Annotated in this window: 55 protein-coding genes, 2 pseudogenes and 1 riboswitch; of the genes and pseudogenes, 20 read left to right on the top strand and 37 right to left on the bottom strand. The window is 72.7% G+C overall.

Annotated features, from left to right (window positions below; genetic code table 11):
- Positions 1–189: 189 nt before the first annotated feature.
- The 5 genes from CRM73_RS03315 to CRM73_RS03295 form a co-directional block, all read right to left on the bottom strand.
- The gene (locus CRM73_RS03315) at positions 190–522 is read right to left on the bottom strand and encodes a protealysin inhibitor emfourin (protein WP_126346755.1); all 333 of its coding nucleotides are present in this window, start codon (positions 520–522) and stop codon (positions 190–192) included.
- Positions 523–598: 76 nt separating this feature from the next.
- Positions 599–1,969, bottom strand: coding sequence for a M4 family metallopeptidase (locus tag CRM73_RS03310; RefSeq protein ID WP_017831763.1), 1,371 nt, complete (start codon positions 1,967–1,969; stop codon positions 599–601).
- A gap of 20 nt (positions 1,970–1,989) precedes the next feature.
- Complete coding sequence (locus tag CRM73_RS03305; protein WP_017831762.1) at positions 1,990–2,409, bottom strand: hypothetical protein; 420 nt, start codon at positions 2,407–2,409, stop codon at positions 1,990–1,992.
- Between the two features lie 129 nt (positions 2,410–2,538).
- A complete protein-coding gene (locus tag CRM73_RS03300) occupies positions 2,539–3,363 on the bottom strand; it encodes a PKD domain-containing protein (protein ID WP_229586840.1) in 825 nt (274 codons plus the stop codon).
- A 271-nt stretch (positions 3,364–3,634) separates the two neighbouring features.
- A complete protein-coding gene (locus CRM73_RS03295; RefSeq protein ID WP_229586839.1) occupies positions 3,635–4,111 on the bottom strand; it encodes a DUF6318 family protein in 477 nt (158 codons plus the stop codon).
- Positions 4,112–4,509: 398 nt separating this feature from the next.
- On the opposite strand from CRM73_RS03295, the gene CRM73_RS03290 reads away from it, so the two are divergent.
- The 5 genes from CRM73_RS03290 to CRM73_RS03270 are packed head-to-tail and all read left to right on the top strand — an operon-like array spanning position 4,510 to position 10,373.
- A complete protein-coding gene (locus tag CRM73_RS03290; RefSeq protein WP_109221608.1) occupies positions 4,510–5,214 on the top strand; it encodes an NUDIX domain-containing protein in 705 nt (234 codons plus the stop codon).
- The gene (gene nadA, locus CRM73_RS03285; RefSeq protein ID WP_229586838.1) at positions 5,211–6,506 is read left to right on the top strand and encodes a quinolinate synthase NadA; all 1,296 of its coding nucleotides are present in this window, start codon (positions 5,211–5,213) and stop codon (positions 6,504–6,506) included. Before CRM73_RS03290 ends, nadA begins: the two co-directional genes overlap by 4 nt.
- Positions 6,503–8,284: an L-aspartate oxidase gene (gene nadB / locus CRM73_RS03280; RefSeq protein ID WP_229586837.1), complete on the top strand. Its 1,782-nt coding sequence runs from the start codon at positions 6,503–6,505 to the stop codon at positions 8,282–8,284. The genes nadA and nadB overlap by 4 nt, the downstream gene beginning before the upstream one ends.
- Positions 8,278–9,201 (top strand): carboxylating nicotinate-nucleotide diphosphorylase, encoded by a 924-nt coding sequence (gene nadC / locus CRM73_RS03275; RefSeq protein WP_229586836.1) that lies wholly within the window; start codon positions 8,278–8,280, stop codon positions 9,199–9,201. The genes nadB and nadC overlap by 7 nt, the downstream gene beginning before the upstream one ends.
- A gap of 2 nt (positions 9,202–9,203) precedes the next feature.
- Complete coding sequence (locus CRM73_RS03270) at positions 9,204–10,373, top strand: cysteine desulfurase family protein (RefSeq protein WP_229586853.1); 1,170 nt, start codon at positions 9,204–9,206, stop codon at positions 10,371–10,373.
- Between the two features lie 6 nt (positions 10,374–10,379).
- Here CRM73_RS03270 and CRM73_RS03265 read toward each other — a convergent pair whose 3' ends face one another.
- From CRM73_RS03265 to CRM73_RS03255, 3 genes are all read right to left on the bottom strand, one after another.
- On the bottom strand, positions 10,380–10,925 hold the full coding sequence (locus CRM73_RS03265; RefSeq protein WP_229586835.1) for a hypothetical protein: 546 nt from the start codon (positions 10,923–10,925) through the stop codon (positions 10,380–10,382).
- A gap of 159 nt (positions 10,926–11,084) precedes the next feature.
- Entirely contained in the window at positions 11,085–11,651 is a 567-nt protein-coding gene (locus tag CRM73_RS03260) for a hypothetical protein (RefSeq protein WP_126346754.1), read from the bottom strand.
- A 120-nt stretch (positions 11,652–11,771) separates the two neighbouring features.
- A complete protein-coding gene (locus CRM73_RS03255; protein WP_229586833.1) occupies positions 11,772–13,319 on the bottom strand; it encodes a long-chain fatty acid--CoA ligase in 1,548 nt (515 codons plus the stop codon).
- A 307-nt stretch (positions 13,320–13,626) separates the two neighbouring features.
- Between CRM73_RS03255 and CRM73_RS03250 the strand changes: the two genes are divergently transcribed.
- The gene (locus tag CRM73_RS03250; protein WP_229586831.1) at positions 13,627–14,964 is read left to right on the top strand and encodes an MFS transporter; all 1,338 of its coding nucleotides are present in this window, start codon (positions 13,627–13,629) and stop codon (positions 14,962–14,964) included.
- A gap of 122 nt (positions 14,965–15,086) precedes the next feature.
- Here CRM73_RS03250 and CRM73_RS03245 read toward each other — a convergent pair whose 3' ends face one another.
- On the bottom strand, positions 15,087–15,545 hold the full coding sequence (locus tag CRM73_RS03245; RefSeq protein ID WP_017831751.1) for a MarR family winged helix-turn-helix transcriptional regulator: 459 nt from the start codon (positions 15,543–15,545) through the stop codon (positions 15,087–15,089).
- 197 nt (positions 15,546–15,742) lie between these two features.
- Between CRM73_RS03245 and CRM73_RS03240 the strand changes: the two genes are divergently transcribed.
- Genes CRM73_RS03240 through CRM73_RS03225 form a run of 4 tightly spaced genes read left to right on the top strand, consistent with a single transcriptional unit; the run spans position 15,743 to position 19,338 of the window.
- Positions 15,743–16,714: an SDR family oxidoreductase gene (locus CRM73_RS03240; protein WP_229586829.1), complete on the top strand. Its 972-nt coding sequence runs from the start codon at positions 15,743–15,745 to the stop codon at positions 16,712–16,714.
- 10 nt (positions 16,715–16,724) lie between these two features.
- Complete coding sequence (locus CRM73_RS03235) at positions 16,725–17,618, top strand: amidohydrolase family protein (RefSeq protein WP_229586827.1); 894 nt, start codon at positions 16,725–16,727, stop codon at positions 17,616–17,618.
- Positions 17,615–18,805, top strand: coding sequence for an acyl-CoA dehydrogenase family protein (locus CRM73_RS03230; protein WP_229586826.1), 1,191 nt, complete (start codon positions 17,615–17,617; stop codon positions 18,803–18,805). The genes CRM73_RS03235 and CRM73_RS03230 overlap by 4 nt, the downstream gene beginning before the upstream one ends.
- Positions 18,806–18,861: 56 nt before the next feature.
- On the top strand, positions 18,862–19,338 hold the full coding sequence (locus tag CRM73_RS03225; protein ID WP_229586825.1) for a MaoC family dehydratase: 477 nt from the start codon (positions 18,862–18,864) through the stop codon (positions 19,336–19,338).
- Between the two features lie 89 nt (positions 19,339–19,427).
- Here CRM73_RS03225 and CRM73_RS03220 read toward each other — a convergent pair whose 3' ends face one another.
- The 11 genes from CRM73_RS03220 to CRM73_RS03170 form a co-directional block, all read right to left on the bottom strand.
- A complete protein-coding gene (locus CRM73_RS03220) occupies positions 19,428–20,609 on the bottom strand; it encodes a malic enzyme-like NAD(P)-binding protein (RefSeq protein WP_229586824.1) in 1,182 nt (393 codons plus the stop codon).
- A gap of 206 nt (positions 20,610–20,815) precedes the next feature.
- Positions 20,816–21,436 carry a superoxide dismutase gene (locus CRM73_RS03215; protein ID WP_017831745.1) on the bottom strand — a complete coding sequence of 207 codons (621 nt, stop codon included), beginning with the start codon at positions 21,434–21,436 and terminating at the stop codon, positions 20,816–20,818.
- A gap of 117 nt (positions 21,437–21,553) precedes the next feature.
- Positions 21,554–22,084, bottom strand: a complete 531-nt coding sequence (locus CRM73_RS03210) for an SRPBCC family protein (protein ID WP_017831744.1) — start codon at positions 22,082–22,084, stop codon at positions 21,554–21,556.
- Positions 22,085–22,539: 455 nt separating this feature from the next.
- Positions 22,540–23,781, bottom strand: a complete 1,242-nt coding sequence (locus CRM73_RS03205) for an MFS transporter (protein ID WP_229586823.1) — start codon at positions 23,779–23,781, stop codon at positions 22,540–22,542.
- Positions 23,778–24,164, bottom strand: a complete 387-nt coding sequence (locus CRM73_RS03200; protein WP_229586822.1) for a multidrug efflux SMR transporter — start codon at positions 24,162–24,164, stop codon at positions 23,778–23,780. Before CRM73_RS03200 ends, CRM73_RS03205 begins: the two co-directional genes overlap by 4 nt.
- A complete protein-coding gene (locus CRM73_RS03195) occupies positions 24,154–24,471 on the bottom strand; it encodes a multidrug efflux SMR transporter (protein ID WP_017831741.1) in 318 nt (105 codons plus the stop codon). Before CRM73_RS03195 ends, CRM73_RS03200 begins: the two co-directional genes overlap by 11 nt.
- A gap of 3 nt (positions 24,472–24,474) precedes the next feature.
- The gene (locus tag CRM73_RS03190) at positions 24,475–26,430 is read right to left on the bottom strand and encodes an amylosucrase (protein ID WP_031282128.1); all 1,956 of its coding nucleotides are present in this window, start codon (positions 26,428–26,430) and stop codon (positions 24,475–24,477) included.
- Between the two features lie 386 nt (positions 26,431–26,816).
- Positions 26,817–27,752 (bottom strand): ABC transporter substrate-binding protein, encoded by a 936-nt coding sequence (locus tag CRM73_RS03185; protein WP_035924285.1) that lies wholly within the window; start codon positions 27,750–27,752, stop codon positions 26,817–26,819.
- Positions 27,753–27,826: 74 nt separating this feature from the next.
- On the bottom strand, positions 27,827–28,498 hold the full coding sequence (locus CRM73_RS03180; protein WP_109243546.1) for an ABC transporter permease: 672 nt from the start codon (positions 28,496–28,498) through the stop codon (positions 27,827–27,829).
- Complete coding sequence (locus CRM73_RS03175) at positions 28,495–29,169, bottom strand: ABC transporter permease (RefSeq protein WP_017831737.1); 675 nt, start codon at positions 29,167–29,169, stop codon at positions 28,495–28,497. The genes CRM73_RS03180 and CRM73_RS03175 overlap by 4 nt, the downstream gene beginning before the upstream one ends.
- Positions 29,166–30,275: an ABC transporter ATP-binding protein gene (locus CRM73_RS03170; RefSeq protein ID WP_109221598.1), complete on the bottom strand. Its 1,110-nt coding sequence runs from the start codon at positions 30,273–30,275 to the stop codon at positions 29,166–29,168. Before CRM73_RS03170 ends, CRM73_RS03175 begins: the two co-directional genes overlap by 4 nt.
- A gap of 119 nt (positions 30,276–30,394) precedes the next feature.
- On the opposite strand from CRM73_RS03170, the gene CRM73_RS03165 reads away from it, so the two are divergent.
- The 7 genes from CRM73_RS03165 to CRM73_RS03135 all read left to right on the top strand — a co-directional run bounded on the left by CRM73_RS03165 (position 30,395) and on the right by CRM73_RS03135 (position 38,829).
- A complete protein-coding gene (locus CRM73_RS03165; protein WP_017831735.1) occupies positions 30,395–30,922 on the top strand; it encodes a 2'-5' RNA ligase family protein in 528 nt (175 codons plus the stop codon).
- 49 nt (positions 30,923–30,971) lie between these two features.
- The gene (locus CRM73_RS03160) at positions 30,972–31,208 is read left to right on the top strand and encodes a hypothetical protein (RefSeq protein ID WP_017831734.1); all 237 of its coding nucleotides are present in this window, start codon (positions 30,972–30,974) and stop codon (positions 31,206–31,208) included.
- A 108-nt stretch (positions 31,209–31,316) separates the two neighbouring features.
- Positions 31,317–31,419: riboswitch (glycine riboswitch) on the top strand.
- Between the two features lie 151 nt (positions 31,420–31,570).
- Positions 31,571–34,441, top strand: coding sequence for an aminomethyl-transferring glycine dehydrogenase (gcvP, locus tag CRM73_RS03155; protein ID WP_229586821.1), 2,871 nt, complete (start codon positions 31,571–31,573; stop codon positions 34,439–34,441).
- 31 nt (positions 34,442–34,472) lie between these two features.
- Positions 34,473–35,594, top strand: coding sequence for a glycine cleavage system aminomethyltransferase GcvT (gene gcvT / locus CRM73_RS03150; RefSeq protein ID WP_229586820.1), 1,122 nt, complete (start codon positions 34,473–34,475; stop codon positions 35,592–35,594).
- A gap of 67 nt (positions 35,595–35,661) precedes the next feature.
- On the top strand, positions 35,662–36,039 hold the full coding sequence (gcvH, locus tag CRM73_RS03145; RefSeq protein WP_035924297.1) for a glycine cleavage system protein GcvH: 378 nt from the start codon (positions 35,662–35,664) through the stop codon (positions 36,037–36,039).
- 173 nt (positions 36,040–36,212) lie between these two features.
- Positions 36,213–37,643, top strand: coding sequence for an L-serine ammonia-lyase (locus CRM73_RS03140; protein WP_229586819.1), 1,431 nt, complete (start codon positions 36,213–36,215; stop codon positions 37,641–37,643).
- A gap of 91 nt (positions 37,644–37,734) precedes the next feature.
- The gene (locus CRM73_RS03135; protein WP_229586818.1) at positions 37,735–38,829 is read left to right on the top strand and encodes an SDR family oxidoreductase; all 1,095 of its coding nucleotides are present in this window, start codon (positions 37,735–37,737) and stop codon (positions 38,827–38,829) included.
- A 25-nt stretch (positions 38,830–38,854) separates the two neighbouring features.
- On the opposite strand, the gene CRM73_RS03130 is transcribed toward CRM73_RS03135, so the two are convergent.
- The 3 genes from CRM73_RS03130 to CRM73_RS03120 are packed head-to-tail and all read right to left on the bottom strand — an operon-like array spanning position 38,855 to position 41,664.
- Positions 38,855–40,081, bottom strand: coding sequence for an amidohydrolase (locus CRM73_RS03130; protein ID WP_229586817.1), 1,227 nt, complete (start codon positions 40,079–40,081; stop codon positions 38,855–38,857).
- 28 nt (positions 40,082–40,109) lie between these two features.
- The gene (locus CRM73_RS03125; protein ID WP_017831727.1) at positions 40,110–40,862 is read right to left on the bottom strand and encodes a hypothetical protein; all 753 of its coding nucleotides are present in this window, start codon (positions 40,860–40,862) and stop codon (positions 40,110–40,112) included.
- 46 nt (positions 40,863–40,908) lie between these two features.
- On the bottom strand, positions 40,909–41,664 hold the full coding sequence (locus CRM73_RS03120) for a DUF5058 family protein (RefSeq protein ID WP_229586816.1): 756 nt from the start codon (positions 41,662–41,664) through the stop codon (positions 40,909–40,911).
- A 162-nt stretch (positions 41,665–41,826) separates the two neighbouring features.
- Between CRM73_RS03120 and CRM73_RS03115 the strand changes: the two genes are divergently transcribed.
- Positions 41,827–42,834: an AsnC family protein gene (locus CRM73_RS03115; RefSeq protein WP_229586815.1), complete on the top strand. Its 1,008-nt coding sequence runs from the start codon at positions 41,827–41,829 to the stop codon at positions 42,832–42,834.
- A 15-nt stretch (positions 42,835–42,849) separates the two neighbouring features.
- Here CRM73_RS03115 and CRM73_RS03110 read toward each other — a convergent pair whose 3' ends face one another.
- The 4 genes from CRM73_RS03110 to CRM73_RS03095 all read right to left on the bottom strand — a co-directional run bounded on the left by CRM73_RS03110 (position 42,850) and on the right by CRM73_RS03095 (position 46,561).
- Positions 42,850–43,419: a DUF421 domain-containing protein gene (locus CRM73_RS03110; RefSeq protein WP_017831724.1), complete on the bottom strand. Its 570-nt coding sequence runs from the start codon at positions 43,417–43,419 to the stop codon at positions 42,850–42,852.
- A gap of 3 nt (positions 43,420–43,422) precedes the next feature.
- Positions 43,423–45,270 carry an ABC transporter ATP-binding protein gene (locus CRM73_RS03105; protein WP_229586851.1) on the bottom strand — a complete coding sequence of 616 codons (1,848 nt, stop codon included), beginning with the start codon at positions 45,268–45,270 and terminating at the stop codon, positions 43,423–43,425.
- Positions 45,271–45,519: 249 nt separating this feature from the next.
- Positions 45,520–46,011: a DoxX family protein gene (locus CRM73_RS03100; RefSeq protein WP_229586814.1), complete on the bottom strand. Its 492-nt coding sequence runs from the start codon at positions 46,009–46,011 to the stop codon at positions 45,520–45,522.
- A gap of 61 nt (positions 46,012–46,072) precedes the next feature.
- Positions 46,073–46,561 carry a MarR family winged helix-turn-helix transcriptional regulator gene (locus CRM73_RS03095; protein ID WP_017831721.1) on the bottom strand — a complete coding sequence of 163 codons (489 nt, stop codon included), beginning with the start codon at positions 46,559–46,561 and terminating at the stop codon, positions 46,073–46,075.
- Positions 46,562–46,634: 73 nt separating this feature from the next.
- On the opposite strand from CRM73_RS03095, the gene CRM73_RS03090 reads away from it, so the two are divergent.
- Positions 46,635–47,315 (top strand): hypothetical protein, encoded by a 681-nt coding sequence (locus CRM73_RS03090; protein ID WP_229586813.1) that lies wholly within the window; start codon positions 46,635–46,637, stop codon positions 47,313–47,315.
- On the opposite strand, the gene CRM73_RS03085 is transcribed toward CRM73_RS03090, so the two are convergent.
- From CRM73_RS03085 to CRM73_RS03045, 9 genes are all read right to left on the bottom strand, one after another.
- On the bottom strand, positions 47,308–48,006 hold the full coding sequence (locus tag CRM73_RS03085) for an MOSC domain-containing protein (RefSeq protein WP_229586812.1): 699 nt from the start codon (positions 48,004–48,006) through the stop codon (positions 47,308–47,310). The two genes, CRM73_RS03090 and CRM73_RS03085, sit on opposite strands and share 8 nt — an antisense overlap.
- Positions 48,003–48,404, bottom strand: coding sequence for a monovalent cation/H(+) antiporter subunit G (locus tag CRM73_RS03080; protein WP_095650022.1), 402 nt, complete (start codon positions 48,402–48,404; stop codon positions 48,003–48,005). Before CRM73_RS03080 ends, CRM73_RS03085 begins: the two co-directional genes overlap by 4 nt.
- Positions 48,401–48,658: a monovalent cation/H+ antiporter complex subunit F gene (locus tag CRM73_RS03075; RefSeq protein ID WP_095650023.1), complete on the bottom strand. Its 258-nt coding sequence runs from the start codon at positions 48,656–48,658 to the stop codon at positions 48,401–48,403. Before CRM73_RS03075 ends, CRM73_RS03080 begins: the two co-directional genes overlap by 4 nt.
- Complete coding sequence (locus tag CRM73_RS03070; RefSeq protein WP_109268883.1) at positions 48,655–49,074, bottom strand: Na+/H+ antiporter subunit E; 420 nt, start codon at positions 49,072–49,074, stop codon at positions 48,655–48,657. Before CRM73_RS03070 ends, CRM73_RS03075 begins: the two co-directional genes overlap by 4 nt.
- Entirely contained in the window at positions 49,071–50,576 is a 1,506-nt protein-coding gene (locus tag CRM73_RS03065; RefSeq protein WP_035924319.1) for a monovalent cation/H+ antiporter subunit D family protein, read from the bottom strand. Before CRM73_RS03065 ends, CRM73_RS03070 begins: the two co-directional genes overlap by 4 nt.
- Positions 50,573–51,019, bottom strand: a complete 447-nt coding sequence (locus CRM73_RS03060; RefSeq protein WP_126349593.1) for a sodium:proton antiporter — start codon at positions 51,017–51,019, stop codon at positions 50,573–50,575. The genes CRM73_RS03065 and CRM73_RS03060 overlap by 4 nt, the downstream gene beginning before the upstream one ends.
- Positions 51,019–53,946 (bottom strand): DUF4040 family protein, encoded by a 2,928-nt coding sequence (locus CRM73_RS03055; protein ID WP_095650025.1) that lies wholly within the window; start codon positions 53,944–53,946, stop codon positions 51,019–51,021. Before CRM73_RS03055 ends, CRM73_RS03060 begins: the two co-directional genes overlap by 1 nt.
- A gap of 91 nt (positions 53,947–54,037) precedes the next feature.
- Positions 54,038–54,190, bottom strand: a complete 153-nt coding sequence (locus CRM73_RS03050; protein ID WP_154676753.1) for a hypothetical protein — start codon at positions 54,188–54,190, stop codon at positions 54,038–54,040.
- Positions 54,191–54,294: 104 nt separating this feature from the next.
- Positions 54,295–54,672 carry a hypothetical protein gene (locus CRM73_RS03045; protein ID WP_095650026.1) on the bottom strand — a complete coding sequence of 126 codons (378 nt, stop codon included), beginning with the start codon at positions 54,670–54,672 and terminating at the stop codon, positions 54,295–54,297.
- A gap of 111 nt (positions 54,673–54,783) precedes the next feature.
- Between CRM73_RS03045 and CRM73_RS03040 the strand changes: the two are divergent.
- Positions 54,784–55,416, top strand: a pseudogene (locus CRM73_RS03040) (NAD-dependent deacetylase); the annotation flags it as partial.
- Between the two features lie 42 nt (positions 55,417–55,458).
- Here CRM73_RS03040 and CRM73_RS19880 read toward each other — a convergent pair.
- Positions 55,459–55,565 (bottom strand): annotated as a pseudogene (locus CRM73_RS19880) (sugar phosphate isomerase/epimerase); the annotation flags it as partial.

Below are 55,565 nucleotides of genomic sequence, written 5' to 3'. Positions count from 1 at the left end.
GCGGTGGGCGCGGCGGTGAAGTCCGGCCGATTGTAGCCACGCAAGACCCCTCTGATAAGGGGCGATGTCTTTGCGGGGGCTAACGCCGCACCCCAGGCGCATGTCGGCGACGGGAATGTCCCCGGATGACCTCCGGGCGGTCCGGCGATCCGTGCCGTGCCGTCCTGCGGGTGCCGCTCCGGGTCCGCCTCACTGACCCCCGCCCGGCTCGCACCGGTCGGCGCAGTCGCGCAGCCGCGCCACGAGCTCCTGCGCCGCCGGGTCCTGGTCGAACTCGCTCACCACGAGGCGCCGGACGCCGGAGCTCTCCTGGACCTCGATCACGTAGGACTGCTGGTCGGCCGCTCCCTGACGGGTCGTCGGGGCGGTCGATCCCAGCCGGTGCGCCAGGACGGTCTCGAAGAGGTCGAGGAGCGCGTCCTGCTGCGCCCGGGGCAGGGACTCGGTCTCGAAGCTCCGCTCCACGGCCAGGCCGGGGAAGTACGCGAGGCCTCCCTCGAGGCGGTAGCTGACTCTCGCCATGGACGGCACCGTCCCTCCGTCGGACGCGGATGGCCAAGACCGGGCCCGCGCGGGGACCGGCGGGGCCGGTGAGGAATCAGTTCCCGACTATACCCGCGGCGCCCTTCCGGGTCAGGCGCCAGCACCCGTCCGCTCCGTCGAACGTGGTCATGGCGCCCGTGGCGACGTCGCCCACCAGGGTGCCGGCGTACCGGGCCGCACCGGCGTCGAAGGACAGGAGCAGGGTGCCGTCCTGCTGGTGCCACTGGCCGGACAGCTCTCCGGTGAACGAGCCGTTGTCGTGGAAGGTCAGATGCACCCGCGCGGAGGAGTCCGTGCAGCCCCAGCTGTACTGGAGCACCCACTCGTCCGCGAGGGCGCCCACGGACCGGGTCGCCTCGGGCGCAACCCCCACCTGCTGCCAGGCGTCCGCCACCACGGCCTGCTCCGCGGGTCCGAACAGGGCGGCGGCGTGCTCGATCGTGAGGCCCGCGAAGTCCTTGAACTGCGCGACCCACCGCAGGCGCCGCAGCTCGGGATCACGCATCGCGGCGTACCAGATCCGGCCGGCCCTGTCCCAGCTGTGGCCGCCCAGTCCGGTCGCCGCGAGGCAGAACGCCCGGTTCGGGATGCCGGAGTTGATGTGCACCCCGCCGTTGTCGTCCAGGGTGTGCACGAAGCGGGACATGTGGTCCGGCTGCGGGTCCTTGCCGAGCACGTCGTCGTCGAACGCGGTGCCGGGTGCCTTCATCGAGCGGAGGCCCACCCCGTTGACGGCGCTCGTGAACAGGCCTGCACCGATGATCCAGTCGGCGTCCGCCGCCGTCTGGCGGGGAACGGCCACGTACTGCTTGACCATGGCCCCGATGACGTCGGAGAAGTGCTCGTTGAGCGCCCCGGACTGGTACATGTACAGCAGGTCTGACTCGTGCGTGGTGATGCCGTGCGCGAGCTCGTGCCCGATGACGTCCACGGCGGCGGTGAAGCGGTTGAAGTACTGGCCGTCGCCGTCCCCGAAGATCATCTGCCGGCCGTCCCACGCCGCGTTGTTGTACTTCTCCTGGTAGTGCACCGTGCCGAGCAGGGGCATGCCGGCGTCGTCGAGGGAGTTGCGCCCGAAGACCTCCTGCAGGAGGTCGAACGTGGAGCCCAGCCCGTCGTACGCCTCGTCCACGGCGGGGTCCCCGCTGGCGGGGGCTCCCTCCGAGCGCACGAGCGTCCCCGGGAGCTCCGCGGTGTTGCCGGCCGAGTGGATCTTCCGCTCCCTGTGGGCGGTCGCCTGCGCCGCGACGGACCGCGCAGTGAGGTCCGCGATCAGCCGTTCCGCCCGGACCGTGGTGTCCACGGCCAGTGCGGCCAGGGCGTTCCTGCGGGTCTGCTCGTCCCCGTGCACCGCCATCTGCTCGTGCACGTACGGCGGGATCACCCCGCAGAACGTTCCGTGCCGGTGTCCGTGGTCCGTGGTCATCGCTTCCCCACCCCTCCGCATCAGATCCGGTTGCCCGCGGCGTCCAGCTCACCGGGCGCCGTCCCCGGGCCGTCCGGCGCACCGGGCGCCGTCCCCGCGGAGTCCAGCCTCCGCCCGGCGACGTCCGCCGGCTGCCCGGCGCTGCTGTCCGCGGATCCCGGCCCGCCGGCGGATCCCTGCCTGGCCAGGTACCAGCAGCCGCCCGGCGAGCCGTCGAAGGAGGACATCGCTCCTGCTCCCGCGGTGCCGGTGACCGTGCCGCCGTACTGCGCGGGACCGTCGGCGAAGCGGAGCAGCAGGGTGCCGTCCTGCTGCCGCCAGGCGCCGGAGAACCCCCCGCCCGAGAAGGTGCCGTCCGGGTCGAACACGAGGCCCACCCTGCCGTAGTCGTCGGTGCAGCCCCAGCTGAAGTGGAGCACCCACGGACCGGAGATCGTCACTGTTCCGCCCCTTTCCTCGCCCGGCGCACGAGCACCGGCGGGACCGCTGACCGGGTGCTCCGGGAGCCGGAGAACCATGTGCAGCGATCATCCCACCAGGATCCGACGGCGTACCGGCCGGCGCGGAAATCAGCAGCCGGTGCCCTGCGGGTTCTCGAGGCAGTCGTCCGCGTAGTTGCGCACCGTGGAGCGCCAGACGCTGATCGGCACGGGCGCGCTCGCGACGTCGTTGAGCCCCGCCACGGGCAGCCATGGTCCACCCGCCACGGAGTACTCGCCGGAGAACCAGGTGGTGAGCGAGACGGCGTAGTCACCCGTCTCCGTGTAGACGTGACTGGTGTCGGTCTCCACGTCCCACGCCCCCTCCGCGAGCGGGGCGCCGCTGAGCTCGGTCGGCCCGAGCGCGGTCCCGTCGCCGTAGTCCCATGCGTACTGGACCGGCACGGCGCGCACCTCGACCGGGAAGCCACCCAGCTCGGTGCTGAACTGCTGGGGCCGGGCCTCCGCCCAGACGTTGGTGTGCATGCCCCGCAGCGTGTCGGGCGCGGGCTGGACAGCACTGGCCGCGGGCGCGACGGCGAGCGTCCTGAAGTCCTGCAGGGTGAAGGTCGGCAGCTCCACGACCTCCTCGCCGCCCTCCGCCTCGGCGACCGCCACGCACATCGGCTCGCCCCACGGCGTGCTGGGCCCCTCCCCCTGCCGGACGACGACGTTCATGTAGACGCCCTCCCCACCGTCGGCAGTGGTGCAGTCCCGCTCCGCCAGGCAGTCCTCGAGGATGTCACCCGTCCGGTTGGTGCACGGGTTCTGCAGGCCGAACGTCTGCTGCTTCGACTGCGCGATGGTGTCCGGGTTGAACGGCCGGTCGACGCCCTGGTCGCTCAGGTACTGGCGGAGCGCCTTCTGGAAAGCGGGGTCCTCGTCCGGGTCGTAGTCGACCGGTTGCGCACCCACGGCAACTGAACCTTGTTGGTGGTCATTGCCGACCACAATCGGCGGCCTCTCATCGAGCCGGACCTCCAGTTTCATCTTGTCCCCGTCTGCCACAGCAGTCGTCGACTTCGAGATATCGGCATTGCGCTGACCATGCATGGAATACCCACTCTTGAGCCGAGTTGCCTTATCCGCCCAACCATCTTCTTCACCGAGGGCTCCGACAGTTGCCGATTGAAAAAAGAGGAGAACTAGAACAAAGATTCCGAGGATCTTGTTTTTGTCCATTGAATTATCCTGTGCCCGGCATGTTTGCAGCGGTTATATATATCCATAGCCCCTGCGAATAATCCAAGTAAACAGGGAATGGGTCTCCTCGACCAGTGCGCGGGAAGGCTTCGTATGTGACTTCTCCGCCCTCAACCAGCTTCAGCCCCTCGGCGCTGGTTAGTACAATCGGCTTATAGATCCCGTCGGAGGAACGTTCAATATTTGCATCCTGTATTAGAGGGGTCTCTCGACCACCAATGAACCAAGCGCCATCGGCGTACACATCTTCCACAAATTTTAATTGCTCCATGCACACATCGCAGGCGTCGCTGACAACTTCGCGTGCGTATTTTGCCTCACCGGTTTGATGGGCGTACCACATGGCGTCGGACCAGTAGTCGAGGAAGGCCTGCGCCCCGTCCCGGGACTCCTCCTTCGCCAGGTCCGGCATGACGGGCTTCGGCACGTTCTGCGCGGGCCCGTCGAGCGAGGCCGGCACGTAGTCGGCGGGAGTGGCGTCCGGACCAGGCTCCGATGAGCTCGCCGCAGCCGATGAGGCAGTGCTGGAAGGGGACGCCGCGGCGCCGTCGTCGTCGGGACCGCATCCCGTGAGGAGCAGTGCCGCCAGGGCGACGCCCCCGACCACTGTGCCGACTGGGCTGGACCGCACCATGAAGTTCCCCGCTTCGCTCTGCCACGGCCGGACGGGCCGTCTGGATGGGTCAGATGGTAAGCGCCCCCCACTGTGCGGGAGCAACCCCTGTGGACACGCCGAAACTCGCGTTTTCATGGGGCCTGGTCAGCGGCACCATGGTCACGACTTCGTTAATGTCACTCCGACTCGAACAGTGTTATAGTCGCTGCAACCAGAAGGCACTGGACGTGAGGGAGGTGACGATGACCGCGCAGAACGTGGAACTGGCGGTGTCGACCGTCATCTTCGCCGCCCGCGACACCGGCCCCGACGGCGGCAAGGAACTCTGGCTGCCCCTCGTCCGCCGCATCCGCGACCCCTTCCGGGGGATGTGGGCCCTGCCCGGCGGACCACTCCAGCCGCACGAGGACCTCGAGGCCTCCGCCGCCCGGTCCCTGCAGCTCACCACCGGCCTGCAGCCCGGCTACCTCGAGCAGCTCTACGCCTTCGGCGGCCTGACCCGCTCGGCGAACGCCGAGGAGCGCGTCGTCTCGATCGTCTACTGGGCCTCGATCCGCACCGACCAGACCTCCGACCTGCACGCCGACCTCAACGTCACGTGGATGCGCACCTCCGAGCTGCCGCCGCTGGCGTTCGACCACAGCGACATCGTGGACTACGCCCTCTACCGGCTGCGCAACAAGATCACCTACAGCCGCGTGGCCCACTCCTTCCTCGGCGAGACCTTCACCCTCGCCGCCCTGCGTGAGGTGCACGAGGCGATCCTCGGCACCCCCCTGGACCCGGCCAACTTCCGGCGCCAGGTGCTCGCGTCCGGCGCCGTCCTCGACACCGGCACCCGCCTGGAGGGCACGCGTCATCGCCCGCCCCGGCTCTACCGCTACAACCACGACCTCGACCTCGCCGACCGCACCCCGGCCGGCCGCAGCACCCAGGAGCAGACATGACCTCCGTCGCCACCCGCATCGACCTGCTGACCGGGAAGCCGGCCGGCCTGCCGGGAACCGCCCCGGCCCCGAGCACCTGCAGCACCGACCTCTCCGCGAACCCCTGGGACTTCGCACCCGCCGTCTCCGCCGGCTACGGCCCCGGGGCCTCCGAGGACGACGTGGTGCCCGCCGGCGCCCCCGCCCAGCCCGTGATCCCCGAGGAGTACCAGCACGCCTCCGCCGAGGAGCTCGACCGGCGGATCACCGCCGCCAAGCAGACCCTCGGCGAGCGCGTGGTGGTGCTCGGGCACTTCTACCAGCGGGACGAGATCGTCAAGCACGCCGACTTCCTCGGCGACTCGTTCCAGCTGGCCCGCGCCGCCAGGAGCAAGCCGGAGGCCGAGGCGATCGTGTTCTGCGGCGTGCACTTCATGGCCGAGACCGCCGACATCCTCTCCGGCGAGCACCAGTCCGTGATCCTGCCCAACCTCGCCGCCGGCTGCTCCATGGCGGACATGGCCGACGAGGACTCCGTCGAGGAGGCCTGGGAGCAGCTCATGGACATCCTCGGGGAGACCGACGACGACGGCCGGCAGACCGTGGTCCCCGTGACGTACATGAACTCCTCCGCGGCGCTCAAGGCGTTCTGCGGCCGGCACGGCGGCATCGTGTGCACCTCCTCCAACGCCGCGACCGTCCTGGAGTGGGCCTTCGAGCGCGGTCGGCGGGTGCTGTTCTTCCCGGACCAGCACCTGGGCCGCAACACCGCCAAGGCCATGGGGATCCCGCTCGAGCGAATGCCGATGTGGAACCCCCACAAGGACCTCGGCGGGAACACCGCGCAGGACCTGCAGGATGCCGAGGTGATCCTCTGGCACGGCTTCTGCTCCGTGCACCGCCGCTTCACCGTGGCCCAGATCGACAAGGCCCGCGCCGAGCACCCCGGCGTGCGGGTGATCGTGCACCCCGAGTGCCCCATGCCCGTGGTCGACGCCGCCGACGAGAACGGCTCCACCGACTACATCCGCAAGGCAATCGACGCCGCCGGGCCCGGCAGCACCTTCGCGATCGGCACCGAGATCAACATGGTCAACCGGCTCGCCGACCAGCACCCCGAGCACACGATCTTCTGCCTGGACCCGGTGATCTGCCCGTGCTCCACGATGTACCGGATCCACCCCGGCTACCTCGCGTGGGTGCTCGAGGAGCTCGTGGCCGGGCGCGTGATCAACCGGATCTCCGTGGACGCCGCGACCGCCCGGGACGCCGAGGTGGCGCTCGAGCGGATGCTGGCGGCGCTGCCGCGGTGAGCACGCACCCGGCACCGCGCGTGCTCGTGGTGGGCAGCGGCATCGCCGGCCTCACCGCGGCCCTGCGCGCCGCGGGCCACGGTCTCGACGTGACGCTGCTGAGCAAGGACGCCCTGGACGAGACCGGCACGGCCCGCGCGCAGGGCGGGATCGCGGCCATGACGGCCGCGCTCCCGGCCGGCCAGCCCCGCGACTCCGAGGAGCTGCACGTCCAGGACACCCTCGCCGCGGGGGCGGGGACGTGCGACGACGACGCCGTGCGCGTCCTCGTGCGCGACTCGGCGGCCGCGATCGACGAGCTCGTGGCGCGCGGTGTGGCCCTCGACCGCGCGGCCGGACCGGACTCCCCCTGGCTCGAGGGTCTCGAGGGCGCCCACTCCGTGCCCCGGATCCTGCACGCCGGCGGCGACGCGACCGGCCGCGAGATCCAGCGCGCCCTCCTCGCCGCCGCGCTGGCGGCCGAGACCGCGGGGCGCCTGACGGTCCTGCGGCGCACCATGCTGGTCGACGTCGTGCTCGCCCCCGACGGCCGCGCGGCCGGGGCCCTCGTCCTGGCGGGTCCCGGGGACCGGCTCCACGAACTGGCCGCGGACGCCGTGGTGCTCGCGACCGGCGGGGCCGGACAGCTCTACCCCCACACCACCAATCCGGCCGTGGCCACCGGTGACGGCATCGCCGCGGCCCTGCGGGCGGGCGCCGCCGTGGCGGACCTGGAGTTCGTGCAGTTCCACCCGACCGCCCTCGCCGCCCCGGGCTGCTTCCTGGTCTCCGAGGCCGTCCGCGGGGAGGGCGCGGTGCTGCGGGACAGCACGGGCCGGCGCTACCTCGAGGACGTGCACCCGCGCGCGGAGCTAGCCCCCCGCGACGTGGTGGCCCGCGAGAACGTCCGCCGGTCCCTGGCCCAGGGCGGCCGGCCGGTCCTGCTCGACTGCACCGCGCTGAGGCCGTCCGGCCCGCACGGAGGCGGCACGACCGCCGAGTTCCTCGCCCGGCGCTTCCCCACGATCGACGCCGCCCTGCGGGCCCACGGCCTCGACTGGTCCCGCGAACCGGTCCCGGTCACCCCGGCGGCCCACTACCTGATGGGCGGCGTCGCCACCGACGGCCTCGGCCGCACCACCGTCCCGGGGCTCTACGCCGTGGGCGAGTGCGCAGCCACGGGCGTGCACGGCGCCAACCGGCTGGCCTCCAACTCGCTGCTGGAGGGCGCCGTCTTCGGGGCCCGCGTGGCCGACGCACTGCAGGCGAACTCGCTGCGCACGGACGCGCCGGGAACCGGCCGAGCGGCCGACGACGCCCCGGCGCGCCTCGCCCTGCCCGACCCCGCCGAGATCCTGCCGGCGGCCGGTCGTTCCGGGATCGCGGCCGCCCGGTCCCGGAGCACTGTGTCCTTCGACAGGGACGCCGTGCCGTTCGACCGCGGGCAGTTCCAGGACGCCATGTGGGCGGGCGCCGGTGTCCTGCGCGACCGTTCGCGGCTCGAGGCACTGGCCCGGCGGCTGGCCGGCTTCCGCCCGTCCGCCGGTCTCTCCCGCCGTGCAGTGGAGGACCAGAACCTGCTGACCGTGGGACGCGCCGTGACCGCCGCTGCCCTGCACCGCACCGAGTCCCGGGGCGCCCACTTCCGGGAGGACTTCCCGGCACCCGATCCCGCCCGCGCGCGACGCACGTTCTGGCGCCTGGACTCCGCCCCGGATGAGGCCACTGTCCCGGCCCTGATCGGGACACATACTTCCATCGACATGTTCGACCTACCGGAGAGGATCCCCGCATGCTGACCCGAGCCGCCATCACCGAGGTCGTGGAGCGGGGGCTCGCCGAGGACGCGCCCTGGGGCGACATCACCTCCGAGCACCTCATCCCCGCCGGCACCACCGCCCGGGCCGAGCTCGTGGCGCGCGAGGCCGGCGTCTTCTCCGGCGGGCAGGTCTTCGCCGCGACGTTCGCCGCCGCGGACCCCGCGGTGGCCGTCGAGCTGGTCTCCGCCGAGGGCGACCGCTTCGAGGCCGGGGACACCCTGGCCGTGGTGACCGGTCCCGCCCGGGCCGTGCTGACCGGCGAGCGCGTGGCCCTGAACCTGACCCAGCGGATGTGCGGGATCGCCACCCTGACCGCCCGCTACGTCGCCGCCGTCGAGGAGACGGTCGCCCGCGTGGAGCAGGCCGCGAACCTCCCGTCCGGCACGATCACCCGCACCCGAGTGGCCGACACCCGCAAGACCACCCCGGGGCTGCGGGCGCTCGAGAAGCACGCCGTGCTCAGCGGCGGCGGGCACAACCACCGGCACTCCCTCTCGGACGCCGTGATGGCCAAGGACAACCACCTGGCCCTGCTCACGGCCGACGGCACCGATCTGACCGGCGCCCTGCGGAAGCTGCGCCGTCGTCTCCCCCACACGGTGCACCTCGAGGTGGAGGTGGACCGGCTCGACCAGATCGAGGCGGTCCTGGCCGGCGGCGCGGACACGATCCTGCTCGACAACTTCTCGCTGGACGACCTCGTGAGCGGCGTGGCGATCATCGACGGCCGGGCGACCGTCGAGGCCTCCGGCGGCGTGAGCCTGGAGACCGTCGGGGACATCGCGGCCACCGGGGTGGACGTCATCTCGGTGGGCGCGCTCACCCACTCCGCCCGCAACCTGGACCTGGGCCTCGACATCGGGCTCGGCAGCGGCCACGGCACCGGGACGGGATGACGGTGCTGTACCTCGACTCGGCCGCCACCACCCCCGTCCGGCGGGAGGTCCTGGAGGCCATGTGGCCCTATCTCACGCAGGAGTTCGGCAACGCCTCGAGCCACCACGAGGCGGGCCGGCAGGCGCTGGCCGGGCTGGACCGGGCCCGCGGGACGGTCGCGCAGGTGCTGAACTGCCGGCCCGCCGAGGTCGTGTTCACGTCCGGCGGGACCGAGGCCGACAACCTGGCCGTCAAGGGCATCGCCCTGGGCCGCCGGGACCGGGACCCCGCGTGCACGCACGTGGTGACGAGCGCCGTCGAGCACCACGCCGTGCTCGACTCCGCCCGGGACCTGGCCCGCTGGGACGGCTTCGACGTCACCGAGCTGGGCGTGTCCGCCGAGGGGTTCGTGGACCCCGCCGCCCTGGAGAGGGCTGTTCGTCCGGGCACCGCAGTGGTATCCGTGATGCATGCGAACAACGAGACGGGTACGGTCCAGGCGATCGCCGACCTGGCTGCGGTGGCTCGGGCGCGGGACGTCCCGTTCCATACGGATGCGGTCCAGACGGCCGGGTCGCTGGAACTGGACGTACAGGCGCTCGACGTGGCGGCGCTGAGCCTCGCCGGGCACAAGATCGGGGGACCCAAGGGCGTGGGGGTGCTGTTCCTGCGCCGCGGGACCCCCCTGCGCCCGTTGCTGAGCGGCGGCGGGCACGAGCGCGGCCGGCGCTCCGGGACCTCGAACGTGGCCGGCGCCGTCGGCCTCGCCACGGCCCTGCGGCTGTCCGCCGAGGAGCGGGCGGCGAAGTCGGTGCGCCTGGCCGAGCTGCGGGACCGGCTGATCACCGGGATCCTGTCCGCGGTCCCGTCGGCCGTGCTGACCGGCCCGGACCCCCGGGAGCGGCCGGCGGCGCGGCTGCCCGGCAACGCCTCGTTCTGCTTCCCCGGCGTCAACGGCGAGACGGTCCTGGTGGACCTGGAGGCCCGCGGGCTGCTCGTCTCCTCGGGCTCGGCCTGCGCGGCCGGGGACACCGAGCCCTCCCACGTGCTGACCGCCATGGGCTTCCCCGCCGAGGTCGCCACCACCGCGGTCCGGTTCACGCTGTCCGCCGAGGTCACCCCGGAACAGGTGGACGGGATCGTGGCGGCGGCCCGGGACGTCGTCGAGCGGCTGGTCGCGGCGCGCGGCTGAACGCGCTCAGCCGACCGGGACCGGGAGCGCGACCGGCACCGGGTGCTGCACCCCGGCGTGCACGACAGCCAGGACCGGCTCGCCCTTCTGCTCCGCGCTCCGCGAGCTCTCCGGCACCAGGACCCAGGAGGGGTCCGGGCAGGAGTGGGGCGCGGGGCCCTCGGGAACCGCGCTCGAGGCGCCCCGGCCGTCGAAGCCCTCCAGCCGGAAGCCGACGACCGTCCGCCACCACAGGGTGCTCGGCGTGCTCGCGATCCCCCGGGTCTCGGTGATCACCAGGTCCGTCCGCCGCGTCAGGACCTCGGCGGTCCCCGGCTTCACGCACTCCCACGAGATCTCGGTCACCGACTCGGTCTCCGCCACGAACTCGAGCGAGGCCGCGTTGGCCTGCAGCGTCTCGTCGTCCCAGCCGAGCGCGGCCCGGGCGTCGGCGGCGGTCACGAAGCCGGTGCCGTCCTCGTGGAGCTGCGTGGCCGCCCAGGCCGGCGCCGCCAGCCCGATCGACACCCCCGCCGCCGCGAGAGCCGCCAGTACCACGATGACCTTGTGCATGTGCTTCCCCAATCCCCTGTCCCCCGACACCGGGGACGCGCTCCCGGATCGTTTTTCCGAACGCTAATGCAGGCACGGGGGGCCGATCCAGCGGCGTGACCCATCTGTGACCCCCTGTCCGACCTGCGGCGACACATGCGGTGCCGCGCAGCGCGCCCCTCAGGCCGCTTCCTCCCGCTCGGTGGGCACCGGGTGCGCCACCCCGTCGTGGACGACCTCCAGGGCAGGCCCCTCGTGCGCCTGCGCCCGTTCGGTGGACCGGGGCACCCGGGACCACGCCCCGTCCTGGTCCCCGCCCCCGTTCCCCGGGCAGGCGTCGAGGTCGGGGCCCTCGACCACGGAGACGGACACGGCGTCCTCGGCGAAGCCCTGCAGCTCGAAGCCCGTGACGGCACCCGTCACCGAGCTCCGCTGCACGGTGGCGACCAGGTCCGCCCGGGCGGTCGTCGTCGTCCGCCGCTCCTGCACGGCCACGGCGCCGGTGAGCTCCTGGACGCACTCCCACGACGCGGTGGCCACGGTGACCGTCTCCGCGACGAGGTCCAGCTCCGCGGCGGAGGTCTGCAGCCGGTCGTTGGTCCAGCCCACGGCCCGCAGGACGTCCTCCCGGCCGACGGAGCCCGTGCCGTCCGGGCGCAGCGTCACGGCCGCCGCGGCCGGCACGGTCAGCGCGACGGACGCCGCCGTCACGGCCGCCACCACGCAGGTCAGCAGTCTCTTTCCCACTCGATCTCCCCCAGTCCCCCCTGTCCCCCGACAGGAGTCCGGCCATCGGGCCGTGCTGGGGAGGCTAATGAAAAGTCGTGGACGCGTCCAGCCCGGACGGCGCGCGACCGGTCCCGCGCCTCAGCCGGCGGCCTGCTCGCGCAGGACGTTCTTGCGGATCTTGCCGGACGCGGTGCGGGGCATCTCGTCCACGAGGCTCAGCGTCTTGGGGACCTTGTAGCGGGCCAGCCGGCCGGCCAGGTGCTCCTGGATCGTCCCCGCGGTGAGCTCCCGCCCCTCCCGGGGGACGACGACGGCGTGCGGCACCTCGCCCCACTTCTCGTCGGGCACGCCGATGACCGCCACAGCGGCCACCTCCGGCAGCTCGAGGATGGCCGCCTCGACCTCCGCCGGGTAGATGTTCTCCCCGCCGGAGATGATCATGTCCTTGATCCGGTCCGCGACGAACAGGTAGCCGTCCTCGTCCAGGTAGCCCAGGTCCCCGGAGTGGAACCACTCCCCCTCGAAGGACCCCGCCGCGTCGGGGCGGTTCCAGTACTCCCGGATGACGTTGGGCCCCGAGAGCAGGATCTCCCCCGCCTCGCCGGGAGCCGCGGGCTCCCCCGCCGCGTCCACGATCCGCACGTCGGAGAAGAAGTGCGGCAGCCCGGAGGAGCCCGCCTTCTCGCGGGACTTCGCGGCGGGGAGGTTGGTGGCGCCCGGGGAGGTCTCCGTCATGCCGTAGCTGGCGGTGAAGGCCAGTCCCCGGTTCTCGTAGGCGTCCAGGACCCGCATGGGCACCGCGGAGCCGCCGCAGGTGAGCTTGCGCAGGGAGGAGAGGTCCGTGGTGTCCCAGTCCGGGTGCTCGCACAGCATCTGGTAGGTGGTCGGCACCCCGGAGAGCCAGGTGACGCGGTGGCGCTCGATGAGCTCCAGCACCCGGCCGGGCACGAACTTGGACTCGAGCACCAGCGTGGCGCCCTTCAGCAGCGTCGGCAGCACCCCCATCCCGAGCGAGGCCACGTGGAACATCGGGGAGATCATGAGCGCGACGTCGTCGGCCGCCACGTCGTAGTCGACCAGGACGTTGAAGCAGTTCCAGGTGAAGTTCCCGTGGGTCAGACAGGCGCCCTTGGGCCGGCCGGTGGTCCCGGAGGTGTAGAGGATCACGGCGAGGTCGTCCAGGCCCACCGGGACGTCCTCCGTCCAGGGCTCGGCCTCCGCGATCACCGTCCCGAGGGCGGGGACCCCGTCCGCGTCCTCCCCGTCCGCGCCCTCCTCGGCCGCGTCCTCCCCCGCCACGACCCAGCGGACCACGTCCGGCAGGTCCCGGGCGGCCGGTGCGGCCAGGCCCGTCAGGGCGGCGTCGTGGATCAGCACCGAGACGTCCGCGTCCTCGAGCTGGTAGCGGATCTCGGGGACGGCCAGGCGCGTGTTGAGGGGGACGAGGACCGCGCCGAGCGCTCCCGCGGCGAACATCGCCTCCAGGAAGGCCGGGCTGTTCTCCCCGAGGAACGCCACCCGGTCCCCGGGGCCCACGCCCCGGCCGGACAGGGCCGTCGCGAGGCGCCGGGACCGGTCGTGCAGCTCCCGGTACGTCAGCGTGCGCTCGCCGTGGATCACGGCCGTCCTGGGCCCGGACTTCTCGAGCCTCCGGACGAGCCAGGATCCCAGTCCCTGATTGCGCATGCGATCGTCTCCTCAAACAGTCGTCAAAGCCAATAGTTGAAAAGTTCCACTATTAGCCTCCAGCGTAGAGAGAGCTGGATCACATTGTCCAGGCCCCCGGGCGAACCCGACCCCGCGCGACTTTCCCACTTATGTCATCTTCTCAATGGTTGACATCTTCAATTGATTGCTGTTCCAATGGTCACACTGCGAGTCGGCCCACACCACCGCCCGGACGCACCCGAGGACCGGGGCCGACCCGTCCGCCGCACCGGAGCCCCGTCCCGGCGGCACACCCACTCTCTCTGCCCCAGAGCAAGGAACCGCCATGTCAGCAGCACCCGGCACCCTGGCGTCCCTGGACGCCCGCGCCAGGAACAAAGAGGCGCGCAAGGTCATCTTCTCCAGCTACCTCGGCTCCACCATCGAGTTCTACGACTTCCTGCTCTACGCCTCGGCCTCCGCCCTGGTCTTCCCCCACGTGTTCTTCACCGACCTCGACCCGCTGGCCGGCACCATCGCCGCGTACGGCACCTTCGCCGCCGGCTACCTGGCCCGCCCGCTGGGCGGGGCGGTCTTCGGCCACTTCGGCGACCGCCTGGGCCGCAAGAAGATGCTCATCATCTCGATGCTGATCATGGGCATCGCCTCGACGCTCATCGGCCTCATCCCCAGCGCCGCCGTCATCGGCTCCTGGGGAGCGGTCATCCTGATCCTCCTGCGGGTGTGCCAGGGCATCGCCGTGGGCGGCGAGTGGGGCGGAGCCGCACTGATGGCCCTGGAGCACTCCGCGAAGGGCAGGCGGGGGTTCGCCGCGTCCTTCACCAACGCCGGCGCCCCGACCGGCGCCGCACTGGGCACCTTCGTCCTGGGCCTGTTCGCCGCCATGCCGGAGGAGCAGTTCCTCTCGTGGGGCTGGCGCGTCCCGTTCCTGCTATCCGTCCTGCTGCTGGCCGTGGGCGTCTTCGTGCGCTCCCAGGTGTCCGAGAGCCCGATCTTCCAGGCCGCGCTGGCCAAGGAGGCCGCGGAGGGCCCCACCGCCAAGCGCAAGGTGCCCATCGTCGAGGTGCTGCGCCGCCCCCGCGCCCTGGTCTACACGATGCTGGCGGGGGCCTCCGGGTTCGCCCTCCAGGTCTTCCTGGCCACCTTCGCGGTCGCCTACGCGGTCGAGCGCGGCGCCGACCGGCAGCCGGTCCTCTACGCCTTCGCCCTCGCGTCCGTGCTCAGCGTGTTCTTCGTGGTCGGCATGGGCCGCCTGTCCGACCAGCTGGGCCGGCGCCCCGTCATGGTCGTGGGGCTGGTGCTGTTCATCGCCCTCATCCTCCCCATGTTCTCCTGGCTGGCCACCGGCAACGTGCTGCTGATCTTCGTGACCTTCACCATCGGGCTGGCCTGCCACGCCGCGATCTACGGACCGCTGGCGGCCTTCATCTCGGAGCAGTTCGGCACGTCGTCCCGCTACACCGGCGCGTCACTGGGCTACCAGTTCGCCACCCTGATCGGGGCGGGCTTCACCCCCACGATCCTCGCCTCGATCTACGCCTCCTCCGGGCAGGCCATCGCCCCCGTGGTCTGGTACCTGGCCGGGATGGCGGTGGTCAGCGCGGTGTTCATCCTGCTCACCCGTGAGTCCAAGGACTTCGACCTGGAGACCCACGAGCACTGACGCCGCCCGCTGCGGAGCACCTGCGGCACCGAGCCCCCGCCTCGTCACCGCCCTCCCCGATCGACCGGGGAGAGGGGGCGGGGCGGGGGCTCGGCGTCGTCGAGGGCCGGGGGAGCGGTCCGTCAGAAGGCCACCTTCTTCAGCAGCCGGGACAGCTCCTCCCGCTCCGCCGGGGAGAGCGGGGAGAGCGACTCCGCGGTGGAGTTCTCCACCAGGACCCTGGCCCGGGCGTACAGCTCCCGGCCGGCGGCGGTGGGGGCGATGATCTTCGAGCGGCGGTCCCGCGGGTCGGTCCGGCGCTCCACCGCGCCGCGCCGCTCGAGGTCGTCGAGGATGGCCACGATCTGACTGGGGTCCAGCACCAGGAACTGGCTGAGCTCGCGCTGCGTCAGCTGCTCCTCGCCGCAGGCCAGCGCCAGGACCGAGTAGTGGCGCACCTTCAGCTCCAGCTCCGCCAGCCTCCGATTGGCCGCCGAGGAGCCCGTCGAGGCGGCGCGGGCCATCAGGAAGACCGGCTCCGCCGTCAGCTCCGCCTCGAGGAGGCGCTCGAGACCGGCGGACGGGTCGGTGGGCGTGGTCATAGCGTCTCTCCTGGGGCCGGGGACCCCAGTCTACGGAATCCGTGCCCCCAGCATAGATGGAGGTTCTTAACCATTGACATTCTCAACGAATAGCGGTGGAATGGGGACGAACCCGCAGCAGTGACGGGCGTCACCCCGTCCGCCGATCCACGAGCGCCGATCCGTCAGCGCCGATCCGTCAGCGAAGGAGCCACCCCATGGCACAGGACAGCACCGCATCCCCGAGCACCACCCCTCTCGCCGGCAAGGTCGCCGTCGTCACCGGCTCCGGCCAGGGTCTGGGCCTGGCCTACGCCCAGGAGCTCGCCCGCCAGGGCGCGGCCGTGGTCATCAACGACGTCGACCAGGCCACCGCCGAGAACGCCGTCGCCTCCATCACCGGGACCGGCGGGCGGGCCGTCGCCGTCGTCGCCCCCGTGGGCTCCACCGAAACCGCCACCGCCCTGGTGCAGGGTGCGGTGGAGGCCTTCGGCCGCCTCGACGTCCTCGTCACCAACGCCGGGGTGCTGCGCGACAAGTCCCTGCTGAAGATGACCGACGAGGACTTCGACCTCGTCATCCAGGTGCACCTGCGCGGCACCTTCACCTGCGCCCGCGAGGCCTACCGGTACTTCAAGGAGAACGGGGTCCCCGGGCGGATCATCACCATCGGCTCCCCCACCGGCCAGTACGGCAACTTCGGCCAGACCAACTACGCGGCGGCGAAGGCCGGGATCGTGGGCATGGTCCGCACCTGGGCCCTGGAGATGAAGAAGGCCGGCGTCACCGCCAACGCCGTCATCCCCGTGGCCGCCACCGCCATGACCGAGACCATCCCCTTCTTCCGCTCCGCCGTCGAGGCCGACCGCCGCGGCGAGCCGATGCCGGACTTCTTCCGCAAGGACCTCGGCTTCGGCAACGCCGCCGACGTCGCCGGGCTGATCGCCTGGCTCGCCTCCGACGACGCCGCGGGCGTCACCGGCCAGGCCATCGGCGCCGGCGGCGACCGGCTCCAGATCTTCAGCCACCCCCGCCCCGTGGCCACCGAGTACCGCAACGGCGGCTGGACCTTCGAGGCGCTGCGCGAGCAGCTCCCCGCCATCCTCGAGGGCAGCCTGCAGCCGGTCGGCGAGACCCTGCCCCCGCTGCCGGAGGAACTGAAGCCCGAGTCCGCGACCCAGCAGTCCTAGGGGGACCACCATGCGCTACGAGTACGGTCTCGACCTCGCGTCGCTGAACGCGATCGACATGCACGTGCACATCGAGTGCTCCGACCACGGACACCCGTCCCTGCCCGCGGCCCTGACCGAGGCCTCGGCCAAGTACTTCAAGGCCGAGGACCGGTCCCCGTCCCTGGACACCATCGCCGAGCGCTACCGCGAGTGGCGGATGGCCGCCGTCGTCTTCACCGTCGACGCGACCACCGCCCTGGGCCACGAGCCGAACTCCATCGAGGAGATCGCCGAGGGCGCGGCCCGCAACAACGACGTGCTGATCCCCTTCGGCTCCGTGGACCCGCTCCAGGGCTCCACCGCGGTGGAGCGGGCGAAGATGCTCGTCGAGGAGCACGGCGTCAAGGGCTTCAAGTTCCACCCCTCCCTGCAGGGCTTCGACCCCTCGGACGAGCGGTTCTACCCGCTCTACGCGGCGATCCAGGACCTGCGCGTCCCCGCCCTGTTCCACACCGGACAGAACGGCATGGGCGCCGGGCTGCCCGGCGGGGGCGGGATCAAGCTGGGCTACTCCAACCCGCTGCTGCTGGACGCGGTGGCCGCGGACTTCCCCGAGCTCCAGGTCATCATGGCCCACCCCTCGGTGCCCTGGCAGGAGGAGGCCAACTCCATCGCCACCCACAAGGCCAACGTGTGGATCGACCTCTCCGGCTGGTCGCCCAAGTACTTCCCCGAGTCGCTGGTGAAGGCCTCCAACCGGCTGCTCCAGGACAAGGTCCTCTTCGGCACCGACTACCCGCTGATCACCCCGCAGAAGTGGCTCGGGGCCTTCGAGCAGCAGTCCTTCACGGACGAGGTCCGCCCCAAGATCCTCAAGGACAACGCCGTGCGCCTGCTCGGCCTCGACGGGGCACGGGCATGAGCACGGACGCCGGGCGCCTCTACCCCGACTGCGACCCGTACGGGATCGCGGAGAGACTGACCGAGGCCGAGAAGGCCCCCCTGCGCCGGCTGCGCCGGGTGCTCGAGGACGAGGTGCGGCCGCTGCTGGCCGAGTACTGGGAGGCCGGGGAGTTCCCCTACCAGATCGCCCCCTCCCTGCACGCCCTCGACCTCATGACCCCGCCCGAGCTCACGGCCGACGGCGGGCAGCCCCGGTCCCTGTACCACGGGTTCCGGATCTTCGAGCTGGCCCGCACCGACGCCTCGGTCGCCACGTTCTACACCGCCCAGGCCGGGCTGTTCCGCACGGCCTGCCGCGTGGGCGGCACGCCGGAGCAGTTCGCCGCGTGGGACCCGAAGATCACGTCCTTCGAGATGACGGGAGTGTTCTGCCTGACCGAGCCCGAGCACGGCTCCGACATCGCCGGCGGGCTGGCCACCACGGCCCGGCGCGAGGGCGACGAGTGGGTGCTGACCGGCACCAAGCGCTGGATCGGCGGCGCCTTCACCGCCGACCTCCTCGCCGTCTTCGCCCGCGACGAGGCCGACGGGCAGGTCAAGGGCTTCCTCGTGGACCGGCAGGCCCCGGGCGTGCGGCTGGAGAAGATCCACGGCAAGACGTCCCTGCGGATGATGCAGAACGCCGACATCCACCTCGACGGGGCACGGGTGCCGGAGGCACAACGGCTGGGGAACGTGAACTCGTTCAAGGACGTCGCCTCGATGCTGCGCGCCATGCGCTCCGACGTCGCCTGGATCGCCACCGGCATCCAGGCCGGCGCCTACGAGGCCGCGCTGCGCTACGTGCGGGAGCGCGAGCAGTTCGGCCGCCCGATCGGCGGCTTCCAGCTCGTCCAGGAGAAGCTGGCCCGGATGCTCGGCAACGTCACCGCGTCCCTGACCATGGTCGCCGGCCTCGCCGAGCGGCAGGAGGGCGGCGTCTACCGGGACGAGGACTCCGCCCTGGCGAAGATGTGGATCAGCCTGCACATGCGCGAGACCGTGGCACTGGCCCGCGAACTGGTCGGCGGCAACGGCATCACCCTGGCCCACGACGTCGCCCGCTTCCACGCCGACGCCGAGGCCGTCTACTCCTACGAGGGCACCCACGAGATCAACGCGCTCGTGGTCGGCCGGTCGATCACCGGCCGGAGCGCGTTCGTCTGAGCCGCCCGCCCGACACCACCCGATCCACCACCGACGCCACCACGTAAGGACACGCCATGACCGAAGCACAGACCCAGCCCCAGACCGTCGTCGCCTTCGACGAGGTGAAGAACCTCGTCGGCAAGAGCCTCGGGCACTCCGCCTGGCGGGAGATCACCCAGGAGCAGGTGAACACGTTCGCCGACGCCACCGACGACCACCAGTGGATCCACGTGGACCCCGAGCGCGCCCAGGAGGGCCCGTTCGGCGCCCCGATCGCCCACGGCTTCCTGACCCTGTCCCTGCTCATCCCGATGTGGTCCGAGCTCTTCGACGTGACCGGCGTGAAGACCAAGGTCAACTACGGCCTCGACAAGGTCCGCTTCACCTCTCCCGTCAAGGTGGGCTCGCGGATCCGCATGACCGTGACCATCACCGACGTCCAGGAGGTCAAGGGCAACGGCCTGCACCTGGTGGCCGACGGCACGATCGAGATCGAGGGCGAGGAGCGGCCCGCCGTGGTCGCCACCTTCCTCAACCGCTTCTACGCCTGAACGCGCTGCCCCCTGACCCGCGACGGCCCGGGTGACCACGGCATTCCGTGGTCGCCCGGGCCGTCGCGGGTCAGCGGGTGCGGAGCGGGTCAGACGGCCGCCTCGGCCCGCGCGCAGGCCGCCACGGCCTCGGCCACGGCCGGGGCGACCCGGGGATCCAGGGCGGAGGGCACGATGTGCTCCGCGGTCAGACCGTCCGCGGCGGCGATCGCCGCGATCGCCCGGGCGGCCTCGAGCTTCATGACCGGGGTGATCCGCCGCGCACCGGCGTCCAGGGCCCCGCGGAAGATGCCGGGGAAGGCCAGCACGTTGTTGATCTGGTTCGGGAAGTCCGACCGGCCCGTGGCCACCACGGAGGCGTACTTCGCGGCGACCTCGGGCATGATCTCCGGGTCCGGGTTGGCCAGGGCGAACACGATCGCGTCCTCGGCGAGTTCGGTGAGGTACTCCTCGGGGACCGTGCCGCCCGAGACGCCCACGAACACGTCGGCGCCCTCGAGGGCGTCCTTGGGTCCGCCGATCAGCCCGCGGGGGTTGGTGCGCGCGGCACAGCCGGCCTTGATCGCGTTGAGGTCGTCGCGCTCCCTCGAGACGATGCCCCGGGAGTCCATCAGCACCACATCGTCGATGCCCTGTGCCAGCAGGATTTCGGTGATCGCGATGCCGGCCGCGCCGGCTCCGGCGATCACGACCTTGAGCCCGGCCAGGTCCTTGCCCACCAGGGTCGCGGCGTTGAGCAGCGCGGCCAGGACGACGACGGCGGTGCCGTGCTGGTCGTCGTGCATCACCGGGATGTCGAGCTCCTCGATCAGACGCTGCTCGATCTCGAAGCAGCGCGGGGCCGAGATGTCCTCGAGGTTCACCGCGCCGAAGGACGGGCGCAGCAGCTTGACGGTGCGCACGATCTCCTCGACGTCCTGGGTGGCCAGCACGATCGGGATCGAGTCCAGGTCCGCGAAGGTCTTGAACAGGGCCGCCTTGCCCTCCATCACCGGCAGGGACGCGGCCGGGCCGATGTCACCCAGGCCCAGCACGGCGGAGCCGTCGGAGACGACCGCCACGAGCCGCCCGGCCCAGGTGTGCGTCCTGGCCATTGCCGGGTCGGCGGCCACCGCGCGGCTCACCTCGGCCACCCCGGGGGTGTAGGCGATGGACAGGTCGCGGCGGGTGGCCAGGGGGGACTTCGAGACCACGGCGAGCTTGCCGCCCTCGTGGGAGCGGAAGATCTCCTCGGACGTGATCGGGCCGGACTGCTGATTCTCGTCGCTCATGCGGGGTCCTCGTGCTCTCGTCGTTGAGTGCGAACAGGGTCCACGCCATTGTGCCCCACCGCCGGGACCCCTCCCCCGCCCGTGTGACGCTCCGGGACCTCCGCGGTGCCCCTCGCCCGGGCGGCACGGAGCCCCCGGACCGCGTGGTCCGGGGGCTCCGTTCGCGGGGTCGGGCGCGCGCGGCGCCCGACGGTGCGGACCGGGGATCAGATGATGGACCGGCCCCCGGTGCGCGCCTTCTCGAAGCGCTCCTGGACGTCCGCCCAGTTCACGATGTTCCAGAAGGCCTTGACGTAGTCCGCCTTGACGTTCTGGTAGTCGAGGTAGAACGCGTGCTCCCACATGTCCAGCTGGAGCAGCGGGATCGTGGCGACGGGCACGCCGTTCTGCTGGTCGTACATCTGCTCGATGACCAGGTTGCCGCCGACGGGCTCGAGGGCGAGGATCGCCCAGCCGGAGCCCTGGATCGTGGTGGCCGCGGCGGTGAAGTGGTCGCGGAAGGCGTCGAAGGACCCGAAGTGGTCCTCGATCGCCGCGGCGAGCTCACCGGTCGGCTTGTCGCCGCCCTCGGGGGAGAGGTTCTGCCAGAACACCGAGTGGTTCACGTGGCCACCGAGGTTGAACTGCAGGTCCTTGGACAGCTTGGCCGCGGCGGCGCCGTCACCGTTCGCGCGGGCCTCCGCCATCTTCTCCAGGGCGGTGTTGGCACCGGCCACGTAGGTGGCGTGGTGCTTGTCGTGGTGCAGCTCCATGATCTTCGCGGAGATGTGGGGCTCGAGCGCCGCGTAGTCGTAGGGGAGATCGGGAAGGGTGTACTTCTCGGCCATAGGAGAGTCCTTTCGAGTGCTGTCGTGTGGTTCCACCCTCGTCCCGCGCGCGAGCAGGGGTCAAGGAGGTTCCGCCACCAGCGTACGGCGCGCCCCCGGGCAGCCTCCGCCGGGGGCTCAGAAGAAGTCGGGCGGGCTCTCGAGCGGGCAGCGGGGCGGGTGGGGGGTCAGCTGGGACGGGACCGTGAACTCGTAGTCCCCCGTCTCGATCATCCGCCCGAGCGTCTCGAGGGCGTTCCGGGCGCTCCGGCGGGCGGCCGGTTCGAGCAGGCGCCACAGCCAGGCCTTGGACTCCGTGAACCGCCCGTCCACGGCCTTCTCGATCCGGGTGCCCCCCTCCACCGGTTCCCAGGTGATGGTCACCAGCAGATCCACCACGCCCTTGGTGGTGCGCATCCCCAGGCGCCGGCCCGGGACGTGGTCGGAGACGATGTTCACGAAGGAGAAGCGGAGGGGGCCCACGCGGACCGTGGACTCGATCGACGTGCCGAGCTGCAGCACGGCCGTGCTGACCTGGTAGTTCCGCTCCGGGATGGGGTTCCAGCGGCGCAGGCAGCCGGGGTCGAGCAGGAAGCGCTCCACCAGGGCCGGGTCGGCCGCGACCACGGCCGTGTCCACCAGCCGGAACGTCGTGGCGCCCTTCAGCATCGTGTCCTCCGCTCCCCGGTCGGATCCGCGCCCCGGGCAGGCACGCGCAGTGCACGGACGGGAGCAATTCGCATGTGCACACAACTACTCTAGTGATCGGCCGCCGGGGGGCCCGCCCGTCCGGGTGCACAGGGGGTGGAGAAAGTTGTCCACAGGTGTGGAGGAACGCGTGCACAGAGCGAGCACCGGCGCGACCGATCCCCGGCCGGCGGCGCCGTTGCAGGTCAGCGCAGGGTCGACGGAATGCGGCGTCCCGTAATTCCACCGGTGGAAGTTATCCACGCTGTGGACAACACCTGTGGAGAAGCTGTTGAGAAGCGCGTGCCAGGACGTCACGGAGCGTCGCACAGAGGCCGGCCGGTCCCCCTGAACGGGGGACAGCACCGGTCGGCGGGCAGCCGGGGGGCCCGCCGACCGGGGCAGCAGCGGCCGGGAGCACTCCGGACGGCGGCGTCCTAGCGGTGTGCACGGGAGCGCACGAGGACGGCGAGCGCCGCGCAGGCCAGGTAGCAGACAAGCACCACGCCCCAGCCCACCGCGAAGGACCCCGTGAGCTGGAGCAGTCCGCCGAGGGCGAGCGGACCGGCGCAGAACCCCGCGTACAGGCCCATGGTCACCACGCCGGTGGACGCCCCCACCCGGTCGGCGGGCACGGCGCGCATCGCCGCGGACATCACCACCACGCTCACCGCGAGTGCCGCGCCCCCGTGCAGGACGGCCGCCGGCCACACCGCCCACGCGAGGCCGGGGTGCAGCGGCGCCAGGATCAGCAGCACGGCGCTCGCGGCCGCCCCCAGGGCCATGCCGGCCAGCAGCACGAAGCCGTCCGTGCCCGGCCGGTCCATCACGCGCGCCCACAGCACCCGGGAGGCGATGCCCACGAGCGCGGAGACGGACACGGTGGCCCCGGCGGCGACGACGTCGAGGCCCAGCTCCCGGTGGGCGTAGAGCGGCAGGTAGACGTTGGCGGCCTGCGCCCCCAGCCCGGTCAGTGCCGCGGCCGCGGCGTACGCCCGGACGGCACCGGGCATCGGCGGCCGCGCGGCGGCGCCCGCCGCCCGGGACCGGAACGGCGTCGTCGTCCCGGACGGGGACGTCGTCCGGGACGGGCGGGCCACCGGGGTGCCGGGGTGGTTGTCCGGTACCGTCCACCAGCCGTGCACGAGCAGGAGCAGCACCGCGCCCACGGCCACCAGGACCGCGGTGCGCCAGCCGAGCAGCAGGCCCAGCGCGGGGAAGGTCAGGCCCGCCACGAGCTGCGAGGCCTGCACGCCGGCCTGCTTGATCCCGAGCCAGCTCGCGCGCCGCCCGGCGGGCACGTGCAGGCGGATGAGCCGGTTGGTCGCGGGGTTGGCCATGACCTGCCCGAGCCCCGAGAGCACCATGGCCGCGAGCAGGACCGCGTAGCCCGGCGCGGCGGCGGTCAGGAGCATCGCGAGCGCGGCGCCGCCGAACATCACGACCAGCAGGGTGCGGGCGGCCAGCCGGTCCGCCCAGCGGCCCGTGCGCACCGCGGTGACGGCCGCGACGAAGAAGGTGGTGGTGGCGAGCAGCCCGAACTGCGCCTCCGTGAGCTCCAGGTCCGCGATCACCAGGGGGCTCATCGCCGAGAGGCTGTGGGTCAGCAGCGGGCCCACGGCCATCGTGGCGGTGAGCACCAGCATGAGGTGCGCGCCCGGCCTGCGGTCCCGGGTCACCGGTCCTTCCCCGGGGTCGGCCGGTCGGCGGCGTGCAGGCTCACGACGCACGCCACGATCCCCGCCAGGAAGAGGGCCTTCGCCCACGAGATCTGCTCCTGCCCCGTGCCGGCCGCCCACGCGACCGTGAGCACGGCGCCGATGCCCGTCCACACGGCGTAGGCGGTGCCCATCGGCACCACCCGGGCGGCGCGTGCCAGGGTGAGCATGCTCAGCACCAGGGTCACGGCGAAGAGCAGACCGGGGCCCGGCCGCGAGAAGCCCTCGGACGCGCCCAGGGCGGTGGCCCAGACCGCCTCCAGGATCCCGCTGAGCACCAGCAGCGCCCAGGCACGGGCGCGCCGGTCCCGCGCGGCCCGCGCCGCGCCGGCCTCAGCCGACAACCTTGAGCCCGATCACACAGCCGACGAGGCCGAGCACCAGCAGGATCCTGAGGGGCGTGGCGGACTCGCGGCCCGTCAGCATGGACCAGGCCACGGTCAGGGCCGCGCCGATGCCCACCCAGACGGCGTACGCCGTGCCCGTGGGGAGGGCCGTCATGGCGTAGGACAGTCCGGCCAGGCTCACGGCGGCCGTCACCGCGAACACCACGGCCGGCACGGGACGGCGGAGCCCGTCCGAGGCCGCGAGCGCGGACGCCCACACCGCCTCGAGGACGCCCGAGAGCACCAGCACCGTCCACGCACCCACGGGTCAGCGCTTCGGGAGCACGCGGATCCAGAGGAACCCGTGGGCGTCGAGCAGCAGACCGTGGCGCAGGTCGAGCTCGGTGTTGCCGTGCAGCTCGACGGCCTGGGGCAGGAACCCCGAGAGGGTCTCCCCCGTGACGAACTGGGACCAGTCGGAGAAGTTCGCCAGGCACAGCACCACCGTGTTGCCGCCCGGGCGCTGGTAGCCCAGCACGTGGGGGTTGCGCGCGTCGAACGGGAGGAGCGTGTTGCCGTCGAACTCCGGGGAGTTCCGGCGCAGCTCGACCATCCTCCGGATGCCCCCGAAGATCCGGCCCTGCACGGAGAACAGCTCGTGGCGGCGCTCGTAGTCCTGGACGGGCCGCGGCGGCCGGTGCACCCACCGGGCGTCGCCGGCGTGGGCCGGGTCCTCGTTCCAGGCGGGGTCGTTGAGCTGGCCGACCTCGTCGCCCAGGTACAGCAGGGGGATGCCGCCGGTGCTCATCGCCACGGAGTGCGCGAGCAGGACCCGGTCCACCGCGGACGCCGGGTCCTCGGCGAGGCCCAGCAGGGACGCCGTGGTCCCGCACACGCGGCAGTCCCCCGTGCGGGGGTTCTCCTGGAACGGGACGCCGTCCGCGAAGCTGCCGGGGTGGCGCCCGGTGTAGAAGGCGTTGAGGAAGCGGCGGTGGTCGTGGCCCTGCACGCCCAGCCGGGCGGCGTCCTCGTCCGAGAACGTCCAGCCGATGTCGTCGTGGCCGCGCACGTAGTCCACCCACGCCGTGCCGGGCGGGAGGGCGTGGCGCTCCTCGAGGGCCTGCGCGAGCAGCTTCGGCTCCCGGGTGGCCATCGCCTCCCAGGTCAGGGCCATCTGGAGCGGGTTGTAGGACAGCTGGCACTGTCCGGGCTCGATGTACCGGGCGACCTCGTCCGGGTGGACGATCGCCTCGGACTTGAACAGCACGGCCGGCGCGGCGATCCGGCACAGCGCGTTGTACGCGCGCAGCAGCACGTGGGCCTGGGGCAGCGACTCGCAGGCGGTGCCCAGCTGCTTCCAGATGAACGCGACGGCGTCCATGCGCAGCACCTCGACGCCCTGGGCGGCCAGGAACAGCAGCTCCGCGGCCATCGCCCGGAAGACGGCGGGATTGGTGTAGTTGAGGTCCCACTGGAAGGAGTAGAAGGTGCTCCACACCCACCGGGGGTCCTCCTCGCCGGCGCCGATCCGCGTGAAGGAGCCGGGGTGGTCGTCCGGGAAGATCTCCCGCGTGGTGCGCTCGAACTGCTCCGGGACCGTGCGGTCCGGGAAGATCCAGTAGTAGTCCTCGTACTCCCGCTCCCCCGCGGCGGCCCGGCGCGCCCACTCGTGCTCGTTGGAGGTGTGGTTGAAGACGAAGTCGAGGACCAGGCTGATCCCGTTCCGACGCAGCTCGCGGCTCAGCTCGGCGAGCTCCTCCATGGTCCCCAGCCTCGGCTCCACGCGGCGGTACGAGGACACCGCGTAGCCGCCGTCCGAGTTGCCCTCCGGCGCCTCGAACAGGGGCATGAGGTGGAGGTAGGTCAGGCCCAGTTCCCGGAAGTAGGGGATCTGCTCCCGGATGCCCCGCAGGTTCCCCGCGTACCGGTCCACGTAGCAGACCCCGCCGAGCATCTGCCGCGCGCCGAACCACGCGGGGTCCTGCTCGCGCCGGGCGTCCAGGTCCTTGAGGTCGTCGGGGCGCTCGGCCCAGGAGCGCGCCAGCTGCAGCCCGAGCTCGCTGAGCTGTTCGAGGAAGTCCTCGCGGTGGCCGTAGATCTCGGCGAAGAGCAGCGTCAGCCGGGGGAAGTGCTCGTCGAACCTGCGGTCGAAGTCCGTCCACCCCGTGCCCGGCAGGTCCGCCGGGCGGCCCTCCTGCACCCGCTGGCGGACGCACGCGGTGATCACGCGCGCCTGGTTCTCCGGCGACAGGCCCGGGATACCGGGCGTACTGGTGTTCGGCACACTGCTCCTTCGGTCGTCCGCCCCGGGGCGGGCAGTCTCCGAACTCGAGATCCTCCTTGACGACGAGCCCTCGGATGGTCGAGGACCAGCTGCCACCGGTGGGTGGGAGCGGTCCGCCCCTCAGCATACTGATGCGCTCCCAGCTTTTCAGCGGATGACCCGGGGCTTCCTCCACATGCCTGTGCACAGAGTTGTCCACAGGTGTGGACGAGTCCTGGGGACACTGTGGGGAAAGGCCCGCCGGCTCCCTCCAGGAGCGCCCCGGCGGGCGCAGAGGACCCCTGGAGACGACGCCGTGCGTGTGGAGAACCCTGTGCAGGGCGGACGCCGCGCCCCGGGATCGCGGACCCCGGGACGCGGCGCCCGTGCCGGTGCCGTGCGCGGGCTCAGTACCCGTTGGCGGACAGCCACTCCTGCGCGGCGTCGGCCGGGCTGACCTGGTCCTCGCCGCTGACCTGGCGGTTCAGGTCGATGAGGGCCTCCGTGGTGAGCTTGCCGGAGAGCTCGTTCAGCGCGTCCACCGCCTCCTGGGGCAGCCGGTCCGCCGCGGCCAGCGGCAGGACCTGCTGGGCGATGAAGTTGTTCTCCGGGTCCTCCAGCACCACGAGGTCGTTGTCGGCGATCGCCGGGGTGGTCGTGAAGATGTCGGCGACGTCCACGTCCCCGTCGAGGAGGGCCTGGACGGTGAGCGGGCCGCCGCCGTCGTTGATCGGCTCGAAGGACTCCGGCACGCAGCCGTACTTCTGCTCCAGGCCGTCGAGGCCGTAGGCGCGCTCGGCGAACTCGGGCGGACCCGCGATCACGAGCTCCCCGCACACCTCCGCCAGGTCCGCGATGCTCGTGAGCCCGTACTGCTCCGCGGTCCCGGAGGTGACCACCATGGCGTCCTTGTTCTCCGCCTCGGAGGCCTCGAGCACGGTCAGGCCCTCGGGCAGCGCGTCCGGCAGGGCCGCCATGATCTCGTCGGCCGAGCTCGCCGTGGCCTCGGGGTCCGCGAAGAGCAGCAGGTTGCCGGAGTAGTCCGGGACCACGTCCACGGACCCGTCCTGCACGGCCCCCACGTAGGCCTCGCGGGCACCGATGCCCAGGGACGTCTCCGTCTCGACCCCGGCGGACTTCAGCGCCCCGGCGTAGAGCTCGGCCACGATCTGGCTCTCCGGGAAGTCGGCGGAGCCCACGGTCACGGTCTCCGAGGACGTGGTCGCGGACCCGTCCTCCTCGGCGAGGGGGTCGCCGCCGCCGCAGGCGGTCAGGCCCAGCAGCAGGGCGGCGCCCAGGGCGGGCGCGGCGGCGCGGCGGCGGAGCGCGGGAGCGGTGGTCATGGTGGTTCTCCTGTCGGTCGGTGGCACGGAGGACGGTGGGGCTCGGGAGGACGGGGGTCAGGGGCAGCGGTGGGTCAGGGAGCGGCGAGGCGCAGCCCCGGCGAGGTGGACAGCCGCTGGGCCAGGGCCAGGACGGCGTCCACGACGAGCGCGAGGACCGCCACGAGCACCACGGAGCCGAGCATCCGGTCGTAGTCGCGCACGGCGAGGCCGTCGATGAGGTAGCGGCCGAGGCCGCCGAGGTTGATGTAGGCGACCACGGTCACGGTCGCCACGACCTGCAGGGCGGCGTTGCGGACCCCGCCCAGGATCACGGGCAGGGCGTTGGGCACCTCCACGCGGGTCAGCACCTGGCTCCCGGTCATCCCCATCGCCGCCCCGGCGTCCTTGAGGGCCGGGGACACGTTCGCGACCCCCGCGTAGGCCCCCGACAGGATCGGGGGGATCGCGAGCAGGACGAGCGCGATGATCGGCGGCACCAGTCCGAGCCCGAGCAGCAGGGTGAAGAGGGTGAGCAGGCCCAGCGTGGGCAGGGCGCGCAGCGCCCCGGCCAGGCCGACGACGACGCCGGAGCCGCGCCCCGTGTGCCCCACCCACAGGCCCAGGGGGACCGCCACGGCCAGGGCCACGGCCATCGTCACGCCGCTGTACGTCAGGTGCTCCAGCAGCCGGGCGGGGATGCCGCCGGCCCCGGACCAGTTCTCGGGATCGGTCAGCCACTCCAGGGCGCCGCCGGCGAGGCTCACGCGACCGCTCCTCTGCGCACGCGCGGGACCGGGGCCGTGCCCGCCCGCTGCCAGCGCGTCAGGGCGCGGCCGGCCCCCCGCAGCACGAGGTCCATGAGCACCGCCAGGACCACGGTCAGGACGATGCCCACCGCGATCTCCTCGAGGATGGACCGGCGCAGCCCGTCGGTGAACAGGGTGCCGAGGGACTGCACGCCGATCACCGCTCCCACGCTGACCATGGAGATGTTGCTGACGGAGGCGACCCGCAGCCCGGCGACCAGCACGGGCACCGCGAGCGGCAGCTCGACCGCGAAGAAGCGCCGCAGCGGGCGGTAGCCCATCGCGGTGGAGGCCTGCAGGATGTCGCGGTCCACGGACTCGAAGGCGTCCACGGAGGAGCGCACCAGGATGGCCACGACGTAGACGGTCAGCGCCACGACCACGTTCACCACCGAGGTGATCTGCGTGCCGAGGAGCAGGGGCAGCACCACGAACAGGGTCAGGGAGGGGATGGTGTAGAGCAGGGAGGAGCCCGTGACGAGCACCGGGCGCAGCGTGCGGTTGCGGGCGGCGAGCCGCGCCACCGGGACGGCGACGAGGGCGCCGAGCAGCAGGGGCAGCACCGACTGGACGAGGTGCGTGCCCGTGAGCTCCAGGACGTAGGGCCAGTTCCGGCTCGTCCAGTTCATCGGGGCGTCCGCCCGCCGAGCCGCGCGTCCTCGATGGCCGCGATGATCTCCCCCGGCTGCATGATCCCGACCGCCCGGCCGTCGTCGTCGACGACCACGGCGAGGCCCGACGGCGAGGACAGGGCCGCGTCCAGGGCGCTGCGCAGGGAGCTGCCGGGCCGGTGCAGGGTGCCGCCGACCACGGGGTCGTCCTCCGCGCCGGGCCGCACCCAGCCGCGGGGGGCGCCGTCGTCGTCGACCCGCAGCGTCCACCCGTCGGGGACGGGCCCGTCCCCGGTGCCGGCCACGCCCTGGGTGCCGTCCGGGCGCACGGTGGCCACCGGGTGCACGGGGATGTCGTGGGCCGAGTCGAAGGTCAGGGAGCGGAAGCCGCGGTCCCGGCCCACGAAGTCCGCCACGAAGTCGTCGGCGGGCGCGCGCAGCAGCTCCTCCGGGGTGGCGTACTGCGCCAGCCGCCCGCCGGTGGCGAAGACGGCCACCCGGTTGCCGAGCAGGATCGCCTCGTCGATGTCGTGGGTGACGAACACGATGGTGCGGTGCAGCCGGCGCTGGAGGTCCAGCAGCTCGCGCTGCAGGTCCTGGCGCACCACGGGGTCCACGGCGGAGAACGGCTCGTCCATGAGCAGGACCGGCGGGTCGGCGGCGAGCGCCCGGGCCACGCCCACGCGCTGCTGCTGACCGCCCGAGAGCTGGGAGGGGTAGCGGGAGCCCAGGGCCTCGGCGAGCCCCACGGTGCTCAGCAGCTCGTGGGCCCGCTCCCGCGCCTGCTTCCTCGGCACGCCGTTGAGCCGCGGGACGGTCGCGATGTTGTCCACCACGGTCCGGTGCGGCAGGAGGCCCGACTGCTGCATGACGTAGCCCATGGAGCGGCGCAGCTCGTGGGCGGGCACGGACGTGACGTCACGGCCCTCGACCGTGACGGAGCCGGAGGTGGGCTCCACCATGCGGTTGATCATCCGCAGGGAGGTGGTCTTGCCGCAGCCGGAGGGTCCCACGAACACGGTGAGGGACCCGCGGGGGATCTCGAGGTCGAGGGCCTCGACGGCCGTGGTCCCGTCCGGGTACGTCTTGCCGGCGCCCTCGAAACGGATCGCGATGTCGGTCATGGAGATCCTCCCGTTGCCGTCCGGCCAGTATAGGCAAGCACGGCGGACGCCCCGCTAGACTCGCGTCCACCGGAGCCGGATCCCGCGGGACCGCCGGCCGACGCGCGAGGAGGTGGACGGTGCACAGCCTGGAGCTGCTGCTCGGCGAGGACGCCGAGGCGGCCGTGCGCGCGGACTGGGACCGGCTGGCCGAGGCGGGACTGCCCAGCTCCGGCCGGCACCGCTCCGAGTCCAACCGCCCCCACATCACCCTGGTGGCCGCCCCGTCCCTGGCCCCGGAGACCGTGCCGGGGGTCGACGAGCGGGTCGCCGCGGCCGCCGGGTTCGTGGACCTGCCGCTGACCAGCGCGGGCGTGCTGCTGTTCGGTCCGGGCCGGGGCGGCTACGTGGTGGTCCGCCAGGTCGTGACCACCCCTGAGCTGCTCGAGCTGCACCGGCGGGTCTGCGACGCCGTGGGCTCGGTCCCGGGGCAGGCGCGCACCTCCTTCCCCGGGGCCTGGACGCCGCACATCACCCTGGCGCGCCGGATGCGCCCGGAGCAGGTGGCCGCCGCGCTCGACGTCCTGGCCCCGCACCCCGAGCCGCTTCGCGCCGTGGCGCTGCGCCGCTGGGACGCGGACGCCCGCACCGTGGTGCAGTTGGCCTGAGGTCCGGCCCCGTGCCGGCGACGGGTGCGGAGCCGCGTAGGCTCGGATCATGACGAGCGCACAGGACATCGCCACCTGGATGATCGACCGCATCCGGACCGAGGGACGACTGTCCCAGGACCAGGCCGTCCAGGACATCCCCGGGACCTTCGGCCCCGAGTGGGTCCGGACCCTGGAGAACGGGCACACCGGGATCAGCAAGGAGGTCCTCGCGGAGTTCCGCAAGGCCCACGGCGGCACGGTGCAGTGGGACCGCGACCGCCGCTTCTGGTCCCTCAAGAGCTGAGCCGCCGGGCCGATCCGCCGGGCGGCTCCCCCGGCACGGCCGGGGTTCCCCGCGTGACGGTGGACACCTCTTTCCGGCTCCGGCTATCCTAGGAGCAGAAGACGCCCATGAGCTGTGGTGGGAGAGTCCCGCCGGTGCACTCGGACCGGCGGGCGCCGTAGGAGCAATTCCTCCCCAGGAAACTCTCAGGCCCCCGTACCACCACGGATCGGCAACTCTGGAAAGCAGCCCGGCGCGCGTCGCCGGACTCACCGACGGTGCAAGCGGCTCCACGGCCGCGGAATCTCTCAGGTCCCAGACAGAGCGGGGAGGAACTCGAACCGATCCACGCCGCCCTGGCGTGCAGCACCCGGGAGTTCCTCATGACGATCCAGCTCGCCACCACGTCCCCGACCACCGTCTTCGCCGACCGGCACATCGGTGCCGGCTCCGACGCCGTCCGGACCATGCTCGCCCGCGTGGGCCGCACCAGCCTCGACGACCTGGCGGACGCCGCCGTGCCCGCCGACATCCGACAGAACACCCCTCTGGACCTGCCCGCGGCGCTCAGCGAGCAGGAGGTGCTCGAGCAGCTGCGCGCCTTCGCGGACCGCAACACCACGGCCGTGCAGATGATCGGGCAGGGCTACTACGACACCCACACGCCCCCGGTGATCCTGCGCAACGTGCTGGAGTCCCCGGGCTGGTACACCGCCTACACCCCCTACCAGCCCGAGATCTCCCAGGGCCGCCTCGAGGCGCTGCTGAACTTCCAGACCATGGTCTCCGACCTCACGGGGCTGCCGGTGGCCAACGCCTCGCTGCTGGACGAGGCCACGGCGGTGGTCGAGGCCGTGCTCCTGATGCGCCGGGCCAACAAGGCCCGCGGCAACGGCGCGATCGTGGTCGACGCCGACATCCTGCCGCAGACCCTGGCCGTGGTGCTGGCCCGCGCCGAGGCGCTGGGCTTCGCCGTGCAGGTCGCCGATCTGACGGCGGGCCTGCCCGAGGGCGAGATCACCGGCGTGGTCCTGCAGCAGCCCGGGGTCTCCGGGCGGGTCGTCGACCACGCCGCGGTGATCGCCGAGGCCAAGGAGCGCGGGGCGATGGTCACGGTCGCGGCCGACCTGCTGGCCCTGACCCTGATCACCCCGCCCGGCGAGCAGGGCGCGGACATCGCGGTGGGCTCCTCCCAGCGCTTCGGGGTCCCCCTGTTCTTCGGCGGCCCGCACGCCGCCTACATGGCGGTGCGCTCCGGCCTGGAGCGCAACCTGCCCGGCCGCCTGGTGGGCGTCTCCAAGGACGCCACGGGACGGGCCGCCTACCGCCTGGCGCTGCAGACGCGCGAGCAGCACATCCGCCGGGAGAAGGCCACCTCCAACATCTGCACCGCTCAGGCGCTGCTGGCCGTCGTGGCCGGCATGTACGCCGTCTACCACGGCCCGGAGGGGCTGAAGGCCATCGCCCGGCGCGTGCACGGCCTCGCCCGCACCCTGGCCACCGTGCTGCAGGGCGCCGGCCACGAGCTCGTCGCGGAGCAGTTCTTCGACACCCTCACCGTGCGGGTCCCCGGCCGGGCGGAGCAGGTGGTCCGCGCGGCCGAGGGCCGCGGCGTGAACCTGCGGCTCGTCGACGCCGACCACGTGGGGATCTCCTGCGACGAGGCGACCACGGAGCAGCACCTCGTGCTCGTCGCCGAGGCCTTCGGCGTGGCGGACGCCGCCGCGGCGGTCGCCGCCGGGCCGCGCGGCCCGGAGCTGGACGCCGGGCTGCGGCGCGCCACGGAGTTCCTCACCCACCCGGTGTTCTCCACCCACCGCTCCGAGACGCAGATGCTGCGCTACCTGCGGCGCCTGGAGAACCGGGACCTGGCCCTGGACCGGACGATGATCCCGCTGGGCTCCTGCACCATGAAGCTCAACGCCACCGCCGAGATGGCGGCCATGAGCTGGCCCGAGTTCGCCTCGATCCACCCGCTGGCCCCGGCCCACCAGACCACCGGCTGGCGCGAGCTGATCGCCGACCTGGAGGGCCGCCTGGAGGAGATCACCGGCTACGCGGCCGTGTCCCTCCAGCCCAACGCCGGTTCCCAGGGCGAGCTGGCGGGCCTGCTGGCCATCCGCGGCTACCACCGGTCCCGCGGCGAGGAGCAGCGCACCGTGTGCCTCATCCCCGCCTCGGCCCACGGCACCAACGCCGCCTCCGCGGTCCTGGCCGGCATGAAGGTCGTCGTGGTGAAGACGGCCACCGACGGCACGATCGACCACGCCGACCTCGAGGCGAAGATCGAGGCCCACCGCGACCAGCTGGCCGCCATCATGATCACGTACCCCTCCACCCACGGGGTCTACGACGCCGACGTGCGCCAGGTCTGCGACGCCGTCCACGCCGCCGGCGGGCAGGTGTACCTCGACGGGGCCAACCTCAACGCCCTGGTCGGGCTGGCCCAGCCGGGGAAGTTCGGCGGGGACGTCTCCCACCTGAACCTGCACAAGACCTTCTGCATCCCGCACGGCGGCGGCGGGCCCGGCGTGGGCCCCGTGGCGGTGGCCGCGCACCTGGCCCCCTTCCTGCCCGGCGACGCCACCCGCGCCGAGGCGGACGGGGAGTCCGGCGCGCCGATCTCCGCCACGATGTTCGGCTCGGCCGGCGTGCTGCCGATCTCCTGGGCCTACATCGCGATGATGGGCGGCGACGGCCTCACCCGGGCCACGCAGACCGCGCTCCTGACGGCGAACTACGTCGCCGCCGCGCTCGACGAGCACTACCCGGTGCTCTACACCGGCAACAACGGGCTGGTCGCCCACGAGTGCATCCTGGACCTGCGACCGCTCACGGCCCGCACCAAGGTGACCGCCGAGGACGTGGCCAAGCGGCTGATCGACTTCGGGTTCCACGCCCCGACCCTCTCCTTCCCGGTGGCCGGGACGCTGATGGTCGAGCCGACCGAGTCCGAGGACCTCGCCGAGATCGACCGGTTCATCACCGCGATGACCACCATCCGCGAGGAGATCGAGCAGGTCGCCCGCGGTGAGCTCAGCGCCGAGGACAGCCCCCTGCGCCACGCCCCGCACACCGCCGAGGTCGTGGCCGCGAGCGACTGGGACCGCCGCTATCCCCGCGAGCAGGGCGCCTTCCCCGTCCCGGAGCTGCGCCAGGACAAGTACTTCCCGCCGGTGGGCCGCATCGACGGCGCCGCCGGGGACCGCAACCTGATCTGCTCCTGCCCGGCCCCCGAGGCCTTCGAGAACTGATCCGGCACCGCACCGCCACGAAAGGCACGACATGAGCGTCAGCACCACCTCCCGCCACACCGCCCTGCACGACGAGCACGCCGTGCTGGGGGCGTCCTTCACCGACTTCGGCGGCTGGGACATGCCCCTGAAGTACGGCTCAGAGCTGGCCGAGCACCGCGCCGTGCGCACCGCCGCCGGTCTGTTCGACCTCTCCCACATGGGGGAGATCCGGGTGACCGGCCCGGACGCGGCGGCCTTCCTGAACACGGCCCTGGTGGGCAACCTCGCCGCCATCGCCGTGGGCCGGGCCAAGTACTCCCTCATCTGCACCCCCGAGGGCGGGATCATCGACGACCTGATCAGCTACCGGCTGGCCGAGCAGGAGTACCTGGTGGTGCCCAACGCCGGCAACGCGCCGACCGTGCTCGCCGCCCTCCAGGAGCGGGCCGCCGGCTTCGACGTCACCGTGGCCGACGAGTCCGCCGACACCTCGCTGGTCGCCGTCCAGGGCCCCGCCGCGCAGGCGATCCTGCAGGAGCTCGTCCCCGCCGAGCAGCAGGAGCTGGTCGCCGAGCTGAAGTACTACTCGGCCGCGCCGGTCACCGTCGCCGGGACCGACGTGCTGCTCGCCCGCACCGGCTACACCGGGGAGGACGGGTTCGAGCTCTACGTGCCCGACGCCCAGGCGGTGTCCCTGTGGCGGAAGCTCCTGGAGGCCGGGCAGGGCCACGGGCTCGTCCCCTGCGGCCTCGCCTGCCGCGACTCCCTGCGCCTGGAGGCCGGGATGCCGCTCTACGGCCAGGAGCTCACCCTGGACCTCACCCCCTACGAGGCCGGTCTCGGCCCGGTCGTCTCCTTCAAGAAGGAGGAGGACTTCGTGGGCCGCACGGCCCTGGAGGCCCGCAGGGGCGCCGGGACGGACCGCAAGCTGGTCGGCCTGCGGGGCGAGGGCCGGCGCGCGGCCCGCGGCCACTACCCGATCAGCGTGGACGGCGAGGTCGTCGGCGAGGTCACCTCGGGGGCGCTCAGCCCGACCCTCGGCTACCCCATCGCCATGGCCTACGTCGACAACGCGCACGCCGAGCCCGGCACCGAGGTGCAGGTCGACCTGCGCGGCAAGCCGGTCCCGTTCGAGGTCGTGTCCCTGCCGTTCTACCAGCGCGGGCAGTGACCCGGCCGGCTCCGGCAGCCCCTTCCACCACCCGTCGTCCTCCCCTCCTGCTGAAAGGTTCTCGATCATGAGCAACATCCCGTCCCACCTGCGCTACTCCGCCGAGCACGAGTGGGTGGACGAGTCCTCCCCCGTGAAGGTCGGCCTGTCCGCGGTCGCCGTCGACGCCCTCGGCGACGTCGTCTACCTCGACCTGCCCGAGGCCGGTTCCACCGTGACCGCCGGCGAGGTCTGCGGCGAGGTGGAGTCCACCAAGTCCGTCTCCGAGCTCTTCGCCCCGGTCTCCGGCACGGTGGTGGACGTCAACGCGGCCGTCGTCGACGAGCCCGGGCTGGTGAACTCCGACCCGTACGGGGACGGCTGGCTGTTCACCGTCGAGGTCACCGACGAGGGCGAGCTGCTCACCGCGGAGCAGTACGAGCAGGCCCAGGAGGACCAGGCCTGAGCACGCCCCCACGAGCGCAGCAGGACGTCGGGACCCTGGGCGAGGGCTGAGCACCGGCCGCGCCCGGGTACCGTCGAGGACCGTGGTGCGGGCCGGGTCCCGGCCCGCACCACGACCGTTCCACCCACCACCGCCCCGCACCGGGGCACCACCTCCTTTGGAGCATCACCGTCATGGCCATCAGCGTCTTCGAACTGTTCACCGTGGGCATCGGCCCCTCGAGCTCCCACACCGTCGGCCCCATGCGCGCCGCACGGCGCTTCGCCGAGACCCTGACCGGGGACGGGCTGCTGGAGCTCACCGCGGACCTGCGCGTGGACGTCTACGGGTCGCTGGCCGCGACCGGCCGGGGCCACGGCACCTTCACCGCGATCCTGCTCGGCCTGGAGGGCTACGACCCCGAGACCGTGCTGCCCGCCGAGGTGGACGAGCGGCTCGCCGACCTCGCCGAGACCGGGACGCTGCGGCTGTGCGCGGCCCTCGGGCAGCGCAAGGACCTCCCCTACCGGGTCGACAACATGGTGCAGCACCCGCTGACCGTCCTGGAGCGGCACACCAACGGCATGCGCTTCCAGGCCCTGGACGCCTCCGGCGCCGTGCTGGCCGACGAGACCTGGTTCTCCGTGGGCGGCGGCTTCATCGTCCGCGAGGGCCAGGAGGGCGCCGCCGCGGCCGAGCTGGACGCCGCCAGCGCCCAGGTGCCCCACCCCTTCCGCACCGCCGCACAGCTGCTGGCCCACTGCGAGCGCACCGGCCTGCCGATCAGCGGGGTGATGCTGGCCAACGAGCGGACCTGGCGCGACGAGGACGAGATCCGGCAGCAGCTGCTGCACATCTGGACCGTGATGGAGGAGTGCAAGGACTCCAGCCTCCGGCGCACCGGCCCGCTGCCGGGCGGGCTGAACGTGGCCCGCCGCGCCCCCGAGTGGCACCGGCGCCTGCGCACCGAGGACCCGGACCGGGACCCGGGCTTCTGGCCGGAGTGGGTGAACCTCGTGGCCCTGGCGGTCAACGAGGAGAACGCCTCCGGCGGACGCGTGGTCACCGCCCCCACCAACGGGGCGGCCGGCATCATCCCGGCGGTGCTGTTCTACGCCACCCACTACTCCCCCGCCGCCCGCGCCGCCGCCGCGGAGGGCCCCGAGGCGCTCGCGGCCGCCCGGCGGGACATCGTGGTCCGCTTCCTGCTCACGGCCGGGGCGGTCGGGGTGCTCTACAAGGAGCAGGCCTCGATCTCCGGGGCCGAGGTGGGGTGCCAGGGCGAGGTCGGCTCCGCCTCCTCGATGGCCGCCGCCGGCCTCGCCGAGGTCCTGGACGGGACCCCGGCCCAGGTGGAGAACGCCGCGGAGATCGCCATGGAGCACAACCTCGGGCTGACCTGCGACCCCATCGGCGGACTGGTGCAGATCCCCTGCATCGAGCGCAACGCGATCGCCGCGGCCAAGGCGATCAACGCCGCCAAGATGGCGATGTGGGGCGACGGCACCCACCGGGTCAGCCTCGACGAGGTCATCGTGACCATGCGCGAGACCGGCAGGGACATGAGCCACAAGTACAAGGAGACCGCCCTGGGCGGACTCGCCGTGAACGTCGTGGAGTGCTGACCGTGAGACGCTGAACCCGTCGGCCCGGACGGTCCTGTCCGTGCGGACCGGCGAGCAGCGTTGGCACCCACCGAGGAGACGAGACCGCACCGTGACAGCCCCCGCCCAGGACACCCGTTCCCCGCAGCGTCCCACCGCCCTGGTGGTGGGGGCCAGCGGCATCGCCGGTTCGGCGATCGTCGAGCAGCTGACCCGCACCGAGGACTGGGACGTGCTCGCCCTCTCCCGCAACCCCGTCCCCGGCAGCTCGGCCCGGCACCTCGGCGCCGACCTCCGCTCCCCCGAGAGCCTGGCCGCGGCCCTGGCCGTGGAGCGGCCCACGCACGTGTTCTTCACCGCCTGGTCCCGCCAGGCCACCGAGAAGGAGAACATCGAGGTCAACGCCGGGATGGTCCGCAACCTCCTGGCCGCCCTGGCCCACGCCCCGGTGGAGCACGTAGCGCTGATGACCGGGCTCAAGCACTACCTGGGCCCCTTCGAGGCCTACGGCAAGGGGGACATGCCCGACACTCCCTTCCTCGAGGAGGAGCCGCGCCTGCCGGTGGAGAACTTCTACTACGCCCAGGAGGACGAGCTCTGGGCGGCCGCCGGCCGCCAGGGCTTCCGCTGGTCCGTGCACCGGGCGCACACGGTCATCGGCCACGCGGTGGGCAACGCCATGAACATGGGGCTGACCCTGGCCGCGCAGGCGGCGATCTGCCGGGAGACGGGCCGCCCGTTCGTGTTCCCCGGCTCCGAGGTGCAGTGGAACAGCCTGACCGACATGACCGACGGGTCCCTGCTGGCCGAGCACATGGTCTGGGCCGCCACCGAGGAGGCCGCCGGCAACGAGGCCTACAACGTGGTCAACGGCGACGTCTTCCGCTGGCGCCGGATGTGGCCGGCGCTGGCCGCCTGGTTCGGGCTCGAGTGGGAGGGCTACCGTGACGCACCGCGGCCGCTGGAGCAGCAGATGCGCGGCGCCGAGGACGTCTGGGCCCGGATCGTCGCCGAGCACGGGCTCGCGGAGCCCGACCTGGCCCGCGTGGCCTCCTGGTGGCACACCGACGCCGACCTCGGCCGGCCCATCGAGGTGGTCGCCGACATGAGCAAGAGCCGGCTGGCCGGGTTCACCGGCTACCGCCGCACCCGGGACTGCTTCACCGGCCTCTTCGACCGCTACCGGGCCGAGCACATCATCCCCTGACCCCCAGACAGGGACCCGGGAGGGATCAGCCGCCCACGTGGGAGAGGATCGCGGTGAGGGCGGTCCGCACCCCGGTGGAGAGCGTCGGCTCGATCGCCGGGGCGAAGAACGGCGAGTGGTTCACCGGCACGGGTCCCTCCCCCTCGAGGACGGCTCCGTCGTGGCCGCCGAACATCCAGAACACCGAGGGCACCCCGATCGCCGCGCCGAGGGCCCCGAAGTCCTCCGAGCCCATCATCGGTTCGACCTCCACCACGTTGTCCTCCCCCAGCACCTCGCGGAAGCGCTCGACGAGAGCAGCGGTGGCCGCCGGGTCGTTGTAGTTGCGGGGGAAGGTCGAGAGCTCCTCGATGGTGGGCTCCGGGGCCCCCGAGGCCGCCGCCTCCGCGGCGATGATCCGCCGCAGGGCCCCCAGGACGTGGTCCCGGACGGCGGGGTCGAAGGTGCGCACGTTGAGCGTGAACTCGGCCGAGGCCGGGATGATGTTCTCCTTGAGCCCGCCGTGGAAGGTCGCCACGGTGACCACCGCGGCCCGGCGCGCGTCGATCTCGCGGGAGACGATGGTCTGGATCCGGGTGATCATGTGCGCCCCGAGCACGATCGGGTCGGTGGCGTCCTGCGGCTGGGACGCGTGGGCCCCCTTGCCGTGGACGGTGACCAGCCAGGAGTCGGCCATCGCCATGACGTCCCCCGCAGCCCAGCTGACCGTGCCGGCCCGGGAGGGCATCACGTGCTGGCCGAGGACGACCTCCGGCAGCGGCGCCCGCTCCCACAGCCCGTCCTCGAGCATCGCCCGGGCGCCGGCGGCGGTCTCCTCCCCGGGCTGGAACACGAGCACCACGGTCCCGGCCCAGGCCTCCCGCGCGCCGGCCAGCAGCTCGGCGGCCGTCAGCAGGGCGGCCATGTGCGTGTCGTGGCCGCACCCGTGCATCACGGGGACCTCGGTGCCGTCCTCCAGCCGCCCGGTGGCGGTGCTGGCGTAGTCCAGACCGGTGTCCTCGGCCAGGGGCAGGCCGTCGGTGTCGGCGCGGAAGGCCACCGTGGGCCCGTCCCCGTTGCGCAGCACCCCGACCACCCCGGTGCCGCCGCAGCGGAAGTTCTCGATGCCCAGGGCGGTGAGCCGCTGCTCGAGCAGGGCCGCGGTGGCGTGCTCCTGCATGGACAGCTCCGGGTGGGCGTGCAGCTCGCGGTACAGCAGGTGCATCCGCCGGCGCAGGTCGTCGGTCAGCTGGAGGTCCGTGGTGGTGCTCATGGTGCGGGGTCCTTTCGGGAGAACGGTGCTAGCCGATGCGGAGGTCGTCGGAGGAGGCCTCCGGCTGGGGCGCGACGGGATCGGCCTCGGCCGACCTGTCGCGCAGGAACCATGCCAGCACAGCGGTGGCGATCACCGCGATGGCGGTGCCGAAGAACGCCAGGGTGGGCACGGTCGGCACCAGCAGGAACACGACGGCCGCGGCGACGACGCCGGCGATCACCGTCATCCGCAGGTTGCGGGTCGAGACGACGGCCTGCACGAGCACCGCGCCCAGCACCGAGGGCAGGATGTAGGTCTGGACCACGGCGACGACGTCGGCGGGCACGACGCTCACCAGCCAGGAGCCCAGGAGACCGACCAGGACGAGCAGCGAGACCAGGTGCACCATGGCCGCTCCGCTGATGGCCATCACCGCCGCCAGCTCCCCGCGGCGGGTGCCGGGCTTCGCGCCGATGGCGGACTGGGCGATCAGCGCCGAGGGCAGCAGCTTGTTGGAGATGTTGCCGATCATGAAGGCCTGGTACATCGAGGCCTGGCCCAGGATCGGGTAGTAGGTCAGCGGCTCCACGATCCAGAGCACCCCGAAGGTGCCGGCGATGGCCAGCAGGGCGGTCCAGATCCGGGCCTGGTCCACGTCCAGGCCGGAGAAGAGCACGAGGTAGGCGGGGCCGGCCAGGGCGAAGAGCAGCCCGGCGATCATCGTCAGCCGGCCCCAGCGGGCGGTGGTCGCGTCGAACTGCTCCAGGGCGGGGACGGCGGCGGGGTTCACGGTGGTCATGGCAGAAGTCCTTCGGTGGGTCTGACGCACGGGCTCGGGGACGGTCTCAGGCGGTCGGGAAGACACCGGCGCCGACGGTGGCGTAGGTGACGACCAGCGCGGTCAGGATGGCGATGCCCAGCGCCCACTCGCGGATCCACTGCGCCCGGAGGGCCTTGGCGATGCCCAGGCACACCGCCATCACGGCCGCGGAGGCGAGGAAGGCCACCACGTGGTTGCCCGACTTCGGCAGCTCCCCGAGCCCGAGGGCGAAGAACGCCCCGAGCAGGGCCGCCCCGGGGACCACGGTCATCACGGCGGGGTTGACCTTGCGCAGGCTGACGTCGCCGCGCTTGAGCAGCGGGGTGAGGACCAGAGTGGCGAGCATCCACATCGCCCCGCCCAGGCTCATCACCATGAACGCCACGGCGAAGACGCCCTGCGTGTACGTCGGGCCGCCCAGGTCGGCCCCCATGGTTCCCGCGGCGATGCTGGCCGCACCGGTCTCGAAGGACACCGACCCGATCAGCCCGATCCGCACCAGCACGGCGGGAGCGCCGAAGACGGTCAGCAGCGCGACGGCCACCAGGGCCACGGCCAGGGACGGCCCGATCGCCGAGACCGCCCCGGCGCGGAAGGAGGTCCTCAGCTCCGCCGGGCTCACCCCGGCGGCGGGGGCCGCCACACGGGCGGCCCGGACGTAGATGACGGTCTGCACGACGATGACGGCGAAGACGCCGAGGGCGCAGATCCACAGCACGGGCAGGTTGGCCACGGACAGGATGTCGGTGGAGGCGCCGTCAACAGCGGTGCGCAGGTTCATGGGAACTCCCGGAGGTGGTCGGATCGGCGGGGAAGGAGAGGCGGGGCCACGAGGAGTCCGTCGCCGGCGGACATCTGCTCCGAGCGTGACGTGACGCCGATCACTCTCATTGGAGATCTTCGATAAACTGCACCGAATGCACTCTCGACCGAAGGAACGAGCATGGAGCTGCCACCGGAGGACCTCGAGCTCGTGCACGCCCTGCAGATCGCGCCGCGGGCGTCCTGGACCCAGCTGGGGGCCGCGCTCGGCCGCCACCCCACCACGCTGGCCGCCCGCTGGGACCGGCTCCGGGCCGACGGCCGCAGCTGGGTCACCGCCCACCTGGGCACCTCCGGCACGCAGGGCTGCGCCACCTTCATCGGCCTCGAGTGCCGCCCGGGCCGCCGGGCGGAGGTGCTGGAGCGGCTGTGCGCCGTCCCGGAGATCGGCACCGTGGAGGAGTCCGCGCGCGCCTGGGACGTCCGGCTCACCGTCCTCACCCGCAGCTGGGAGCAGATGACCCGGGACGTGCTGCCGCTGGTGCGCGCCGATCCGGCGATCCTGCGGGCCCAGCTCACGGTGGCCGCCCGGCTCCATGCCATCGGCAGCAACTGGCGCCTGGACGTGCTGTCCCCGGAGCAGCAGCGCCGCGTGAGCGCACTGCGCTCGGAGGCGCACCGCCCGCACGGCGCCGTCCCCGCCCACCTCGAGGAGATGACGGCCGTGCTCCAGGCCGACGGGCGGGCCACCGCCGCGCAGATCGCCGCCGCGACCGGGACCCACCCGACGACGGCGGCCCGGCACCTGCGCCAGGCGCTCGAGACCGGCCTCGTGGCTCTCCGCTGCGAACTGGCCCAGCAGCACTCCGGCTACCCGGTGCCCTGCCAGTGGTACGTCCGGGTGCCGCCGGCGCAGCTCGAGGCGGCCGTGCGCTGCCTGCGCTCCCACCGGACGCTGCGCCTGTGCGCCTCGACCACGGGCGACACCAACCTCACCTTCCTGCTCTGGCTGCGCACCCCCGGGGACATCTTCGACGTGGAGGCGGAGCTGCAGGCCGCCGCGCCGGGGGTCCAGGTGGTCGAGTCCGACGTGGGGGTGCGGACCCACAAGCGCATGGGTTGGATGCTGCGCGACGACTCGACCGCGACCGGCGAGGTGGTGACCGAGCTCGGTCGGGCCGCCCCGTGACGCCGTGCGCGGTCCTCAGCCCCGGCCCGGCTCCCGCAGCAGGTCCGCCGGGACCAGGTGGGCGTCCCGGACGCCCTCGAGCAGCCGGGGGTCGACCGGCGTGCCGCGCCGGAGGACGCTGATCGTGCCGGCGGCCTCGAAGACCACGCACGCGACCTCGTCGGGGCTGCGCACCCCGGCGCCCCGCAGCGCACCGAAGAGCTCGGACTCCACCACGTGGACCCGGCGGAGGTTGGCCTCCAGGACCCGCTCGCCGGCCATCAGCAGCACCGCCCGGTTGTTCATCAGCGCCGACACGCGGATCCCCGCGCGGAGCCGGCCGAAGCCCGCCTCGAGCGCGAACAGCGTGCCGAGCCCCAGCACGCCCGCGGCGAGCGTGGGCGTGTCCCCCAGGACCGCGCGCCCGGCCACGGCACCGAGCATGACCACCACGACCGCGTCGAAGGTCGACAGCCGGGACAGCACGCGCTGCCCCAGGACCCGCACCATGAGCAGGAACGCCAGATAGATCCCCACCGCCGAGGCCACCACCGCCAGCGCCCCCGGGGCGTCCACGCCGAGGCGCGCCACGGCGTCGTCGAGCACCGGTCAGACCTCCTGGTCCGCGAACTGCGTCTCGTAGAGCTCCGCGTAGCGCCCGCTCACGGCGAGGAGCTCGGCGTGCCGGCCCCGCTCCACGATCCGGCCGTCCTCGACCACCAGGATCTGGTCGGCGAAGCGGATGGTCGAGAGCCGGTGGGCGATCACCAGGGCGGTGCGCCCCTCCATCGCCTCGCCCAGTGCCGCCTGGACGTAGGCCTCGTTGGTGGAGTCCAGCGCCGACGTGGCCTCGTCGAGGATCACCACGCGCGGGGCCGCGAGCAGCAGGCGGGCGATGGTCAGCCGCTGCCGCTCGCCGCCGGAGAGCCGGTAGCCGCGCTCGCCCACCACGGTGTCCAGCCCGTCCGGGAGGGAGCGGATCACGTGCTCCATGCGGGCCCGGGCCAGCGCGTCCCACAGCTGCTCGTCCGTGGCCTCCGGCTTCACCAGGGCGAGGTTGTCCCGGATCGACTCGTGGAACAGGTGCCCGTCCTGGGTGACCATCCCGATGGTCTCCCGCAGCGAGGCGAAGGTGGCGTCCCGCACGTCCGTGCCCCCGATCCGGACCGCTCCCGAGGTGACGTCGTAGAGCCGGGCCACGAGCTGGGCGATCGTCGACTTGCCCGCGCCGGAGGACCCCACGAGGGCCACCGTCTGCCCCGGCAGGACGGTGAAGCCCACGCCGTGCAGCACCTCCTCGCCGCCCCTGGTGTCGAGCACCGCGACGTCCTCGAGCGAGGCGAGCGAGACCTCCTCGGCGGAGGGGTAGGCGAACCGGACGTCGTCGAACTCCACCGACGCGGGCCCGGCGGGCAGCGACCGGGCCCCGGGCCGCTCCTGGATCAGGGGGACGAGGTCGAGGATCTCGAAGACCCGCTCGAAGCTCACCACGGCGCTCATGACGTCCATCCGGGCGTTCGCGAGCATGGTCAGCGGGGTGTACAGCCGGGTGAGGAGCAGGGCGAGGGTCACGACCGCGCCGGCGTCCAGGTTGCCGAGGATCGCCTGCGCGCCGCCGAGCCCGTAGACGAGCGCCAGGGCGAGCGCCGAGACCAGCGTCAGGGCCGTGACGAACACGGTCTGCAGCATCGCCACCCGCACGCCGATGTCCCGGACGCGGCCGGCACGGCGGGCGAACTCGGCGGCCTCGGCGTCGGGCCGGCCGAAGAGCTTGACCAGGGTGGCGCCGCCGGCGGAGAACCGTTCGGTCATCTGCGTGGACATGGACGCGTTGTGCTGGGCCGCCTCCCGCTGGAGGTTCGCCAGGCGCCCGCCCATGGCCCGGGCCGGGACCAGGAAGATCGGCAGCAGCAGCACGGACAGCGCGGTGACCTGCCACGAGATCGAGACCATGACGACGACGGTCAGGATCAGGGAGACGATGTTGCTCACCACGCCGGAGAGCGTGTTGGAGAACGCCCGCTGGGCGCCGATGACGTCGTTGTTGAGCCGGGAGACCAGGGCCCCGGTGCGCGTGCGGGTGAAGAAGGCGATCGGCATCCGCTGCACGTGGTCGTAGACGGCGGTGCGCAGGTCCAGGATGAGCCCCTCGCCGATCAGAGAGGAGAGCCACCGGTTGAGGATGCTCAGCCCCGCGTCCACGACCGCCACGGCGGCGATGGCCACCGCGAGCCATACCACCACGGAGACCGCGTCCCCGGCGTTGATCGCACGGACCACGTCGCCGGCCAGGATCGGGGTGACCACGCCCAGCAGCGCCGTGAGCACCGAGATCACCAGGAACACCGTGAGCCTGGTCTTGTGCGGGCGCGCGAAGACGACGATGCGCCGGAGCGTGCCCCGGTCGATCTTCCGGTCCTTGACGTCCTGGCCCTGGACGGTGCGCCACAGCACCATGTACGGCGAGTTCTGCATGCTCATGCGGCCAACCCCGATCTGCGGGGATCGCCCGCGCTGCACCAGACGCGGCACCGTGGTGGTCGTGCGCGCCGCGCCGCCACCGATTTTACGCGGCCGCGCCGACACGTCCGCGCCCGCCCGCCGCGGCCCGCCCGCCGCGGCCCGCCGACGGAGCGCCGGACGACGACGGGCCCCCGCGCCGCAGGATGCTGCGGGCGGGGGCGGGTCGCTCCGGCGCGGGAGGGGTCAGGCCCGGGCGGACCCGCGGCGCCGCGCCGCGACCAGGTGGTCCAGCGACCAGCGGCCGGCACCGGCCAGGACGAAGAGGACGGACGCGGCGGCGAGGAGCAGGACGAGCTCGATCCCGCCGTCGGCGGCGAAGAACCCCGCGGGAAGGTGCACCAGCACGAGGGCGCCCAGCATGGTCAGGGCGAGCAGGGCGGCGACCACGCGGGTGCCGAGCCCCAGGAGGAGCATCAGCCCGCCCACGAGCTCGAGGACGGCCGCGAGGGGCGCGGCGAGCTCGGCCGCCGGGACGCCCATCTGGGCGAAGGAGGCCTGGGTGCCGGCGACGGTCCACTCGGTGACCTTCTGCCAGCCGTGCAGGAGGAACGTGGTGCCGAGGACGACGCGCAGGACGGTGAGTCCGAGGGTCGCGGCCGAGGAGTCGGCGGTGGGGACGGTGGGGGCGGAGGAACGGACGGAGGACGTGCGCTGCGACACCTGTGTTGTGGACATGTCACCACAGTAGGGGGCAGATACTTTCCGTGTCAAGCTTTTGGGCGGAGGGGGCCCGGTGTCACGGCTGGTCCGAGGCCAGTCCCCGGGCCGTGGGGCCGGCCGCGGCGTCGTCGACCATGCGGCCGATCAGCGCGAGCTGCTGGACCTGCACCGGCGTCAGCCGGTCGATCACCGTCCGCCGGACGTGCTCCACGTGCCCCGGGGCCACCTGCTGGACCCGCTCCAGGCCGCGGTCGGTGATCTCCGCGAGCACCACCCGCTTGTCCTGCTCCCCGCCGGCGCGCACCACCAGGCCGTCCCGCTCGAGACGCGCGACGATCCGGGACAACCGGGACTGGGAGGTGTTGGTGGCCGCCGCGAGGTCCGACATGCGCCGGCGCCGGTCGGGGGCCTCCGAGAGCATCGCGAGCACCAGGTACTCGGCCAGGCTGAGGTCCGCCTCCGCCTGCAGCTGGGACTCGATGCTGCCGGGCAGCGTGAACATGATGGAGACGAGCGCCAGCCAGGCCTCGCGCTCCTCGGGGGACAGCCATCGGGTCTCGGTCATGGCCCGATTCTACGAGCCGATCCTTGACGCCTCATGGGAACGCGTCCGCCGAGCGCGCCCCATAATGGAACCCATGGACTCCCTCGGCACCTGGCCCCGGCCCGTACCCGCGGACGACCGCGACTTCGACGTCCAGGTCATGCGGCGGCTGCGCACCGCTCCCGGCGAGGACGGGGCGCCCGACCGCCCCTCCCTGGGCGAGCGCCTGGGCACGTCGCTGCTGCTGGTGGTCCCGGTGCTGACCGCGCTCGCCGTGGTCCTGCTGTGGCAGCAGTGGTCCCGGTCCGGCTCGGTGCTCTACCTCGCCCTCGTCGCCGTGGTGCTGGTGGCCACGGCCCTGTGGTGGACGGCCCGGCTCAAGCGCGCCTTCAGCACCGCGCAGGGCCGGCTGGGCGCCCGCCTGGCGAACGTCGTGGAGCACGGCGTGGGCGTCGTCCGGGAGATCGCCCTCGAGCCGGTCGCCCAGGACGCGTCCGCCTCCGGGCGCACGGACGGGAGCACGGCGGCGGACGCGGCGACCGGCGGCGGCCGCGTCCGCGCCCGGCTCGAGCTGTCCGTGACCCCGGTGCGGGGGGAGCGCTTCAGCACCTCCGTGGAGGCCCTCTACGACGCCGACGCCGCGCTCCTCCTGGAGACCGGCTCGCACGGGCCCGTCCGTTTCCTGCGCGACGACCCTGAGGGCACCACCGTGATCGACACCCGGCTCTCCGAGGAGCAGGTCGCGCAGGTCTACCGGGGCGCAGCCCTCAACTGAGGGCGGTGGCGGCTCGGCCGTCGCGCCGGTCGGCCGCCCGCTGCTCCTTCTCGACCCGCAGCCGGAGCTGCTCGCACAGGTCCTCCCCCGCCCGGAGCAGCTCCGGCATCCGGTGCCGCTCCGTGGTCTGGGCGCGGAAGGCGTCCGCCACCCCCACCCCGTGCCCGGCGCGGCGGGCGAGCTCGACCGGCAGACCGGCCCGCAGCGTGCCCGGCTCCAGGACCTTGAGATAGGCCCCGGAGCGGCCCCGCTCCGTGAAGCGGCGCAGCCAGCCGCGGACCTCCATGCTCGCGCGGAACGTGCCGCAGGGGATGCGGGCGTCCGTGACCTGCAGCAGCACCCCGCCGATGCGCCAGACGTCGCCCAGCCGGGCGTCGTCGACGTCGACGCCCGAGAGCGTGAGGTTCTCCCCGAAGGAGCCGTCGGGGATCTCCCGCCCCAGCTCCTGCGCCCAGAAGTCCAGCTCCTCGCGCGCGAACGCGTACACGGCCTGGTCCGTGCCGCCGTGGTACTTGCCGTCCCCGATGAAGTCCCCGGCCAGGCCCGAGCCGAGACCGCCCCTGCGGGGGCCCGGATCGCGGACCTCCACCGGTCCGTCCACAGGGCGCTTGTGGATGCCGGTGGAACGGTTCGGCCGGGCGGGATTGGCCCCGGAGCGTCCCACGTTGACGCTGTGCACGCGTCCGGTCACGGCCGGACGTCCTCGCCGGGGCGTCCGGCCTCGTCCCCGGTGCGCTCCTCCAGCTCGTTGTGGTGGGTCGGGGAGTACACCGCCGAGCCGATGAGGTACCCGGACCGGGCCAGCGCCATGCTGCCCACGGCCGAGGTCACGAGCTGCAGGACCACCGCGGCGAGCAGCTTCACCGCGTTCTCCACGCCGGGCAGGAAGAAGAACGCCCCGGTGAGGACGAACGAGACGCCGAGGCCCGCGGCCGTGGCGATCGCCGAGGACCGGGTGTAGAGGTCGGGGAACCGGATGATCCCCACCGTGGCGGTGAGGAAGATCAGCGAGCCCAGGACGATGAACGCCTGCCCCACCACGCTCATCCACAGGGTGTCGTGCATGATCGGGTCGAAGTCCACGGTCATCGCCTCCCCTTGGTCAGTGCGCGGGCCAGGGACAGGGTCGCCAGGAAGCCCACGAGGGTGGCGATGAGGACCAGGTCGAAGACCGGAGGGCTCATCGCCAGCACGCCGAACAGGGCGATGAGCCCCACCACGGAGAAGAACAGCAGGTCCGCGGCGATGGCCCGGTTGGCGTCGTTGGGTCCGCGGAACATCCGCACCCCGGCGACGAGGACGGAGGCGGCGAGCACCAGCACGCCGAAGAGGATGCCGATCATCGGGGTGCCCCTCCCGGTCGGATGCCGTTCAGCATGTGGGTCTCCATCTCCTGCAGGCCCGACCGGGCGTCCTGCGGTCCGTCCGAGTACATGGCGTGCACGAAGATGTCGTACTCCTCCGTGCCGGCGGCCCCGTCGTCCCCCGCGCCCCCGTCGGACGCGAGCTGGTCCGCATCCTCCCGGGGCCGGGCCACGGTGGCCAGGGTCAGCGTCCCCGGGGTCAGGGTGATGAGCACGCTGAGCAGGACCGTCTCGAACTCGCTGCGGCACCGGGTCCGGTAGCGGACCACGATGGGCGAGGACCCCTGGCCCGGGGTGAGCACGTCGCGGGTCACCGCGGCGTTGGAGAGGACCAGCTCCCAGGCGTACCAGAGCAGGAAGCCGATCAGGCGCAGCGGCCAGGTCAACCACTTCACGAGTTCACCACCGCCTCCACGAACGCGCTGGTGTCCACGAGCCCGTCCGCCGCCGTGGCGGCGACGCCCAGCAGCAGCTCACCGCCCACACCGAGGACGAGGGTGACGACCGCCAGGACGAGGGCCGGTGCGATGAGGCCCACCGGGATGCGGCGCTCCTTCGTGCCGACCGCGGCGACGACCTCGCTCGACGAGTCCTCCGGATTCCCCAGGAACATCTTCCCCCAGATCTTGAGCAGGTACAGGAGCGTGAACAGGCTGACGCCGACCGCCACGAGGGCCACCACGACCTGCTGCTCCTCGAACGCGGCCAGGATCAGCGCCAGCTTGGCCACGAACCCCGAGAACGGCGGGATGCCGGTCAGGGACATGGCGGCGGCGAAGAACACCACGGCGGTGAGCGGCTCCCGCCGCAGCAGTCCCGTGACCTCGCCCAGCGGCTGCCGCCCGTAGGCGATCTCCACCGCGCCGGTGGACAGGAACAGGGACACCTTCACCACCGTGTGGTGCAGCAGGAAGAAGATGCCCGCGGTGAGTCCGGCGGCCCCGAACAGGGCGACGCCCAGCAGGATGTAGCCGATCTGGCTCACGGTGGAGTAGGCGAGGATCGCCCGCGCGTCCCGCTCCCCCACGGCGCCGAGCACACCGACCACCATCGAGACGGTGAAGACCACCAGCCCGATCCACAGGTACTGCTCCGCGCCGTCGAAGATCACGGCGTAGATCCGGTAGATCGCGTAGACCGCGATCTTCGTGTGCAGCCCCGAGAACAGGGCGGTGACGGTGGGCGACATGAAGGGGTAAGTGCGCGCCAGCCACCCGTGCACGGGGACCACCGCCGCCTTCACGGCCAGGGCGGTGAGAGCAACGGCGACCGACACGGCCACGGCGGTGGACTCCGCGGCCCGGCCCGCCAGCTCGGCGAGGTTCACGGTGCCGGCCGTGCCGTAGACGAGCCCCACCCCCGCGAGGAAGATCGTGGAGGCCAGCAGGTTGACGCTCACGTAGATCCGCGAGGACGTGACCTGCATCAGCCGTCCCCGGCCGCGGTGGGCCAGGATGATCAGCGCGTAGGACGGCACGAGCATGACCTCGATGAACACGAACAGGTTGAACAGGTCCGCCGTGAGCAGGGCTCCGTTGAAGCCGGCCGTGAGCACGAGCACCAGGGGGCCGAAGTAGCGCTTCTCCGCCTGCCCCGAGACCACCCCGAACCAGGAGCTGACCAGGGTCACGAAGCCGGTCGCGGTGAGCATGAGGGCGGTGAACAGATCGGCCGCGAAGGGGATGGCGATGCCGGCGGGCCAGCCGCTGATCCGGTGGGCCAGCACGGTGCCGCCGTCCAGGAGGGTGGCCACGAGCCACACGGCCCACACCACGTCCGCCCCGAGGACGGCGAGCAGCCCCGCCTTGCCGATCCGCCCGGAGCCGCCGGCGAGCACCAGCAGACCGGCGGCCAGCAGCGGGACGATGACGAAGAACGGGATCAGGTCCGCGCTCATGCGCGACCACCCCGCCCCGGGCGCCGCTCGGGGCGGGTGCCCACCGGATCCGGGTCCGTGGGGGCGTCACCGTGCGTTCCGGCGCTGTCTGCGGGGTCGTCCATCAGGTCAGGGGTCTCCATCTCCCGGCCGGTGAGCTCGAGATCGGTGTCGTCGTCCTCGTCGCCGGTCACGGCGAGCACGAGCATGTACATGGTGATGGCGAACGCGATGACGATCGCCGTCAGCACGAAGGCCTGCGGCAGGGCGTCCGCCGTGGTCGCCGGATCCGGGGAGTAACCGAGGGGCTCACCGCGGCGGTCGATGCCGCCGGTGGACATGATCAGCAGGTTCACCCCGTGGCTGAGGAGGGCGAAGCCGATGATCAGGCGGACCATGCCGCGTCGCAGCATCATGAACACGCCGCCCCCGATGAGCACGCCCACGGTCAGTGCGAGTGCCATCAGGAATCGTCTCCTCGGGGTCGGTCGGGGTGCTCGGCGGACGCCCCGGAAGGCCGTCCGGAACTCCGGTCGAGGACCCGGATGCTGCTGAGGTCCATGGGCGCCGTGCTGGGGTGGTGCGGCTCGTCCGTGGTGGGGGTCGGGCGGGGGGCGGGACCGTCCACCGCGGTGGAGCCCACCCGCCGCAGGGGCGGTGGTTCCTTCTCCTCCACGCCGAGACGGCTGACCGCGGCCAGGATCACGCCGACCACCGCCAGGTACACGCCGACGTCGAAGAACAGCGCCGTGGTGATCGCGACCCCGAACACGTCGAAGTGCAGGGCGCGCAGGAACGAGCCCTCGGCCAGGCCCAGGAGGCCCACGACCACCGCCACGGCGACCCCGGCGCCGATGAGCTTCACGTAGGGCACGCCGAGCCGGCTGACCCGGTCGTCCTGCGCCGAGAGATAGACCAGGGAGATGCCCGCGGCACCGATGAGGGCCGCGATGAACCCGCCGCCGGGCTGGTAGTGCCCGCGGAGCAGGAAGAAGAGGGACAGGACCACGATGACCGGCCCGAGCAGGCGCTCGGTGACCCGCAGGACCATGGTGTTGTCCCCGGCGTCGCTGATCGGCGACCCGGGCGGCTCCGTGATGGGGCTGTGCAGCTTGGGCAGCAGCCCCCGCGACTCCAGGGCCACGACGATCGCGATGCCGGCCACGCCCAGGACGGTCAGCTCACCGAGGGTGTCCAGGGCGCGGAAGTCCACGAGGATCGTGTTCACCACGTTCGACCCGCCGGTCTCCGTCTTGGCCTCCGCGAGGAAGTACTGGCCCGCGTCGGAGAGCCCGCGCCGGCCGGTGAGCGCCCACGTGGCCACGGCGGCGGAGGTGCCCGCGAGGACCGCGACGACGGCCGCCGTGGTCGACCGCCGCTTCCCGGTCCGGTGGAAGGTGGAGGGCAGTCGGTTGAGCAGCAGGACGATCACCACCACGGTGAGGATCTCGACCAGCAGCTGGGTCAGCGCCACGTCCGCGGCGCCCAGCTCGTAGAACCACAGCGCGACCGCGAAGCCCACCACGCCGATGATCGTCACGAGGGCGATCCGGCTGCGCACGCCCAGGGCCAGGAGCACCCCGACCAGGACCACGCCGAGCAGGACCCAGTCCAGGGGGCGCGTCACGTCCCCGTGCAGCGGCGGGACGTCGACCGTGAACACGCCGACGACCGTCAGCGCCACCAGCACGACCACGGGCGGGACCAGGTGCCGGTAGGGGGCGTCGGCGCGGGTGAGGCCGCCGATCCACGCGCCCAGGGCGACGGAGCCGCCGCGCAGCGCCTCGACCGTGCCCACCCCGGTGATGGGCGACAGCTCCCGGTCCAGCAGCCGGTCCACGCTCCTCCGGGCGAGCACCAGGATCGTGCCCAGGGTGAAGACCGCCAAGGACATGTACAGCTCGGGGGCGAACCCGTGCCACAGCCCCAGGTGGGGCTCGGCGTCGGGCCCGGCCACGGCGGCGGCGGCGGCACCGAGCAGCGGCTCGGCCAGCACACCGGCCAGCCCCAGCACCAGACCGGCCACGGAGACCAGGGCCACGGGCGCCAGGAAGGCCGCGGAGGCCTCCTTCGGCGGGTCCTGGGCGGGGCGGCCGGGGAAGATCGTGATGATCATCCGGGCCGAGTAGGCGAAGGTGAAGGACGCGGCCAGGACCGCCACGGCGCCCACGAGCCACACCGCCGCGGTGGGCGCCGGGCTCTCCGCCATGGCCTTGAACATGGCCTCCTTGGAGACGAACCCGAACAGCGGGACGACCCCGGCCATGGAGACCGCCGCGAGCGTCATCACGACGGCCGTGACGGGCATCGTCCGCGCCAGCCCGGAGAGCTTGCGGATGTCGCGGCTGCCGGCCTGGTGGTCGACCACTCCCAGGGACATGAACAGGGCCGACTTGAACAGCGCGTGGGCCGCCACGTGCACCACGGCCCCCACCACTGCGTAGGAGGTGCCGATGCCGATGGTCGCCGTCAGGAAGCCCAGCTGGCTCACGGTGGAGTAGGCGAGCAGCTCCTTGAGGTCGTTGCGCTGCAGCGCGAACACCGCCCCCATCAGGGCGGTGAACAGGCCCACGGAGATCAGCAGGACGTTCCACACCGGCACCTCGCTGAGGGCCGTGGAGAAGCGCAGCATGAGGTAGATGCCGGCCTTCACCATGGCCGCCGCGTGCAGGTAGGCGCTCACGGGGGTGATCGCGACCATGGCGTCGGGCAGCCAGGCGTGGAAGGGGAACTGCGCGGACTTGGTGAAGGCCGCGAGGGCGATCAGCACCGCGACGAACGCGGCGAACCCGGGGGACGTGGACCACACGTCGTCGACGAGGATGTCGCTGAGGCGCGTGGTGCCGGTGGCCACCCACATCGCGACCACCGCGGCGAGCAGGCACAGCCCGCCGGCCATGGTCACCAGGAAGGTCCGGATCGCCGGGTCCTTGGCGTGCGGGCCGGAGCGGGCGATGAGCAGGAAGGAGCACAGCGTGGTGAACTCCCACATCACGAACAGCAGGACCACGTCGTCGGCCAGGACCAGCCCGAGCATCGCCGCGGCGAAGAACGTCATGAGGGTGTAGAAGGCGCTGTGCGAGCCCTTGGCGAGGTAGCGGGCCGAGTAGCCGATGACCACCGCGCCGATGACCAGCACGATGAGGCCGAAGAACAGCCCGAGCCCGTCGAGCCGCAGGTGGAAGGTCACGCCCAGGGTCGGCATCCACGGGATCTGCTGGGAGACCGCGTCGGCGTCCCCCCGGCCGTTCCACACCGCGACCAGCGCACCGGCGAGCACGAGGAGGCCCGCGGCGAGCGGCCAGCCGGCGTCGCGGCCCGCCCGGCGGCCCAGGACGGCCGCCGCAGGGCACAGCAGGGTGGTGAGAGCGAGAATGATCAGGAGGGACACGCCTGGCAACCGTCCGGTCGGTGGGATGGGAACGAGGTGGACTCGGCCGTCGACTGACCGGCCGCGCCGGCCGGTGTCCCGGCCGGAGTGCTCAGGCGTCCCGGGGGCATCCGGAGAGCAGCGGCCCCCAGGAGTTCAGGTAGCCGTTCGTCCCGTTGGACACGCACCGGACCGCCGAGGACAGCACGCGGCCCGGCGGCACAGCGGGGCCGCGGCCGTGGGCATGGTTCCTGGGGCTGGTCATCGCCCCGAATTTACCATGACGGCCACCACAGCCCCCGGCGAGGTGCTGCGGTGCCCGTGACTCCTCTGCGCGCGGTCCGGCCGCCCTTCCGGCCGGTGACGGGGTCAGCGCCGCTCCCGCAGGGGACTCGAACCGGAGTGCGGGACGGTCGGGGTGGCGGCGGTCTCGGCGTCCGGCTCGACGGGCGCGCGGCGTGCCGCTTCCTCCGGCGGGAGCGCGTCCCCGAGGTCCTCGTCCCGGTCCTCGACGAGCTCGCCGTCGCCACCGCGGTCGCCGTCGCGGGGGGCGAGGGCCGGACGACGGCGCGGGGCGTCGTTGATCTCGGTGACGGACACGGCCATCGCGTTGAGCGCGAGACCGGCGAGCACGAACAGCCACGCCGCGACGGGGTACCACGCCAGACCGAGGACCACTCCGACCACGACGAGGGCGACGGAGGTCAGGTAGGCGGGGGTCAGCACGCGCTGGACGTTGAACTTCATGGTTTCCATTCCACCACGCGCGCGTGCTGATCGACCAACGGGCCCGGGCGTTTCCCCGCACCGGCCCGGGCACCCTGGTCCGGGAGCCTCCGTGCGTATACCGTCGGCGGCATGGACGACCTCGACCCCGAGCTGCTCGAGCTGGCGCGCTCCGCGCGCACCGTGACCGTGCTCTCCGGCGCCGGGATGTCGGCCGAGAGCGAGGTGCCCACCTTCCGGGACGCCGGCACCGGACTGTGGGCCCGCTGGTCCCCCGAGGAGCTGGCCACCCCCGAGGCGTGGGACGCCGACCCCGGGCTCGTCTGGTCCTGGTACCTCTGGCGGGCCCGCCAGGTGCGCCGGCTCCGCCCCAACGCCGGACACCGGGCGATCGCCCGGTGGGCGGACCCCGCCCGCGTCCACGTGGTCACCCAGAACGTCGACGACCTCCACGAGCGGGCGGGCTCCGCGGTCCTCGCCCACCTGCACGGCAGCCTGTTCGCGTTCCGCTGCTCGGACTGCGGCGCCCCGTTCCCGGCGCGTCTCCTCCCGGGCCTGGCGGCGGAGGCCCGTCCGGAGGCACCACCCGCTCCCCAGGAGCCCGACCACGAGGAGCCGGGCCGCGAGCGCCCCCCGGTGTGCCCCTCCTGCGGCGGAGCGGTGCGGCCCGCGGTCGTGTGGTTCGGGGAGCAGCTGCCCGAGGGCGCCGTGGAGCGCGCCGCCGCGGCCGTGGCCGAGGCGGAGCTCGTGCTCGTGGTGGGCACGTCCGGGCTCGTGCAGCCCGCCGCCTCCCTGCCGCTGATCGCGGCCGGCCGCGGTGTCCACGCCCAGCTTCCGCGCGAGCCGTGCGGTGTGCTGCAGCTCCTCGGCGGCGCGGGTGCGCACTCCCTCGGGCGTGCCGTCGCCCCAGACCC

The organism is Kocuria sp. CCUG 69068 (assembly GCF_020833785.1).
GTDB lineage: Bacteria > Actinomycetota > Actinomycetes > Actinomycetales > Micrococcaceae > Kocuria > Kocuria rosea.
Note: the sequence above shows the minus strand (reverse complement) of the source record. Positions and strands in the feature narration are given on the sequence as shown.

Excerpts from the sequence above, each read along its gene's own strand:
- CRM73_RS03315 (WP_126346755.1), bottom strand. The coding sequence starts at position 522 with ATGGCGAGAGTCAGCTACCGCCTCGAGGGAGGCCTCGCGTACTTCCCC.
- CRM73_RS03310 (WP_017831763.1), bottom strand. The coding sequence starts at position 1,969 with ATGACCACGGACCACGGACACCGGCACGGAACGTTCTGCGGGGTGATC.
- CRM73_RS03290 (WP_109221608.1), top strand. The coding sequence starts at position 4,510 with ATGACCGCGCAGAACGTGGAACTGGCGGTGTCGACCGTCATCTTCGCC.
- nadA (WP_229586838.1), top strand. The coding sequence starts at position 5,211 with ATGACCTCCGTCGCCACCCGCATCGACCTGCTGACCGGGAAGCCGGCC.
- nadC (WP_229586836.1), top strand. The coding sequence starts at position 8,278 with ATGCTGACCCGAGCCGCCATCACCGAGGTCGTGGAGCGGGGGCTCGCC.
- CRM73_RS03265 (WP_229586835.1), bottom strand. The coding sequence starts at position 10,925 with ATGCACAAGGTCATCGTGGTACTGGCGGCTCTCGCGGCGGCGGGGGTG.
- CRM73_RS03255 (WP_229586833.1), bottom strand. The coding sequence starts at position 13,319 with ATGCGCAATCAGGGACTGGGATCCTGGCTCGTCCGGAGGCTCGAGAAG.
- CRM73_RS03250 (WP_229586831.1), top strand. The coding sequence starts at position 13,627 with ATGTCAGCAGCACCCGGCACCCTGGCGTCCCTGGACGCCCGCGCCAGG.
- CRM73_RS03245 (WP_017831751.1), bottom strand. The coding sequence starts at position 15,545 with ATGACCACGCCCACCGACCCGTCCGCCGGTCTCGAGCGCCTCCTCGAG.
- CRM73_RS03240 (WP_229586829.1), top strand. The coding sequence starts at position 15,743 with ATGGCACAGGACAGCACCGCATCCCCGAGCACCACCCCTCTCGCCGGC.
- CRM73_RS03235 (WP_229586827.1), top strand. The coding sequence starts at position 16,725 with ATGCGCTACGAGTACGGTCTCGACCTCGCGTCGCTGAACGCGATCGAC.
- CRM73_RS03230 (WP_229586826.1), top strand. The coding sequence starts at position 17,615 with ATGAGCACGGACGCCGGGCGCCTCTACCCCGACTGCGACCCGTACGGG.
- CRM73_RS03225 (WP_229586825.1), top strand. The coding sequence starts at position 18,862 with ATGACCGAAGCACAGACCCAGCCCCAGACCGTCGTCGCCTTCGACGAG.
- CRM73_RS03220 (WP_229586824.1), bottom strand. The coding sequence starts at position 20,609 with ATGAGCGACGAGAATCAGCAGTCCGGCCCGATCACGTCCGAGGAGATC.
- CRM73_RS03215 (WP_017831745.1), bottom strand. The coding sequence starts at position 21,436 with ATGGCCGAGAAGTACACCCTTCCCGATCTCCCCTACGACTACGCGGCG.
- CRM73_RS03210 (WP_017831744.1), bottom strand. The coding sequence starts at position 22,084 with ATGCTGAAGGGCGCCACGACGTTCCGGCTGGTGGACACGGCCGTGGTC.
- CRM73_RS03185 (WP_035924285.1), bottom strand. The coding sequence starts at position 27,752 with ATGACCACCGCTCCCGCGCTCCGCCGCCGCGCCGCCGCGCCCGCCCTG.
- CRM73_RS03175 (WP_017831737.1), bottom strand. The coding sequence starts at position 29,169 with ATGAACTGGACGAGCCGGAACTGGCCCTACGTCCTGGAGCTCACGGGC.
- CRM73_RS03170 (WP_109221598.1), bottom strand. The coding sequence starts at position 30,275 with ATGACCGACATCGCGATCCGTTTCGAGGGCGCCGGCAAGACGTACCCG.
- CRM73_RS03160 (WP_017831734.1), top strand. The coding sequence starts at position 30,972 with ATGACGAGCGCACAGGACATCGCCACCTGGATGATCGACCGCATCCGG.
- gcvP (WP_229586821.1), top strand. The coding sequence starts at position 31,571 with ATGACGATCCAGCTCGCCACCACGTCCCCGACCACCGTCTTCGCCGAC.
- gcvT (WP_229586820.1), top strand. The coding sequence starts at position 34,473 with ATGAGCGTCAGCACCACCTCCCGCCACACCGCCCTGCACGACGAGCAC.
- gcvH (WP_035924297.1), top strand. The coding sequence starts at position 35,662 with ATGAGCAACATCCCGTCCCACCTGCGCTACTCCGCCGAGCACGAGTGG.
- CRM73_RS03140 (WP_229586819.1), top strand. The coding sequence starts at position 36,213 with ATGGCCATCAGCGTCTTCGAACTGTTCACCGTGGGCATCGGCCCCTCG.
- CRM73_RS03130 (WP_229586817.1), bottom strand. The coding sequence starts at position 40,081 with ATGAGCACCACCACGGACCTCCAGCTGACCGACGACCTGCGCCGGCGG.
- CRM73_RS03125 (WP_017831727.1), bottom strand. The coding sequence starts at position 40,862 with ATGACCACCGTGAACCCCGCCGCCGTCCCCGCCCTGGAGCAGTTCGAC.
- CRM73_RS03120 (WP_229586816.1), bottom strand. The coding sequence starts at position 41,664 with ATGAACCTGCGCACCGCTGTTGACGGCGCCTCCACCGACATCCTGTCC.
- CRM73_RS03115 (WP_229586815.1), top strand. The coding sequence starts at position 41,827 with ATGGAGCTGCCACCGGAGGACCTCGAGCTCGTGCACGCCCTGCAGATC.
- CRM73_RS03105 (WP_229586851.1), bottom strand. The coding sequence starts at position 45,270 with ATGGTGCTGTGGCGCACCGTCCAGGGCCAGGACGTCAAGGACCGGAAG.
- CRM73_RS03100 (WP_229586814.1), bottom strand. The coding sequence starts at position 46,011 with ATGTCCACAACACAGGTGTCGCAGCGCACGTCCTCCGTCCGTTCCTCC.
- CRM73_RS03095 (WP_017831721.1), bottom strand. The coding sequence starts at position 46,561 with ATGACCGAGACCCGATGGCTGTCCCCCGAGGAGCGCGAGGCCTGGCTG.
- CRM73_RS03090 (WP_229586813.1), top strand. The coding sequence starts at position 46,635 with ATGGACTCCCTCGGCACCTGGCCCCGGCCCGTACCCGCGGACGACCGC.
- CRM73_RS03080 (WP_095650022.1), bottom strand. The coding sequence starts at position 48,404 with ATGACCGTGGACTTCGACCCGATCATGCACGACACCCTGTGGATGAGC.
- CRM73_RS03075 (WP_095650023.1), bottom strand. The coding sequence starts at position 48,658 with ATGATCGGCATCCTCTTCGGCGTGCTGGTGCTCGCCGCCTCCGTCCTC.
- CRM73_RS03065 (WP_035924319.1), bottom strand. The coding sequence starts at position 50,576 with ATGAGCGCGGACCTGATCCCGTTCTTCGTCATCGTCCCGCTGCTGGCC.
- CRM73_RS03060 (WP_126349593.1), bottom strand. The coding sequence starts at position 51,019 with ATGGCACTCGCACTGACCGTGGGCGTGCTCATCGGGGGCGGCGTGTTC.
- CRM73_RS03050 (WP_154676753.1), bottom strand. The coding sequence starts at position 54,190 with ATGACCAGCCCCAGGAACCATGCCCACGGCCGCGGCCCCGCTGTGCCG.
- CRM73_RS03045 (WP_095650026.1), bottom strand. The coding sequence starts at position 54,672 with ATGAAGTTCAACGTCCAGCGCGTGCTGACCCCCGCCTACCTGACCTCC.